At 73.7% G+C, this 57671-nt stretch carries 18 protein-coding genes (1 of these 18 running past the window's edge); 3 read left to right on the top strand and 15 right to left on the bottom strand.

The window, feature by feature from the left end:
- The 5 genes from ACIGEZ_RS29440 to ACIGEZ_RS29460 form a co-directional block, all read right to left on the bottom strand.
- The coding region (locus ACIGEZ_RS29440; RefSeq protein ID WP_399836912.1) for a type I polyketide synthase at positions 1-6806 on the bottom strand (6806 nt) is incomplete at its 3' end.
- A 41-nt stretch (positions 6807-6847) separates the two neighbouring features.
- On the bottom strand, positions 6848-23152 hold the full coding sequence (locus ACIGEZ_RS29445; RefSeq protein WP_399836915.1) for an SDR family NAD(P)-dependent oxidoreductase: 16305 nt from the start codon (positions 23150-23152) through the stop codon (positions 6848-6850).
- Between the two features lie 44 nt (positions 23153-23196).
- Positions 23197-40725: a type I polyketide synthase gene (locus tag ACIGEZ_RS29450; protein WP_399836917.1), complete on the bottom strand. Its 17529-nt coding sequence runs from the start codon at positions 40723-40725 to the stop codon at positions 23197-23199.
- Positions 40726-40756: 31 nt separating this feature from the next.
- Positions 40757-41950, bottom strand: a complete 1194-nt coding sequence (locus ACIGEZ_RS29455; protein ID WP_399836920.1) for a cytochrome P450 — start codon at positions 41948-41950, stop codon at positions 40757-40759.
- 220 nt (positions 41951-42170) lie between these two features.
- Positions 42171-42803 (bottom strand): FMN-dependent NADH-azoreductase, encoded by a 633-nt coding sequence (locus ACIGEZ_RS29460; protein WP_399836922.1) that lies wholly within the window; start codon positions 42801-42803, stop codon positions 42171-42173.
- A gap of 972 nt (positions 42804-43775) precedes the next feature.
- Between ACIGEZ_RS29460 and ACIGEZ_RS29465 the strand changes: the two genes are divergently transcribed.
- Positions 43776-44768, top strand: a complete 993-nt coding sequence (locus ACIGEZ_RS29465) for a response regulator transcription factor (RefSeq protein ID WP_399836925.1) — start codon at positions 43776-43778, stop codon at positions 44766-44768.
- A gap of 108 nt (positions 44769-44876) precedes the next feature.
- On the opposite strand, the gene fusA is transcribed toward ACIGEZ_RS29465, so the two are convergent.
- From fusA to ACIGEZ_RS29480, 3 genes are all read right to left on the bottom strand, one after another.
- Positions 44877-46865 carry an elongation factor G gene (gene fusA / locus ACIGEZ_RS29470; protein WP_399836928.1) on the bottom strand — a complete coding sequence of 663 codons (1989 nt, stop codon included), beginning with the start codon at positions 46863-46865 and terminating at the stop codon, positions 44877-44879.
- Between the two features lie 343 nt (positions 46866-47208).
- A complete protein-coding gene (locus ACIGEZ_RS29475) occupies positions 47209-48027 on the bottom strand; it encodes an arylamine N-acetyltransferase (protein ID WP_399836930.1) in 819 nt (272 codons plus the stop codon).
- Between the two features lie 137 nt (positions 48028-48164).
- Entirely contained in the window at positions 48165-49331 is a 1167-nt protein-coding gene (locus ACIGEZ_RS29480) for a phosphatidylserine/phosphatidylglycerophosphate/cardiolipin synthase family protein (protein ID WP_399836932.1), read from the bottom strand.
- Between the two features lie 214 nt (positions 49332-49545).
- Here ACIGEZ_RS29480 and ACIGEZ_RS29485 point away from each other — a divergent pair, with 214 nt between their 5' ends.
- Positions 49546-50232 carry an esterase/lipase family protein gene (locus ACIGEZ_RS29485; protein ID WP_399836934.1) on the top strand — a complete coding sequence of 229 codons (687 nt, stop codon included), beginning with the start codon at positions 49546-49548 and terminating at the stop codon, positions 50230-50232.
- Between the two features lie 51 nt (positions 50233-50283).
- On the opposite strand, the gene ACIGEZ_RS29490 is transcribed toward ACIGEZ_RS29485, so the two are convergent.
- The 4 genes from ACIGEZ_RS29490 to ACIGEZ_RS29505 form a co-directional block, all read right to left on the bottom strand.
- Positions 50284-51573, bottom strand: a complete 1290-nt coding sequence (locus tag ACIGEZ_RS29490) for a sugar ABC transporter permease (RefSeq protein WP_399836937.1) — start codon at positions 51571-51573, stop codon at positions 50284-50286.
- Positions 51570-52370 (bottom strand): ATP-binding cassette domain-containing protein, encoded by an 801-nt coding sequence (locus ACIGEZ_RS29495; RefSeq protein WP_399836941.1) that lies wholly within the window; start codon positions 52368-52370, stop codon positions 51570-51572. The genes ACIGEZ_RS29490 and ACIGEZ_RS29495 overlap by 4 nt, the downstream gene beginning before the upstream one ends.
- Before the next feature lie 46 nt (positions 52371-52416).
- Positions 52417-53502 (bottom strand): substrate-binding domain-containing protein, encoded by a 1086-nt coding sequence (locus ACIGEZ_RS29500; RefSeq protein ID WP_399836944.1) that lies wholly within the window; start codon positions 53500-53502, stop codon positions 52417-52419.
- An 82-nt stretch (positions 53503-53584) separates the two neighbouring features.
- Complete coding sequence (locus ACIGEZ_RS29505) at positions 53585-54523, bottom strand: DMT family transporter (RefSeq protein WP_399836947.1); 939 nt, start codon at positions 54521-54523, stop codon at positions 53585-53587.
- A 101-nt stretch (positions 54524-54624) separates the two neighbouring features.
- Between ACIGEZ_RS29505 and ACIGEZ_RS29510 the strand changes: the two genes are divergently transcribed.
- The gene (locus ACIGEZ_RS29510; RefSeq protein WP_399836950.1) at positions 54625-55521 is read left to right on the top strand and encodes a LysR family transcriptional regulator; all 897 of its coding nucleotides are present in this window, start codon (positions 54625-54627) and stop codon (positions 55519-55521) included.
- Positions 55522-55528: 7 nt separating this feature from the next.
- On the opposite strand, the gene ACIGEZ_RS29515 is transcribed toward ACIGEZ_RS29510, so the two are convergent.
- The 3 genes from ACIGEZ_RS29515 to ACIGEZ_RS29525 all read right to left on the bottom strand — a co-directional run.
- Entirely contained in the window at positions 55529-55987 is a 459-nt protein-coding gene (locus ACIGEZ_RS29515; RefSeq protein WP_399836953.1) for a flavin reductase family protein, read from the bottom strand.
- Positions 55988-56058: 71 nt separating this feature from the next.
- Positions 56059-56817 carry an NADPH-dependent F420 reductase gene (locus ACIGEZ_RS29520; protein WP_399836955.1) on the bottom strand — a complete coding sequence of 253 codons (759 nt, stop codon included), beginning with the start codon at positions 56815-56817 and terminating at the stop codon, positions 56059-56061.
- A gap of 61 nt (positions 56818-56878) precedes the next feature.
- Positions 56879-57671 carry the 3' portion of an acyl-CoA dehydrogenase family protein gene (locus ACIGEZ_RS29525; protein WP_399836958.1) on the bottom strand. 353 nt of this gene lie beyond the right edge of the window, so 793 of the gene's 1146 nt are visible here — the last part of the coding sequence; the start codon falls outside the window, past its right edge; the stop codon is at positions 56879-56881.

Here is a 57671-nt window from a genome sequence, read left to right on the forward strand (position 1 = left end):
GCACGCCGCGCCACCAGGGCGCCGGCCAGGTGCGAGAGCGCCAGGTCCCCGCCCGCCGCCACGAAGGAGGCCAGCCGCTCCGCCTGCCCCGCCAGCGCACCGGCGCTCCGCGCCGACACCACCAGCGGCACCACTCCACCGGCCGGGACCGTCACCGGCTCCGGCTCCTCGGGCACCTCCTCGGGCGCCTGCTCCAGGATGAGGTGGGCGTTCGTCCCGCTGAGCCCGAACGACGACACTCCCGCCCGGCGCGGCCGGTCCGCCTCCGGCCATTCCCGCGCCTCGGTCAGGAGCTGGACCGCACCCGCCGACCAGTCCACCTGCGGTGTCGGCTCCTCGACGTGGAGGGTGGGCGGCATGACGCCGTGCCGCAGCGCCTCGACCATCTTGATCACACCGGCCACACCGGCCGCGGCCTGCGTGTGGCCGAGGTTCGATTTGACGGAGCCAAGCCACAGCGGGCGCTCGGGATCCCGGTCCCGGCCGTAGGTGGCCAAGAGGGCCTGGGCCTCGATCGGGTCGCCGAGCACGGTCCCAGTGCCGTGCGCCTCCACCACGTCCACCTCGGCGGCGGACAGGCCGGCCGAGGCCAGGGCCTTGCGGATGACGCGCTGCTGCGAGGGGCCGTTGGGGGCGGTGAGCCCGTTGGAGGCGCCGTCCTGGTTGACCGCGCTGCCGCGCAGGACGGCCAGGATCCGGTGCCCGTTGCGCCGGGCCTCCGACAGCCGCTCCAGGACCACCACACCCACGCCCTCGGCCCAGCCCGTACCGTCCGCGGTCGAGGAGAAGGGCTTGCAGCGGCCGTCGGGGGAGAGTGCCTTCTGCCGCGAGAACTCGACGAAGGTGTGCGGGGTGGCCATCACGGTGGCGCCGCTGGCGACGGCGAGCGTGCACTCGCCCTGGCGCAGCGACTGGGCGGCCAGGTGGATGGCCACGAGCGAGGAGGAGCAGGCCGTGTCGACGGTCACGGCCGGACCCTCGAAACCGAACACGTAGGAGACCCGGCCCGAGGCCACGCTCATCGCCGAGCCGGTCGCCGTGAAGCCGCTCAGCTCGGGCGGGACGGCGCCGCCGATGCCGTAGCCCTGGGTCATGACGCCGGAGAAGACGCCGACCTCCCGGCCCTTGAGGGCCAGCGGGTCGACGCCGGCCCGCTCCAGGGCCTCCCAGGAGGTCTCCAGGAGCAGCCGCTGCTGGGGGTCCATGGCAAGCGCCTCGCGCGGGGAGATCCCGAAGAACCCGGCGTCGAACCGTCCTGCCCCGTAGAGGAATCCGCCCTGGTCTACGTAGGACGTGCCGATGTTCTCGGGATCGTCGTCGAACAGTCCGCGCACGTCCCAGCCGCGGTCCTCCGGGAAGCCGGAGATCGCGTCCCTGCCCTCCGCGACCAGGCGCCACAGGTCGTCCGGGGTGACGACGCCGCCGGGCAGGCGGCAGGCCATGCCGACGATGGCGATGGGCTCGTCGGGGTCGACGGCGAGCGTCGTGGGGACGGTGGCCGCGGCGCCCGCGGCCGTGTCGCCGAGCTCGGCGACCAGGTAGCGGGCGAGGGCGAGCGGTGTCGGGTAGTCGAAGACGACGGTGGTGGGCAGGTTGAGGCTGGTGGCCTCGCGGAGGCGGTTGCGGAGCTGGACGGAGGTGAGCGAGTCGAAGCCGGCGTCCTTGAACGCCTTGTCCACCCTGACGTCGGCCGCGCCCGCGTGGCCGAGGACGGTGGCGACGTGGGTACGGACGAGTTCCAGGAGCAGCGCCTCCCGCTCGGCGGGCGCGAGCCCGGCCAGCCGCGCGGCCAGGCCGGACGTGGCCCGGGCGGAGCGTCGCCCGGCCGGTACGAGGCCGCGGAGCAGGGACGGTACGCCCATGCCGGTGGCGGCCTCGGCGCGTACGGCCCGCAGGTCCAGCTTGATCGGGACGGCGACGGCCTCGGCGGCGCCCAGGGCGGCGTCGAACAGCTCCAGGCCCTCTTCCGGTGCGAGCGCCAGGAAGCCGCCGCGGTTGACCCGCGTCTGATCGGCGTCGCTCAGCCGCGCCGCCATGCCGGTGGCCTGTTCCCACAGGCCCCAGGCCAGCGACTGGCCTGGCAGGCCGGCCGCCCGGCGCCGGTGGGCCACCGCGTCGAGATAGGCGTTGGCCGCCGCGTAGTTGCCCTGCCCAGCCGAGCCGAACACGCCGGCAGCGGAGGAGAAGACGACGAACGCCCGTAGCTCCGGGACCAGTTCGCGGGTCAGCTCGTCCAGGTGACGTACGGCCGTCACCTTCGGACCGAAGACGTACGCGAGGCGCTCCGGCGTCAGCGCACCGATCACCCCGTCGTCCAGGACACCCGCCGTATGCACGACACCCGTCAGCGGATGCGCCACCGGTACGGACCCCAGGAGCGCCGCCACGGCGTCCCGGTCCGCTACGTCACAGGCGACGACCGTCACCGACGCACCCGACTCCCGGAGAACGGCGGTGAGTTCGGCGACGCCCTCAGCGTCCGGGCCACGGCGGCTCGCCAGCAGGAGGTGCCGTACGCCGTGTTCGGCGACCAGTCGCCGGGCCACCAGGGCGCCGAGCGAACCCGTACCGCCGGTGACCAGGACGGTGCCCTCGGCGTCGAAGGCGGCGGCATCGGCCGTCGGCTCGGCGACGGCGGCGCGGACCAGGCGCGGCGCGCTGAGCACCGAGCCGCGAACGGCGACCTGGGGCTCGCCGGTGGCCAGTACGGCGGCCAAATCCCGCTCCGTGGCGTCCTCTTCGGTGTCGAGGAGAACGAACCGCTCGGGGTTCTCGGCCTGGGCGACCCGGACCAGACCCCACACGGCGGCACCGGCCGGGTCCGTCACGGCGGCGTCCCCGCCGGCGGCGACGGCGCCCCGGGTCCGTACCACGAGACGGGAGGTCTCCAAGGCCTCGTCAGCGAGCCACGCCTGGAGGACGGCGAGGACACGAACGGTCAGCGCGAGTACCTCGTCACCCGAACCGTCCCCGAACGCGTCCAGGACGGCGACCGGCGGGACGGTGGCCTCGACGGCCGAGGTCAGCGCGGCGACGTCGGCAGCGTCGCCGATACGGGCCCACGGCTCGGCCGCCGGGGAGGCGACGCTCGGGGCGGGCAGCTCGGTCCAATCCACGCGGAACAGCGAGTCACCGCCCCCCTGCGTCCCCGCCGCCGCTGCCAGTCGACCGGCGTCGACCGGGCGCAATGCCACCGCATCCGCCGCCAGGACCGGTCCGCCGGTCTCGTCGGCGGCCGACAGGGACAGCGCACCCCGCCCGGACCGGGCGAGCCGCACGCGCAGTACCGCCGCGCCCGTGGCGTACAGCGCGAGCCCTCGCCACTCCAGCGGCTGCCACAACCGGCCGCCCTCGGCCGTCATGGCCTGCGACAGGCCGGGGTGCAGCGCCGCGTCGAGCAGAGCGGGGTGGATGCCGAAGCGGCCCGCCTCGTCGTGGTACTCGTCCGGCAGGACGACCTCGGCGAACACCTCCTCGCCGCGCCGCCAGACCGCTCGTACGCCCTGGAAGGCGGGGCCGTACGCGTAACCGTGGGCGACGAGGTCGGGGTAGAGGTCGTCGATTCCGGTCTGCCGGGCGCCCGCAGGGGGCCAGACGGTGAAGTCGAAGTCCGCGGCCTCGGGGGCCCCGGGCGCCGTCGGCGCGAGGGTCCCGGACGCGTGCCGGGTCCAGGCCTCGGCCGCCTCGGCCTCGGCTCCTTCCCGGACGGAATACACCTCGACGGTGCGTGCGCCGTTCTCGTCGGGGCCGCCCACGGCGACCTGGACGCGGATACCGCCCTGCTCGGGAACGACGATCGGCGCGTCGACGACCAGTTCGTCGAGCGTGCCGCAACCGACCTCGTCGCCCGCGCGGACGGCCAGCTCGACCAGGCCCGTACCGGGGACGAGGACGACACCACCGACGGCGTGGTCGGCGAGCCAGGCATGCGTACGGAGCGACAGCCGGGAGGTGAAGACCAGACCGTCCGACTGCGGGAGTCGTACCACCGCGCCGAGCAGCGGGTGTCCCGCGCCCGTCAGACCCAGCGCGGCCGCATCCGTCCCCGCCGCCATCATCTGGAGCCAGTAGTGCTGGTGGTCGAAGGCGTACGTGGGGAGGTCGACCCGGCCGGCGTCGGCACCGGCCGGAAGGCACTCGGCCCAGTCGACGGAACCGCCGTGGACGAAGACCTCGGCAGCCGCCGAGAGGAGTGTCTGCGCCTCCGGTCGGCCGTCCCGCAGGGCCGCGACGCACACGGCACCGCCGTCGACGCTCTCTTCCACGACGCTCGACAGCGCGGCGCCCGGGCCGAGCTCGACGAAGACGACAGCGCCGTCACCGTCGCCGGCACCGGCGGCAGCCGTGGCAGCGTCGGCGAAGCGGACGGTACGACGGACGTGGTCGACCCAGTACCGCGGATCGGTGAGCTGCCCCGGCTCGGCAGGTCGACCGGTGACGTTCGAGACGACGGGGACCTTGGGCTCCGACCACGTCACGCCGGCGAGCGCGGCGGCGAAGTCCTCGAGCATCGGCTCCATCAGCACCGAGTGGAACGCATGCGAGACCGTCAGCCGCTTGGTCTTACGACCCTGCTCCGCCAGCTTCGCCGCCACAGCCAGCACGGCATCCTCGACACCCGACAGAACCACCGACGCCGGCCCGTTCACCGCCGCCAGATCCACACCCTCACCAAGCAGCTCGGCGACCTCGCCCTCCGACGCAGCCACCGCGACCATCGCGCCACCAGACGGCAACGCCTGCATCAACCGGCCCCGAGCCGCCACCACAGCAGCCGCATCCGCCAACGACAGCACCCCCGCGACATGGGCCGCAGCGATCTCACCGATCGAATGCCCCATCACCGCATCCGGCCGCACACCCCACGACTCGACCAGCCGGAACAACGCCGTCTCCACCGCGAACAAACCGGCCTGCGTAAACACCGTCTGACTCAAGTCACCAGCATCACCAAGGATCACGTCCCTGACCGAATGCTCCACCCACCCCGACAACTGCGCGTCCAACAAGGCGCACACCTCGTCGAAAGCCTCCGCGAACACCGGGAACCGGCCGTACAACTCCCGGCCCATCCCCACCCGCTGCGAACCCTGCCCCGGAAACACCAACACCGTACGAGCAGCCGAAGCCCGGCTCCCCGTCACCACCCCCGCAGCCGACTCCCCCCGCGCCAGCGCACCAAGCCCCGCCAGCGCCTCCTCCCGCGAACCCGCCACCACCACCGCACGCTCGGACAGCACCGCACGCTCCGCGGCCAGAGCCGCCGCCACGTCCGGCAGCGCCCCCGTCTCCTCGGTGCCGACGAGCGCCGCGAGCCGTTCGGCCTGACCGGCCAGCGACCGGGCACTCTTCGCCGACACCACCAACGGCACCACGACGCCGTCGGTCGTCACCGGCCCGGGCTGCGCGCCCTCCGTCTCCGGTGCCTGCTCCAGGATCAGGTGGGCGTTCGTACCGCTGACGCCGAAGGACGACACACCGGCCCGCCGCAGCCGGTCCACCTCCGGCCAAGGCCGGGTCTCCTCAAGCAGCCGGACCGCGCCGGCCGACCAGTCCACCTGCGACGACGGAGCATCGACGTGCAGCGTCGCCGGCATGACCCCGTGCCGCAACGCCTGCACCATCTTGATCACGCCCGACACACCCGCAGCCGCCTGCGTATGCCCGACATTCGACTTCAACGACCCCAACCACAAAGGCCGCTCAACCGACCGATCCTGACCATAGGTCGCCAGCAACGCCTGCGCCTCGATCGGGTCGCCAAGGACCGTACCCGTGCCGTGCCCCTCCACCACATCCACATCACCCGCCGACAGACCCGCCGCCGCCAGCGCCTTACGAATCACCCGCTGCTGCGACAACCCGTTCGGCGCCGTCAACCCGTTCGACGCACCATCCTGATTCACCGCAGAACCACGCACCACGGCCAGCACCCGATGCCCGCGCTCCAGTGCCCGCGAGAGCCGCTCGAGCACGACCACACCCGCGCCCTCGGCCCAGCCCGTACCGTCCGCGCCGTCCGCGTACGACTTGCAGCGCCCGTCCGAGGCGAGCCCCCGCTGCCGCGAGAACTCCACGAACGTGTGCGGGGTCGCCATCACCGTCGAACCGCCGGCCAGGGCGAGCGAGCACTCGCCCCGGCGCAGCGCCTGAGCGGCGAGGTGGATGGCGACGAGGGACGAGGAGCACGCTGTGTCGACGGTCACGGCCGGACCCTCGAACCCGAAGACGTACGAGATGCGACCGGAGGCGACGCTGCCGGCCGCGCCCGTCCCGGCGAAGCCCTCCAGCTCGGGCGGCACATTGCCGCCGAAGAAGTAGTCGACGCCCATGATGCCGTTGAAGACACCGACATCCGTGCCCTTGAGAGTTCCCGGGTCGATCCCAGCCCGCTCCAGGGCCTCCCACGAGGTCTCCAGGAGCAGCCGCTGCTGCGGGTCCATCGCCAGCGCCTCACGCGGCGAGATCCCGAAGAACCCGGCGTCGAACTCCCCCGCGCCGTCCAGGAATCCACCCTGGTTCACGTACGACGTGCCGGCCTGGTCCGGGTCGGAGTCGAACAGGCCGTCCAGGTCCCAGCCACGGTCCTGCGGGAAGCCGGACACGCCGTCCCGCCCCTCGCTGACCAGCCGCCACAGGTCCTCCGGGCTCGCCACACCACCCGGCAGACGGCAGGCCATGCCCACGATCGCGATCGGCTCGTCCGCGCTGCGCGCGACCTGCTGTCGCAGGTCGTGCAGCTCGGCCGTGACGCGCTTGAGGTACTTGAGGAGTTTGTCGTCCGTGGCCATGTTCGATTTCCTCACCGGGGTCGGGCAGTGGCGGCAGTCAGTGAAGGCGTGGTCGGTCAGGAGATTCCGAGTTCGTCGTTGATGAAGTCGAGAACCTCATCGGCGGAGGCGGATTCCAGTTGCTCTGCCACGGTGGAGTTCTCCGTCAGCTCGCCGGCTCCGCCGTTGACCTTCGCCACGAGCCCCTGGAGACGGAGCAGGACGTCGGCCCTCTTGGACTCGTCGGAGAGCAGTCCGGTGATCAGTGATGCGATGTCCTCGATCTTGGAGTTCACCAGCGACAGGGCGTCGTCGGTGGTTCCGATCTCGCCGTGCAGGTAGCGGGCGAGCGCCAGCGGGGTCGGGTGGTCGAAGACCACCGTCGCCGCCAGCTTGAGGCCGGTGGCCTCGCGGAGCCGGTTGCGGAGCTCGACCGAGGTGAGCGAGTCGAAGCCGGCGTCCTTGAAGGCCGTCTCCGGTCCGACGCTCTCCGCGCCGGTGTGGCCGAGGACGCTCGCCACGTGGCCCCGTACCAGGTCGAGCAGCAGGGTCTCCTGCTGCTCGGGCGCGAGGCCGGCGAGCCGGCGGGCAAGCCCGCCGTCGTTGTCGCCGGCCGTACGGGCGGCCTGCCGGCCGGGGTTGACCAGACCGCGCAGGAGCGGCTGCGTCGGGCGGCCCGCGGCCGCGTCGGCGCGCAGCGCCCTCAGGTCCAGCTTGATCGGCACGGCGAGGGCCGCGGGGGTCCGCAGAGCCGCATCGAACAGCCGCATGCCCTCGGCGGGGGCGATGGGCAGGACGCCGCCGCGGCTCATGCGGGCCTGGTCCGCGGCGCCCAGGTGGGCGGTCATGCCGCTGTTCTGCTCCCACAGGCCCCAGGCGAGCGACGTGCCCGGCAGGCCGGCCGCCCGGCGCCGGTGAGCCACCGCGTCGAGGTAGGCGTTGGCCGCCGCGTAGTTGCCCTGACCCGCGGAACCGAAGAGACCGGAGGCCGAGGAGAACACCGCGAACATCGACAGGTCCAGGTCCCGGGTGAGCTCGTCGAGGTGGCCTACGGCCGTCACCTTCGGGCCGAAGACGTACGCGAGGCGCTCCGGGGTCAGCGCGCCGATCACGCCGTCGTCGAGGACTCCGGCCGTGTGGACGACGCCCGTCAGCGGGTGCTCCGGCGGTACGGACCCGAGGAGCGCCGCCACGGCGTCCCGGTCGGCGACGTCGCACGCCGCCACCGTCACCGAGTCGGCGCCCGACTCCCGTAGCTCGGCGACCAGTTCCGTCACGCCTTCGGCATCCGGGCCACGTCGGCTCGCCAGGACCAGGTGACGGGCGCCGTACCCGGTCACCAGATGCCGGGCCACGAGCGCGCCCAGCGAACCCGTACCGCCGGTCACGAGGACGGTTCCTTCGGCGGCCAGGGCCACACCGCCGTCGGCACCGACACCGGCACGGTCGTCGGCACCGACACCGGCACCGGCACTGGTAGCGGCACGGACCAGACGCGGCGCGGACAGCGCCGTCCCGCGCAGCGCGAGCTGTGGCTCGCCCACGGCCAGCGCCCGGCCGAGCACCGTGGTGAACGGGTCCTCGGCGGCCGGGTCGAGGTCGAGCAGGACGAACCGGTCGGGGTTCTCGGCCTGGGCCGTGCGCATGAGGCCCCAGACGGCGGCCGCGGCCGGGTCGGCGACGTCGCCGTCGGGGCCGGCGGGGACGGCGCCACGCGTCACGACCACCAGCCGCGAGTCCTCGAAGGCCTCGCCGGCCAGCCAGGCCTGTACGACGGCGAGCACCCTGCCGGTCAGCGCCGGCACCCCGTCGGTCCCCTCCGCAGCCTCCGTACCGTGGGCCTCCAGTACCGCCACGGCCGGCGGCGCGGCGGCGGCCAGGGCGGCCACCTCGTCGGCGCTCGTGACCGGCGTCCAGGCGGGCGCCGGCTCGGCGGCCGCCCGAGCCGTGGCCGTCAGCTCGGTCCACTCCACCCCGAACAGGGCGTCGCGGCCGTCGTCGGTGATCGCCGCGGTGTCCAGCTGCTCGACGTCCACCGGCCGGAACGTCACCGACTCCACGGTGAGGACGGGGCCGCCGGTCTCGTCGACGGCGGTCACCGATCGCGCGTCCTGGCCCTGCGGCGCGATCCGCACCCGCAGCGAGGAGGCTCCGGTGGCATGCAGCACCAGCCGGTTCCAGGCGAACGGCAGCACGTTGCGGCCGTCGTCCGGCTGCGCGAACGCCTCCGTGTGCAGCGCGGCGTCCAGCAGCGCCGGGTGCAAGCCGAACCGGGCGGCGCTGTCGCGCTGTTCGTCCGGCAGCGCGACCTCGGCGAACAGTTCCTCGCCGCGCCGCCACACCGCGCGCAGGCCCTGGAAGGCCGGGCCGTACGCGTAACCGTGGCCGAGCAGCTCCTCGTAGAACCCGGCGACGTCGAGGGGCACGCGCTCGGCGCCGGCCGGCGGCCAGACCGAGACGTCGAAGCCGGCCGCGTCCGTGCTCTCGGCGCTGTCCACGCCCGCCGTCGGGGCGACGCCCAGGGTGCCGGTGGCGTGTCGGGTCCAAGCGTCCGGGCCGATCTCGCCGGCCCCGTCCTCGCGGGCCGAGTAGACGGCGACGCTGCGCGTGCCGCGCTCGTCGGGGCCGCCGACGGCGACCTGGACGCGCACACCGCCATGGGCGGGGACGACGAGCGGCGCCTCGATGACCAGCTCCTCCAGCACCCCGGCGGCCACGACGTCGCCGGCGCGGACGGCCAGCTCGACCAGGCCGGTACCGGGGACGAGCACGACCCCACCGACGGCGTGGTCGGCCAGCCAGGCGTGCGTACGGAGCGAGAGCCGCGAAGTGCACAGGACACCCCCGGTCTCCGGGACCTCCACCACCGCTCCGAGGAGCGGGTGGTCGGCGGTGGCCTGGCCGAGCGACACCGCGTCGGCCGCGGGGGCGAGCTGGAGCCAGTAGTGCCGGTGGTCGAACGCGTAGGTCGGGAGGTCGAGGTGCGCGGCACCGGCAACCGGCAGAACGCTTGCCCAGTCGACCGGTCCGCCGTGGACGAAGACCCCGGCAGCCGAGGTCAGCAGCGTCTGCGCCTCGGGACGACCGTCGCGCAGAGCCGCGACGCAGACCGCCCGCTCCCCCGCGGACTCCTCCACGACACTCGACAGAGCCGCCCCGGGACCGAGCTCGACGAAGACCACCTCGCCGTCACCCGCCGCGGCCGCCACGCCGTCCGCGAAGCGGACCGTACGACGGACATGATCAACCCAGTACCGCGGGTCCGCGAGCTGCCCCGGCTCGGCCAGCCGCCCGGTCACGTTCGAGACCACCGGGAACTTCGGCTCAGACCACGCCACTTGAGAGAGAACAGCAGCGAACTCGTCGAGCATCGGCTCCATCAGCACCGAGTGGAACGCATGCGAGACCGTCAGCCGCTTGGTCTTCCGGCCCTGCTCCGCCAGCTTCGCCGCCACAGCCAGCACGGCATCCTCGACACCCGACAGAACCACCGACGCCGGCCCGTTCACCGCCGCCAGATCCACACCCTCACCAAGCAGCTCGGCGACCTCGCCCTCCGACGCAGCCACCGCGACCATCGCGCCACCAGACGGCAACGCCTGCATCAACCGACCCCGAGCCGCCACCACAGCAGCCGCATCCGCCAACGACAGCACCCCCGCGACATGGGCCGCAGCGATCTCACCGATCGAATGCCCCATCACCGCATCCGGCCGCACACCCCACGACTCGACCAGCCGGAACAACGCCGTCTCCACAGCGAACAAACCGGCCTGCGTAAACACGGTCTGACTCAAGTCACCAGCATCACCAAGGACGACGTCCCTGACCGAATGCTCCACCCACCCCGACAACTGCGCGTCCAACAAGGCGCACACCTCGTCGAAAGCCTCCGCGAACACCGGGAACCGGCCATACAACTCCCGGCCCATCCCCACCCGCTGCGAACCCTGCCCCGGAAACACCAACACCGTACGAGCCGAACCCCCAACACTGCCGGTGACGACGCCAGGGCTCGACTCCCCCCGCGCCAGCGCACCAAGCCCCGCCAGCGCCTCCTCCCGCGAACCCGCCACCACCACCGCACGCTCACCGAGCACGGCCCGCTGCGCGACCAGCGCACCGGCCACCCCCGACAGCAAGACGGCCTCACCCGACTCCGACCCCGACTCCGACCCCGACTCCGATCCCGACTCCGGTGCCGACTCCAAGAACGACGCCAGCCGTTCGGCCTGGCCCGCCAGCGAGCCGCCGCTACGCGCCGACACGACCAGCGGCAGCACGCCGTCGGCCGCGACGGTCGTGGGCTCGGACTCGGCGTCCGGCGCCTGCTCCAGGATGACGTGCGCGTTCGTCCCGCTGACGCCGAAGGCGGAGACGCCCGCCCGGCGCGGCCGGCCGCTCTCCGGCCACTGCCGAGACTCGGTGAGCAACTCCACGGCGCCGGCCGTCCAGTCGACCTCCGTCGACGGTTCGGTGACGTGCAGGGTGGGCGGCAGGACGCCGTGCCGCAGGGCTTCCACGGTCTTGATCAGGCCGGCGACACCGGCCGCGGCCTGCGCGTGCCCGATGTTCGACTTGACCGAGCCCAGCCACAGCGGCCGGTCATCCGGCCGGTCCTGACCGTACGTCGCGAGCAGCGCCTGCGCCTCGATCGGGTCGCCGAGGACCGTTCCCGTGCCGTGTGCCTCCACCGCGTCCACGTCCGCCGTCGACAGGCCCGCGTTGGCGAGCGCCTTGCGGATGACGCGCTGCTGGGAGGGGCCGTTCGGCGCCGTGAGACCGTTCGACGCGCCGTCCTGGTTGACCGCGGAGCCGCGGATCACCGCGAGCACGTGGTGGCCGTTGCGGCGTGCCTCCGACAGGCGCTCGAGGACCACGACACCGGCGCCCTCGGCCCAGCCCGTGCCGTCGGCGGTGGCGGAGAAGGCCTTGCAGCGGCCGTCGGGCGACAGCGCCTGCTGCCGCGAGAACTCCACGAAGGTGTACGGGTTCGCCAGGACGGTCGCGCCGCCGGCGAGCGCCATCGAGCACTCGCCCTGGCGCAGTGCCTGGGCGGCGAGGTGGATGGCGACCAGGGAGGACGAGCAGGCCGTGTCGACGGTCACGGCCGGGCCCTCGAAGCCGAAGACGTACGACACGCGGCCCGAGGCCACGCTGCCCGCGGAGCCGGTCGCGGTGAAGCCGCCGAGCTCGGCCGGGACCTCGCCGCCGAATCCGTAGCCCTGGGTCATCACGCCGGAGAAGACGCCGACGTCGGTTCCCTTCAGCGTCCCCGGGTCGATCCCGGCGCGCTCCAGGGCCTCCCACGAGGTCTCCAGGAGCAGGCGCTGCTGGGGGTCCATGGCGAGGGCCTCGCGTGGCGAGATCCCGAAGAACCCGGCGTCGAAGAGGCCCGCGTCGTAAAGGAATCCGCCTTGGTCGACGTACGAGGTGCCGACCCGGCCGGGGTCGGCGTCGAAGAGTCCGTCGAGGTCCCAGCCGCGGTCGGACGGGAAGCCGGACATGGCGTCCCGGCCCTCGCTGACCAGCCGCCACAGGTCCTGCGGGCTCGCCACACCGCCCGGCAGGCGGCACGCCATGCCCACGACGGCGATGGGCTCGTCGGGGTCGGCGGTCAGCACGGTCGGCGCGCCGGGTGCGGCGGTGGCCGCGGGTACGTGGCCGAAGGCCTCGTGGAGGTGGCGGGCGAGGGCGAGCGGGGTCGGATAGTCGAAGACGACGGTCGTCGGCAGGTTGAGGCCGGTGGCCTCGCGGACCCGGTTGCGCAGCTCGACCGAGGTCAGTGAGTCGAAGCCGGCGTCCTTGAACGCCTTCTCGGGCCGTACGTCGTCGGCCCCGGCGTGCCCGAGGACGGTCGCCACCTGGCTGCGGACCAGGTCGAGCAGGAGTGTCTCCTGCTCCTCGGGTGTGAGCCCGGCCAGCCGGTCGGCGAGGCCGCCGGTTCCGCGCTGGGCGGCGGCCGCGCGGGCGGTCTGCCGGCCGGCCCTGACCAGGCCGCGCATCAGCGGTTGCACCGCGCCGCCGGAGGCCGCGTCGGCGCGGGCGGCGCGCAGGTCGAGCTTGATGGGTACGACGAGCGCCTGGTCGGCATGGAGGGCGGCGTCGAAGAGGGCGAAGCCCTCGGCGGGGGTGAGGGCCTGGACGCCGCCGCGGCTCATGCGGGCCTGGTCGAGCTCGCTGAGGTGGGCGGTCAGGCCGGAGCTCTGCTGCCACAGGCCCCATGCCATCGAGACACCGGGCAGGCCGGCGGCCCTGCGGCGGGCCATCAGGCCGTCGAGGAAGGCGTTGGCGGCGGCGTAGTTGCCCTGGCCGGCGGAGCCGAAGAGCCCGGCGCCGGAGGAGAACACGGCGAACGTGGTCAGGCCGAGGTCCCGGGTCAGCTCGTCGAGGTGGCGTACGGCGGTGACCTTCGGGGCGAAGACGGCTTCGATGCGCTGCGGTGTCAGCGCTCCGATCACGCCGTCGTCCAGGATGCCGGCGGTGTGGACGACCCCGGTCAGGGGGTGCTCGTCGGAGACCGAGTCCAGCAGGGCCGCCACGGCGTCCCGGTCGGCGACATCGCAGGCCGCGACCGTCACCGAGGCGCCCGACTCGCCGAGCGCCGCGGCCAGTTCGGTCGCGCCGTCGGCGTCGGGACCGCGGCGGCTGACCAGCAGCAGGTGCCGTACGCCGTGCTCGTCGACGAGGTGCCGGGCGAGCTGGGCGCCGAGGGAGCCGGTGCCGCCGGTGACCAGGACGGTGCCCTCGGGGTCGAAGGCCGCGGGGGCGTCCGAGGCGGTGGCGCTGGTCGTGTCGCGGACCAGGCGGGGGGCGGAGAGGACCTGGCCGCGGACGGCGACCTGGGGCTCGCCGGTGGCGAGTACGGCGGTGAGGACGGGTTCCATCTCGATGCCGGTGACGTCGAGGGCGTCGTCGGCGGCGGTGTCGAGCAGGACGATCCGGTCGGGGTCCTCGGCCTGTGCGGCACGGATCAGGCCCCACACGGCGGCGCCGGCCGGGTCGGTGACGTCGGCGTCTCCGTCGGCGGGCACCGCGCCCCGGGTGAGGACGACCAGCCGGGAGCCGTCGAGGCTCGGGGCGGCGAGCCAGGCCTGGACCATGGCCAGGATCCGGTGGGTGAGCGCGAGGGCGTCGTGGCCGGCGTCGCTGCGCCTGCCGGTGCCGCTGCCGAAGGCCTCCGCCACGGCGACCACCGGGGTCGTCACGTTGGCGGCGAGGATCTCCACCTCGTCGGCGTGGAACAGCGGCACCCACGGCGGCAGCGTCTCCGCCCCCGGGGCGGGCGCGGGCAGTTCGGCCCACTCGACCCGGAACAGCGAGTCGTGGCCCGGCGCCGCGACGGCGGCCGCGGCGGTCAGCTGCTCGGCGGAGACCGGCAGGAAGGAGAGCGCGTCGAGCGTCAGGACCGGCTCGCCGGTCTCGTCGGCGGCCGTCAGGGACAGCCGGTCGGACCCGGCCGGAGCGAGCTTCACCCGCAGGGCCGAGGCGCCCGTGGCGTGGAGCGTCAGGCCGGTCCACTCGGCGGTCTGCCAGAGCCGCTCGCCCGCGTTCGCGCCCGGGTCGGCGACGGCCGCGTGCCGCAGGCCGGACTGGAGCGCGGCGTCCAGGAGGGCGGGGTGCAGCCCGAAGCGGCTCGCGTCGCCCTGCTGCCCGTCCGGGAGGGCCAGTTCGGCGAAGACCTCGTCGCCACGCCGCCACAGCGCCCGTACGGCCTGGAAGACCGGGCCGTACGCGTGGCCGAGGCGGAGCAGGTCGTCGTAGAGCTCGTCGACGCTCGCGGCCCTGGCCCCCGTGGGCGGCCAGACCACGAGGTCGCGGTCGGTGGCGGGGCGGTCGGCGGGTGCGGCGGAGAGGCGGCCGGTGGCGTGGCGGGTCCAGGCGTCCGCGCCGGTGTCCTCGGCGGCGTCGTCCTCGCGGATCGCGTAGACCTCGACCGTACGGGCGCCGGTCTCGTCGGGGCCGCCCACGGTGACCTGGACGCGGACGCCGCCCTGCTCGGGCAGGACGAGGGGCGCCTCGACGGCCAGTTCGTCGAGCGTGCCGCAGCCGACCTCGTCGCCGGCCCGTACCGCCAGCTCCACCAGCGCGCCGCCGGGCAGGACGGCCACGCCGCCGACGGCGTGGTCGGCGAGCCAGGGGTGCGTACGGAGTGACAGGCGGGAGGTGAAGACCAGGCCGTCCGACTGCGGCAGCCGCACCACCGCGCCGAGCAGCGGGTGATCGGCGGCGGCCTGGCCGAGCGAGGCGGCGTCGGTCGCGGGGGCGGTCTGCAGCCAGTAGTGCTGGTGGTCGAAGGCGTAGGTGGGGAGCTCGACCGGGGCGGTGGCGGACTCCTCGGGGAGCACACCGGTCCAGTCCACGCTGACGCCGTGGACGAAGAGTTCGGCCATGGAGGTCAGCAGGCGGCGCGGGCCGCCCTCGTCACGACGGATCGAGCCGCCGACGAGGGCCGAGGCGCCGTCGGCGTCGACGATCTCGTTGATCGGCTGGACCAGGACCGGATGGGCGCTGGACTCCACGAACACCGTGTGCCCCTCGCCGAGAAGGGCCGCGATGGCGGGACCGAACCGGACCTGGTGACGGAGGTTGCGGTACCAGTAGCCGCCGTCGAGGACGCCGGCCTCGCGGACCCACTCGCCGGTCACGGTGGAGAGGAGCGGTACGAGCGGGGCCTGCGCGCGGATGTCGGCGAAGGCGGCGGTCAGTTCGGCCTCGATCGCCTCGACGTGCCGGGTGTGGGAGGCGTAGTCCACCGCCACGCGCCGCACGCGAACACCATCCGCGGCCAGGACCTCCAGAGCCTCGTCCAGAGCCTCCGCATCACCGGCGACCACCACGGACGCGGGGCCGTTGACCGCCGCCACCTCGACCCGGTCCGCCCACCGCTCCAGACGCTCGACGGCGTCCTCTTGCGGCAGCGCGACCGACGCCATGCCACCACGGCCCGCAAGGCTCCCGGCGATCACCTGACTGCGTACGGCCACCACGCGGGCAGCGTCCTCAAGGGACAACGCACCCGACACACAAGCAGCGGCGATCTCACCCTGCGAATGACCGACCACCGCATCCGGCACCACACCCACCGACGCCCACACCGCGGCCAAACCGACCATCACCGCGAAACTCGCCGGCTGCAACACGTCGACGCGCTCCATGAGCTCCGTCGGAGCGTCGCCCCGCAGCACCTCCACCAAGGACCAGTCGACCCAAGGCCCGAGCGCCGCCGCGCACTCGGCGATCCGCTCCGCGAACACCGGCGAGGAGTCCATCAGTTCGCGGCCCATACCGACCCACTGCGAACCCTGCCCCGGGAACACCAGCACGGTCCGCCCCGAGGCGGCGGCACCGAACGACCCGCCGGTGACGACCCCGGAGTGGGACTCTCCGCGGGCCAGCGCGCCGAGCCCGGCCAGGGCGTCGTCACGCGAGCCGGCCACGACCACCGCGCGGTCGGAGAGCAGCGCCCGCCGATTCACGAGCGTCGCCGCCACAGCCTCGAGCGCCGCGGAGTCCGGTGTCGCGGAGATCTCCGAGGTCTCGGATGCCCCGGCTGTCACGGCTGTCACGGCTGTCACGGATGTCTCCACGAACGACGCGAGCCGTTCCGCCTGCCCCGCCAGCGAGGCCGCGGAGGCGGCCGACACCACCAGCGGCACCACGCCGCCGGACGCGGCGGCCGGCGCTGCGGGCTGCTGCTCCTCCGGGGCCTGCTCCAGGATCAGGTGCGCGTTCGTGCCGCTGATGCCGAAGCTGGAGACACCGGCTCGGCGCGGCCTGCCCTCCTCCGGCCAGTCGCGCGGTTCGGTCAGCAGCTCGACCGCGCCGGCCGTCCAGTCGACCTGGGGCGTCGGCTCCGTCACGTTGATGGTGGGCGGCATGACGCCGTGGCGCAGCGCCTGCACCATCTTGATCACGGCGGAGACACCGGCCGCGGCCTGGGTGTGACCGACGTTGGACTTGAGCGAGCCGAGCCACAGCGGGCGCTCCGGGTCCCGGTCGCGGCCGTACGTCGCGAGCAGGGCCTGTGCCTCGATGGGGTCGCCGAGTTCCGTGCCGGTGCCGTGCGCCTCGACGACGTCGATGTCGGCGGCGGCGAGGCCCGCGTTGGCGAGGGCCTTGCGGATGACGCGCTGCTGGGAGGGGCCGTTGGGGGCCGTCAGGCCGTTCGACGCGCCGTCCTGGTTGACCGCCGAGCCGCGGACGACCGCGAGCACCCGGTGCCCGTTCCGCCGTGCCTCCGACAGTCGCTCCAGCACGACGATGCCGACGCCTTCGGACAGGATGGTGCCGTCGGCGCCGGCCGAGAACGCCTTGACCCGGCCGTCGGCGGCGAGTCCGCGCTGCCGCGACATGCCGCGCAGGCCGATCGGGGAGCCCATCACGGCGACGCCGCCCGCGAGCGCGAGCGAGCATTCGCCCTGGCGCAGTGCCTGGGCGGCGAGGTGGATGGCGACCAGGGAGGACGAGCAGGCCGTGTCGACGGTCACCGCCGGTCCTTCGAACCCGAAGGTGTACGAGACTCGGCCGGAGGCGACGCTGCCGGCGGTGGCGGTCGTGACGAAGCCTTCGAGCTCGTCGGGCATGTTGCTGAGCGACTCGACGTAGTCGTGGATGGAGACGCCCGAGAAGACGCCGACGTTGTCGCCGCGCGCGGAGCGGGGGTCGATGCCGGCGCGCTCCAGGGCCTCCCAGGAGGCTTCGAGGAGGAGGCGCTGCTGCGGGTCCATGGCGAGTGCCTCGCGCGGCGAGATGCCGAAGAAGCCGGCGTCGAACCGGGCGGCGCTGTGCAGGAACCCGCCCTTGTGGACGTAGGCGGTGCCGGGCTTGTCGGGGTCGGCGTCGAAGAGGCCGTCCAGGTCCCAGCCGCGGTCCTCGGGGAGGGGCACCATGCCGTCGCGGCCCTCGGCCACGAGGTGCCAGAGGCCGTCGGGGTCGTCGACGCCGCCGGGCAGGCGGCAGGCCATGCCGACGATGGCGATGGGCTCGTCGGGGTCGGCGGTGACGACGGTGGGGGCGGTGGTCGCGGCGGCCGTGTTGTCGCCGAGCTCCTCGCGCAGGTAGCGGGCGAGCGCCACGGGGGTGGGGTAGTCGAAGATGAGGGTGGCGGGGAGCTTGACGCCGGTGGCGGCGCCGAGCCGGTTGCGGAGTTCGACCGCGGTGAGCGAGTCGAACCCGATCTCGCTGAACCCGCGGGTGCCCTGGGCGAGTTCGGCGGCGTTGAAGCCGAGGACGGCGGTCGCTTCGGCCTGCACGATGCCGAGGAGGACGGTCTCCTGTTCGGCCTCGGCCAGTCCGGCGAGGCGGCGGACCAGGTCGCTGCCGTCGCCCGCGCCGGCGCGGGCGAGGCGGCGGCCGGTGCGGACCAGGCCGCGCAGCAGGTGCGGGACGGTGCCGCCGGAGGTGGCGTCGGCGCGCAGGGACCTCAGGTCGAGCTTGATCGGTACGAGCAGGGCGTGTTCGGCGCGCAGTCCGGTGTCGAGGTGGGCGAGGGCCTCGGCGGGGGTGAGGGGCAGGACGCCGCCACGGCTCATGCGGGCCTGGTCGACCTCGCTGAGGTGGGCGGTCAGACCGGTGCTCTGCTGCCACAGGCCCCACGCCATCGAGACGCCGGGCAGGCCGGCGGCCCGCCGGTGGGCCATGAGCGCGTCGAGGAAGGAGTTGGCGGCCGCGTAGCTGCCCTGGCCCGCGGAGCCGAGCAGCGCGGCGGCGGAGGAGAAGACGGTGAACGACGCGAGCTGCGGGGCGAGTTCGCGGGTCAGCTCGTCCAGGTGGCGTACGGCGGTGACCTTGGGATCGAAGACGTACGCGAGGCGCTGCGGCGTCAGTGCGCCGATCACACCGTCGTCCAGGACGCCGGCGAGGTGGACGACGCCGGTGAGCGGGTGCGCGGCGGGTACCGCGGCGAGGAGCGCCTGGAGGGCCCCGCGGTCGGCGACGTCGCAGGCGGCGACGGTCACCGCGGCGCCCGATTCGCCGAGCTCGGCGACCAGTTCGGCCACGCCCTCGGTGTCGGGGCCGCGGCGGCTGACCAGCAGCAGGTGGCGTACACCGTGCTCGGCTACCAGGTGCCGGGCGACCATGGCGCCCAGGGAGCCGGTGCCGCCGGTGACCAGGACGGTGCCGTCGGGCTCGAAGGCCGCGCGCGCATCCGTGGCCGCGGTCTCGGTCTCGGCGGCGACCTCGCGCACCAGGCGGGGCGCGGACAGAGCCGTACCGCGCACGGCGATCAGCGGCTCCCCGGTCGCGAGTACGGGCCCGAGCACCGGACCAGCTCCGGCGGACCCCGCGGGGTCGAGGTCGACAAGCACCAGACGGTCGGGGTTCTCGGCCTGGGCGGCGCGGATGAGGCCCCACACGGCGGCGCCGGCCGGGTCGGTGACGTCGGCGTCGCCGCCGGCGGGCACGGCGCCCCGGGTCGCGACGACCAGGGGCACGGCGTCCAGTCCTGGGGCGGCCAGCCAGGCCTGGACGACGGCCAGGACGCGGGTGGTCAGGGCGAGCGGGTCCTCGCCGTCGTCCGTCGTCGCCGTGAGGACGGCGACCGGCGGCGGGGTCTCGCGGGCGGCGAGTGCCGTCGCGTCGCCGGCGGTGGCGAGCGGCGCCCAGGAGGCGGGGGCGGCGGCGCCCTCGGGGGCGGGCAGCGGGGTCCACTCCACGCGGAAGAGGGAGTCGCGGTTCTCCCGGCCGGCCGCGCCGGCGCCGAGTTGCTCGGCGGTGACCGGCAGGGACACCAGGGAGTCCATGGTCAGGACGAGGTCGCCGGTCTCGTCGGCGGCCTGGAACGAGAGGGCGTCGGGGCCGCTCGGAGCCACCCGTACGCGCAGGGCGGAGGCGCCCAGGGCGTGCAGGACGAGGCCGTTCCAGGCGAAGGGGAGCACCTGGCGGTCGTCGTCCGGGTTGGCGAAGGCGTTGGTGTGCAGGGCGGCGTCGAGCAGCGCCGGGTGGATGCCGAACCTGTCGGCGTTCTCGCGCTGCTCGGGCGGCAGGACGGCCTCGGCGAACAGCTCGTCGCCGCGCCGCCATACGCCGCGCAGACCCTGGAAGGCCGGGCCGTAGGCGTAGCCTCGGGCGACCAGGTCGGTGTAGAAGCCGTCGACGGCCACGGGCTGCGCACCGGCCGGGGGCCAGGCGGCGAAGTCCACGGCGGGCGCCGTGCCGCCGGCCGGGGCGTCGGCGGAGAGCAGGCCGGTGGCGTGCCGGGTCCACTCGCCCTGCCCGGCCTCGTCGGCGGCGTCCTCGCGCAGCGAGTAGACGTCGACGGTGCGTGAGCCGTGCGGGCCGGGGCCGCCGACCGCGACCTGGACGCGGACGCCGCCCTGCTCGGGCAGGACGAGCGGCGCCTCGATGACGAGCTCCTCCAGGACGCCGCAGCCGAACTCGTCGCCGGCGCGGACCGCCAGGTCGACGTAGACGGTGCCGGGCACGACGGGCACGCCGCCGATGGCGTGGTCGGCGAGCCAGGGGTGGGTGCGCAGGGAGAGGCGGGAGGTGAAGACGAGGCCGTCGGTCTGCGGCAGCGGGACCACCGCGCCGAGCAGCGGGTGGTCGGTGCCGGTCAGGCCGAGGGAGGCGGCGTCGTTGGCGGTGCCGGTGAGCTGGATCCAGTAGTGCTGGTGGTCGAAGGCGTACGTCGGGAGGTCGACGTGCCCGGCGTCGGCTCCGGCCGGCAGGACGCCGGTCCAGTCGACGTGGACGCCGCGGACGAAGAGCTCGGCCATCGAGGCGAGCAGGCGGCGCGGGCCGCCCTCGTCGCGGCGCAGCGAGCCGGTCACCACGGCGTCGGCGTCGGCGCGGTCGACGATCTCGCTGATCGGCTGGACCAGGACCGGGTGGGCGCTGGACTCCACGAACACGGTGTGGCCGTCGGCGAGAAGCTCGGCGACGGCGGGCCCGAAGCGCACCTGCCGGCGGAGGTTGCGGTACCAGTAGCCGCCGTCGAGGACGCCGGCCTCGCGTATCCATTCGCCGGTCACGGTGGAGAGGAACGGCACGGCGGGGGCCTGGCTGCGGATGTCGGCGAAGGCCTCGCCCAGGGTCTCCTGGACGGCCTCGACGTGGCGGGAGTGGGAGGCGTAGTCGACGGCGATGCGTCGCACGCGTACGCCCTGGTCCTCCAGGGTGTCGAGGGCCTCGTCGAGGGCTTCGGCGTCACCGGCGATCACGACCGAGGCGGGGCCGTTGACGGCCGCCACCTCGACGCGGTCGGCCCACCGCTCCAGCCGCTCGACGGCGTCCTCCTCCGGCAGCGCCACCGAGGCCATGCCACCGCGGCCGGCGAGGCTGCCGGCGATGACCTGGCTGCGTACGGCCACGATGCGGGCCGCGTCTTCCAGGGACAGCGCACCCGACACGCACGCGGCGGCGATCTCGCCCTGCGAGTGGCCGAGCACCGCGTCGGGCACGACACCGGCCGACGCCCAGACGGCGGCCACGCCGACCATCACGGCGAAGCTCGCGGGCTGGACGACGTCCACCCGCTCGAGGAGTCCGGCCGGGACATCGCCGCGCAGCACGTCCACGAGGGGCCAGTCGACCCACCGCTCGAGCGCGGCCGCGCACTCGGCGATCCGGTCCGCGAACACCGGGGAGGAGTCCAGGAGTTCACGGCCCATGCCGACCCACTGCGAGCCCTGGCCCGGGAAGACGAGCACGACCTTCCCGGCCCCGCCCGGCGTCGACGCGCTGCCGACGGCCACCCCGGGGGCGGCCTCGCCGCGCGCCAGCGCGCCCAGACCCGCCAGGGCCTCGTCGGGCGAGCCGGCCACGACCACGGCGCGCTCGCCGAGCACCGCGCGGCCGGTGGTCAGCGCGGCCGCGACATCGGCGAGGGCGACCGCGTCGGACGCCCCGACGAACGACAGGAGGCGCTCCGCCTGGCCGGTGAGGGAGGCGGCGGTCGCCGCCGAGACCACCAGCGGCACGGCCGCGTCGGCGGCGGGGGCCGGAGCGGTCTCCTCGCCGGGGTCCGCGGCGGGCTCGTCGACCTGCTGCGCCTGCTCCAGGATCAGGTGCGCGTTCGTGCCGCTGGCGCCGAAGGAGGAGACGCCGGCGCGGCGCGGTCGGTCGGCGCCTTCCTGCGGCCACTCCCGCTGCTCGGTCAACAGCTCCACCGCGCCGGCCGACCAGTCCACCTGGGGGGTGGGGGCGTCGACGTGACGGGTGGCGGGCATGACGCCGTGCCGCAGCGCCTGCACCATGTTGATCACGCCGGCCACGCCGGAGGCGGCCTGGGTGTGGCCGATCACCGACTTGACCGAGCCGAGCCGCAACGGCCGGTCCTCGGGCCGGTCCTGGCCGTAGGTGGCGAGCAGGGCCTGCGCCTCGATCGGGTCGCCGAGCACCGTGCCGGTGCCGTGGCCCTCGACCATGTCGACGTCGGCGGCGGTGAGGCCGGCGCTCTCCAGCGCCTTGCGGATGACGCGCTGCTGGGCGGGACCGTTGGGGGCGGTCAGGCCGTTGGAGGCGCCGTCCTGGTTGAGGGCGGAGCCGCGGATCACCGCGAGCACCCGGTGGCCGTTGCGCCGGGCCTCCGACAGGCGCTCGAGGAGGACGACGCCGGCGCCCTCGGCCCAGCTGGAGCCGTCGGCGCAGGCCGCGTACGACTTGCAGCGGCCGTCGAAGGCGAGGCCGCGCTGCCGGGCGAAGCCGACGAAACCGCCGGGCGTCGACATGACGGTCGCGCCGCCGGCCAGCGCCATGGAGCACTCGCCGCGGCGCAGCGCCTGGGCGGCCAGATGGATGGCGACCAGGGAGGAGGAGCACATGGTGTCGACGGTGACGGCGGGGCCTTCGAGGCCGAGCGTGTAGGCGACGCGGCCGGACGCGACGCCGCCCGCGGTGCCCAGGGCGCGCTCCAGGCTGAGGAAGCCTTCGAGGCCGCTGAGGTCGGGCGCGTAGTCCTGGTGCACGATGCCGGCGAACACGCCGATGTCGGTGCCGCGTACGGAGTGCGGGTCGATGCCGGCCCGCTCCAGTGCCTCCCAGGAGACCTCGAGGAGCTGCCGCTGCTGCGGGTCCATGGCGAGCGCCTCGCGTGGCGAGATCCCGAAGAACGCGGCGTCGAACCGGCCGGCGTCGTGCAGGAACGCGCCCTCGCGGACGTAGGTCGTGCCGGGGTTGTCCGGGTCGGGGTGGTAGAGGCCCTCCAGGTCCCAGCCGCGGTCCTCGGGGAAGGTGGTGTAGACGTCGGTGCCGTCCGTCACCACCCGCCACAGGTCCTCGGGGGTGCGGATGCCGCCCGCGTACCGACAGGCCATCGAGACGATCGCGATGGGTTCGGCCGAGGCCTCGGAGAGACGCTGGTTCTCCTGCTGGAGCCGCGCGTTCTCCTTGAGCGAGGCACGCAGTGCGTTGACGATCTGCTCGTCCGGCGCCGTCATCTCGGTACGTCCTCCGTCTATCCGCTGTCGGTCAAGTCAGGTGGTCAGTTGGCGTGGTTGCCGAGGGCGCGCTGTACGAGGTCGGCGACGTCCATCGCGTCGATCAGGTCGGCGTCGTCCTCGGCCGCGGGCGCCGCAGGGTCCGGGTCGGGCGCCGCCACGGGGGCGGCGCCGTCCTCGGTGTCGAGGAGGGCGAGCAGGGTGTCGAGGAGGCCGGCCTCCCGGAACCGGGCGAGCGGGACCTGCGCGAGTGCGCGCCGCAGGTCGTCCTCCCGCCCGTCCAGGTCGTCGTCGCCCGTCTCCGTCAGCAGCTCGGAGCGCAGGTAGCCGACGAGGGCGTCCGGGGTCGGGTAGTCGAAGACGAGGGTGGCGGGCAGCCGCAGACCGGTCGCCACGTGGAGGCTGTTACGGAGGTTGACGGCGGCGAGCGAGTCGAAGCCGACCTCCTGGAAGGCCTGGAGCGGGCCGATGCTCTCCGCGCTGCTGTGTCCGAGGACGGTCGCGGCCTGTCCGCAGACCAGCCGGAGCAGCAGGCGGTTCTGTTCGGCCTCGGGGACGTCCCGGAGGGAGTCCACCAGGGAGGACGTGGTGTCGCTGTTCTCGGCGTCGGGCTGGGAGGCGCGCAGGGCCGCCGCGGCTTCGGGCAGGTCGGCGAAGAGCGGGCTGACCCGGACGGAGGTGAACGCCGGGATGAACGCCTCCCAGTCCATGTCCACGACCGTCACGGCCTTCTCCCGCGCCTCCACGGCCTGTTCGAAGGCGGTCGTCGCGATCCGCGGGGCCATCGGCAGGACACCGCGCCGGCGCAGCTGGGCGAGAGCCGCCTCGTCCATGCCGGCGCCGACCTCGTCGAGGGCGCCCCAGGCGATCGAGGTGGCCGCGAGGCCGCGGCCGCGACGCCGTTCGACCAGGGCGTCCAGGACGGCGTTGGCCGCGCCGGAGACGCCCTGGCCGCCGCCGCCCCAGATGCCGGCGATGGAGGAGAAGACGACGAAGGCGTCGAGCGGAGGACGGGACCCGGTGCCGGTGCCGGCTCGGGTACCGGCTTCAGTGCCGGTTCCGGCGTCGGTCCCGGCGTCGGTCCCGGCGTCGCTGAGCAGGGCGTCGAGCCACAGGGCGGTGTCGACCTTGGCGGCGAACACCTCGGTGAGGTCGGCGAGTCCGGTGTCGGCGACGTTGCTGGTCCAGGAAGTGTCGGCGGCGTGCACGACGGCGGTGAGCGGCTGGTCCTCCGGGGTCTCGGTGATCAGGCGGGCGAGCGTCTCCCGGTCGGAGTCGGCGCAGGAGACGACGGTCGTCTCCGCCCCGGCGTCCGCCAGTGTGCCCAGCAGACCGGCGACGGCGTCGGCGGGCGCCTGAGCGGTGGTGGTGACGATGAGCCGCCGTACGCCCGAGCGGGCGAGCCAGAGCGAGGCGTGCCTGCCGAGGGCTTCGGCTCCGCCGGTCACCAGGACGGTGCCGCGGGGCTGCCACCCGCCGTCGGCGGGGGCCTCGGCTGCGGGCTTGCGGGTCAGTCGCCGGCTGTAGACGCCGGAGCGGCGGACGGCGAGCTGGTCGTCGCCGGCGGCGCTGTTCAGGGCCCCGACCAGGTACTGCGCGGTGCGGGCGTCGGCGGTCGCCGGCAGGTCGATCAGGCCGCCCCACCGGTCGGGGTGTTCGAGGGCCGCGGCGCGGCCCAGGCCCCACAGCGCGGCCGCGCCCGGCGCGGTGACGGTGTCCTGGACGCCGGTGTTCACCGCGCCCCGGGTCAGGCACCACAGCGGTCCGTCGACCCCCGCGTCCCCGAGCGCCTGGATCAGGGCGAGGGTCCGGGCGGCCGCGGCGGTGGCGTCCTGCGGGCCGTCGACGGCGAGGAGGGAGAGGACGCCGGCGGGCTCGTACGCGGCCCTGGCGCCACTGAGGTGCTCGGCGAGCCCGGCGCGGGTGAGCGCGGAGGGGTCGATCTCCAGGGGCACGACGTCGAGTCCCTGGGCGCGGAGCGCGGCGAGCAGCCCGGCGGCCCGGGAGCCGGACGCGGATCCGGGCGCGCTTTCCGCCGGGCCTCCGCCCGGGCCTTCACCCGGGCGCTCCGCCGGCAGGACGGCGAGCCAGCGGCCCGCGGGTACCCCGGACGCCTCGCGCTCCAGGGGCCGCCAGGTGACGGCGTAACGGAGTCGCTCGGCGCTGGACCGCTGCCGTCGCCTGCCGCGCCAGTCCGCCAGGACCGGTACGACGGTGCGCAGGGCGTCGCGGAGGCCGGCGGAGTCCGGGGCGAGCAGCCCGGCGAGCGAGTCGGCGTCGGTCTGCTCGACGGCGGTCCAGAACTCCGCGTCGGTGTCCTCGCCGGAGGCGCCGCTGCCGTCGGTGTCCTCGGCCTCCTGGAGCCAGTAGTGGCGTCGGTCGAAGGCGTACGTGGGGAGGTCGACGTGGCTTGTGGCCGTACGGGTGCCGGAGCCTCCGCTGCCGCTGGTGCTGCCGGTGCCGGCCCGGAGGACGGCGGCCCAGTCGACGGGGACGCCGCGGACGAAGAGTTCGGCCATCGAGGTCAGCAGGCGGCGCGGGCCGCCGTCCTCCCTGCGCAGTGTGCTGCCGACGACGGCGCGCAGCCGGACGGTGTCGTCCGCCTCGTCGACGATCTCGTTGACCGGCTGGACGAGGACGGGGTGGGCGCTGGACTCCACGAAGACGGTGTGGCCGTCGGCGAGGAGGTCGGCGATCGCGGGCCCGAACCGGACCTGGCTGCGGAGGTTCCGGTACCAGTAGCCGCCGTCGAGGACGCCGGCCTCCCGGACCCACTCGAGGATCACGGTGGAGTAGAGGGGAATCAGCGGGGCCTGGGCCCGGATGTCGGCGAAGGCCGTCGTCAAAGCGTCCTCGATCGCCTCGACGTGCCGGGTGTGGGAGGCGTAGTCCACCGCCACGCGCCGCACGCGGACGCCGTCCGCGGCCAGGACCTCCAGAGCCTCGTCCAGAGCTTCGGCATCACCGGCGACCACCACGGACGAGGGCCCGTTGACGGCCGCCACCTCCACGCGGTCGGCCCAGCGCTCCAGGCGCTTGAGCGCGTCCTCCTCCGAGAGCGCCACCGAGGCCATCCCTCCGCGCCCCGCGAGGCTGCCGGCGATGACCTGGCTGCGTACGGCCACGACCCGGGCCGCGTCCTCAAGGGACAGCGCACCGGACACACAAGCAGCGGCGATCTCGCCCTGCGAGTGCCCGACCACGGCGTCGGGAACGACACCCACCGACTCCCACACCGCGGCCAGACCGACCATCACGGCGAAGCTCGCGGGCTGCAACACATCGACGCGGTCCAGCAGTTCGGCCGGCGCATCCCCCCGCAGCACATCGACCAGCGACCAGTCCACCCAAGGCTCAAGAGCCACCGCACACTCGGCGATCCGCTCCGCGAACACCGGTGAGGAGTCGAGGAGTTCACGACCCATCCCGACCCACTGCGAACCCTGCCCCGGGAACACCAGCACCGTCCGCCCCACGGCCACGGCACTGCCGACGACCGCACCGGGCACGGACTGCTCGCGAGCCAGCGCACGCACTCCGTCGAGGGCCTCTTCGCTCGTACCGGCCACGATCACCGCGCGCTCGCCGAGCACCGCGCGCCCCGACGCGAGCGCGGCCGCGATCTCCGGCAGGGCCGAAGGTTGCTGCACGGAGCCGAGGAAGGAGGCGAGCCGCTCGGCCTGTCCGGCCAGTGAGCCGGCGCTCTTCGCGGAGACGACCAGCGGCACGACGGAGGCCACGACGGGAGGCTCGACGGACGGCTCGACGGACGGCTCCACGAGGAGCTCGCCCGCGGCGAGCGCCGCGGACTCCTCGGGCGCCTCCTCCAGGATCACGTGCGCGTTGGTGCCGCTCGCTCCGAAGGAGGAGACGGCGGCCCGGCGCGGCCGGCCGTCGGCCGGCCACTCGCGCGCCCGGGTCAGCAACTCGACGGCGCCGGCCGTCCAGTCCACCTGCGGTGTCGGCTCCTCGACGTGGAGGGTGGGCGGCATGACGCCGTGCCGCAGCGCCTCGACCATCTTGATGACGCCGGAGACTCCCGCCGCGGCCTGGGTGTGACCGATGTTGGACTTCAGCGAGCCGAGCCACAGCGGGCGGTCGGCGGGCCGGCCCTGGCCGTAGGTGGCGAGCAGGGCCTGGACCTCGATCGGATCGCCCAGAGAGGTGCCGGTGCCGTGGCCCTCGACGACGTCGACGTCCGCCGTCGACAGGCCCGCGTCGGCCAGGGCGCGCCGGATCACCCGCTGTTGCGAGGGGCCGTTGGGGGCGGTGAGGCCGTTGGAGGCGCCGTCCTGGTTGACCGCGCTGCCGCGCAGGACGGCCAGGATCCGGTGCCCGTTGCGCCGGGCCTCCGACAGCCGCTCCAGGACCACCACACCCACGCCCTCGGCCCAGCCCGTACCGTCCGCGGTCGAGGAGTACGCCTTGCAGCGGCCGTCGGCGGAGAGGCCGCGCTGGCGGGCGAACTCGACGAAGGCGTCGGGGCTGGACATGACGGTCGCGCCGCCCGCGAGGGCAAGCGAGCACTCGCCGCGCCGCAGCGCCTGGGCCGCCAGGTGCATCGCCACGAGCGAGGAGGAGCAGGCCGTGTCGACGGTCACGGCCGGACCCTCGAAGCCGAACACGTACGAGACCCGGCCCGACGCCACGCTCGACGAGGTGCCGGTCATCACATAGCCCCGGACGTCCTCGGGGACCTGTCGCAGACGGGTGACGTAGTCGTGGTGGACGATGCCGGTGAAGACGCCGATGTCACGGCCCCGGGTGGAGAGCGGGTCGATGCCGGCGCGTTCGAGGGCCTCCCACGAGGTCTCCAGGAGCAGCCGCTGCTGCGGGTCCATCGCCAGCGCCTCGCGCGGCGAGATCCCGAAGAGTCCCGCGTCGAACCGGGCGGCGTCGTGCAGGAATCCGCCGACGCGGGTGTAGGTCGTGCCGGGGTGGGTGGGGTCCGGGTGGTAGAGCTTGTCGACGTCCCAGTCCCGGTCCTGCGGGAAGCCGGAGAGCGCGTCGCGCTCCTCGACGACCAGTCGCCACAGGTCCTCGGGGGTGTCGACGCCGCCGGGCAGGCGGGTGCTCGTGGCGATGATGGCGATCGGCTCCTCCGGGTCCGCCGGCACGGCGGTGGCGGAGCCCCCCGCGAGGCCGCCGGTCTCGGTCCCGGCCGCCGTCCCGGTCGTGGCCTCCTCGCCGAGCAGTTCCGTACGCAGGTGTCCGGCGAGGGCGGTCGGGGTCGGGTAGTCGAAGACGAGGCTGCTCGGCAGGCTCATGCCGGTGAAGTCGTGCAGCCTGTTGCGGAGTCTGACGGCACTGAGGGAGTCGAAGCCGAGGTCCTTGAACGGCTGGTTCCCGTCGAACGCGTCGGCGCCCGTGTGGCCGAGGACGACGGCGGCGCTCTCCTGCACCAGGTCCATCAGCATGCGCTGCTGCTCGGCGGCGCCCAGCGCGGCGAGCCGGTCGGCCAGCGTTCCGCCGGAGCCCGCGGGCCGGTCGACGACCCGCCGGACGAGCGGCCCGTCCTCCGTCACCGGCGCCTCGGGGAGGGCGGGTTCGGCGGCTTCCGTGGACGCGTCGTCCAGGCCTCCCAGCGCCAGCGGGCCGAGCGCGGCGACCGGTTCGCCCATGTGGTCGGCGAGCTCCACGAGGTGACGGCCGCCCTCGACGGGGGTGACCCGCAGCCGGAGGGCGGTGGCCCCCTCCGCGTACACAGCGAGGTCGGCGCAGGCGATCAGATCGCGCCCGGTCGGGGCGGTGCGGCCGGCGAGCAGCCGAAGGGCGCTGTCGAGAAGTGCCGGATGGAGGGCGAACTCCTTGGCCTCTTCGGCGAGTTCGGCGGGCAGCGCGATGTCGGCGAAGAGCCGGCCGTCCGCCGCCTCCGTCAGGCCGGGTACGCCGGGCAGGCCGGGTACGCCGGGCAGGCCGTGGGCTGCGTCCGCCGGGGCAGCGGGTCCGGCGGCCGGCGGCCAGGTGCGCAGGTCGAAGGAGGGCCGGGCCTGACCGGGCCGGAGCAGGGCGCGCGCGTGCCGGGTCCAGGTGCCGTTCTCCTCGCCGGACGGCCTGCTGTGGACGGCGACGCGGCGCAGCCCGTCGCGGCCCGGGGTCTCGACGTGGACGCGGAGCTGAAGGTGCTCGTGTTCGGGCACGGTCAGCGGCCGGTCGACGGTGATCTGTTCGACGGCGCCGCTGCCCGCCTCGGTGCCGGCGTGGATCAGCAGGTCGAGGAGCACGGCGGCCGGAACGGCGCCGGTGGCGGGGTCGAGGAGCGGGGCGACCACACGCCGGTCGATCCGCCCGGTGAGCACGACGCGACTGCCCCCGCCACCGGCGTCGTCGCCCCGGTCGTCGGGGATCTCGACGGCCGTGCCGAGCAGCGGGTGCCCGGTGGCGCGGGCGCCGAGCGCCTCGGCGTCGACGGCGGTGGTCTCGGGCTCGGCCCAGTACCGCTGGTGCTGGAAGGCGTACGTGGGCAGGTCGGCGCCGATCGCGAGGGCCGGTGTGCCGAGGAGGGCGGGCCAGTCGGGTTCCGTGCCGCGGACGTGCAGTTCGGCGAGCGCGGTGAGGACCGCGGTCTCCTCGGAGCCGCCCTCGCGACTCGCCGCGGGCAGGGTGGCGACGCAGCCCCGGTGGTCCGGGCCGAGGGTGCCGAGGGCGAGGGCGGTGAGTCCGCCGCCGGGCCCGATCTCCAGGAAGGTCCCGGCACCCAGGTCGCGCAGCGCGGTGACCGCGTCGGCGAACCGCACGGTGTGGCGTACCTGGTCGGCCCAGTACTCAGGGGTGGCGAACCCGCCGTCCTCGGCGGGGGCGCCGGTGAGCGTGGAGACGACGGGGATGGTGGCGAGCCGGGGGCGCAGCCGGGCGACGACGGCGCGGAACTCGTCGAGCATGGGGGCCATCAGCGGCGAGTGGAAGGCATGGCTGACCGTCAGCCGCTTGGTCTTGCGCCCCTGTCCGGCCAGCCGCGCGGCCACGGCCAGGACGGCCTCCTCGGTGCCGGAGAGGACGACGGCGTCGGGGCCGTTGACCGCGGCGAGCGCGATCTCGCCGGTGGCCTCGGCCAGCAGCGGTGCCACCTCGGCCTCGGCCGCCTGCACGGCGACCATCGCGCCGCCCGCGGGCAGGGCCTGCATCAACCGGCCCCGGGCCGCGACCAGTTCGCCTGCCTCCGCGAGGTCGAGGACCCCGGCGGCGTGGGCCGCGGAGATCTCGCCGACCGAGTGTCCGGCGACGAGGTCCGGCCGTACGCCCCAGGAGGCGAAGAGCCGGAACAGAGCGGTCTCCAGGGCGAAGAGACCCGCCTGGGTGTAAAGGGTGCGGTCGAGCAGCGCGGCCTCGGCCGTCCCGGGCTCGGCGAACACCACCTCGTGGAGCGGGCGCGCCAGGTGGCCGTCCAGGTGCCGCTCGACGGCGTCGCACGCGGCGGCGAAGGCCTCCCGGAACACCGGGTACCGCGCGGCGAGTTCACGGCCCATGCCCGCCCACTGGCTGCCCTGTCCGGTGAAGAGGAAGGCCAGCTTGCCCTCGGCGGGAGTGCCGGTGACCGTGGTCGCGGTGGGCGCGCCGCTCTCGAGCGCACGCAGCGCCTCGGCGAGCTGCTCCCGGTCACCGGCCGGCAGGACCGCCCGGTGGTCGAGCCGCGCCCGGGTGGTGGCCAGGGCGTACGCGACGTCGGTGACCGACAGCTCGGGCCGCCCGTCGACGAACCGCGCGAGACGCCCGGCCTGGGCGCGCAGGGCTGCCGCCGTCCGGGCCGACAGGGGCACGGGCAGGAGGGCGGGAGCCGGGGGTACGGGGCGGGCTGCGGGCGCCGACTCAGGACCGGGCGCCGATTCGACGCCAGGCACGGGCCCGGCGGCAGGCACCGGCTCGACGCCACGGACCGGCTCGGCGGCAGGCACCGGCTCGACGCCGGGCCCCTGGTCCACGGCCGGTACCGGGCCGTCGGCCGCCGCCCGCTCGGAGGCGCCGGCGTCCTCCGCCTCCACCTGCTGGATCACCACGTGCGCGTTGGTCCCGCCGATGCCGAACGACGAGACACCGGCGCGCCGCGGGTGATCGCTGTCCGGCCACGCGCGGGCCTCGGTGAGGAGCTCCACCGCGCCCGCCGCCCAGTCCACGTGGGTGGAGGGCCGGTCCACGTGCAGGGTGCGGGGCAGGACGCCGTGCCGCATCGCCATGACCATCTTGATGACACCGGCCACGCCGGCCGCGGCCTGGGTGTGGCCGATGTTCGACTTGACCGAGCCGAGCCAGAGCGGCCGGCCGGCGGGCCGGTCCTGCCCGTACGTGGCGAGCAGCGCCTGCGCCTCGATCGGGTCGCCGAGCACCGTACCCGTACCGTGGCCCTCGACCGCGTCGACGTCGGCCGTCGACAGACCGGCGTCGGCGAGCGCCCTGCGGATCACCCGCTGCTGCGAGAGGCCGTTCGGGGCCGTCAGGCCGTTCGACGCGCCGTCCTGGTTGACCGCGCTGCCGCTGACCACCGCGAGGACCTGGTGACCCCGGCGGCGCGCGTCGGAGAGCCGCTCGACGAGGAGCACGCCGACGCCCTCGGACCAGCCGGTCCCGTCCGCCGCGTCCGCGAAGGCCTTGCACCGCCCGTCCTCGGACAGGCCGCGCTGCCGGGAGAACTCGACGAAGGTCTCCAGGTTGCCCATCACCATCACGCCGCCGGCCAGGGCCATGGAGCACTCGCCCTGCCGCAGCGCGCGGGCCGCCATGTGCAGGGCGACGAGCGAGGAGGAGCAGGCGGTGTCGATCGTGATGGCCGGGCCCTCGAAGCCGAACTGGTAGGCGATCCGGCCCGAGAGGACGCTGCCGGAGCTTCCGGTGAGGCGGAAGCCCTCGACTCCGGGGGCGTGGTGCGTGCGTACGGTGTAGTCGTGGCTGTTGACGCCGACGAACACGCCGACGTCCTGGCCGCCGAGCCCCGTCGGGTCGATCGCGGCGCGTTCGAACGCCTCCCAGGACGTCTCCAGGAGCAGCCGCTGCTGCGGGTCCATCGCGAGCGCCTCGTTCGGGGAGATCCCGAAGAAGGCGGCGTCGAAGCCGGTCGCGTCGTCCAGGAACGCGCCGTGCCGGACGTACGTCTTCCCGGCCTTGTCGGGATCGGCGTCGTAGTGCCGGTCGATGTCCCAGCCGCGGTCGCCGGGGAACTCACCGACGACGTCGACGCCTTCGGCGACCAGGCGCCACAGGTCCTCGGGGCTCTCGACGCCGCCGGGGAAGCGGCAGGCCATCGCGACGATGGCGATCGGATCGTCGGAGCGGGCCGGCACGGCACCCCGGTCCCGGTCCTCCTCGCGCCGCTCGTTCTCGCGCCCTTCCCCGTCGCGCGCCTCCGCCTCGTCGCCGAAGAGCCGTAGGCGCAGATAGGCGGCGAGCGACGCCGGCTTCGGGTAGTCGAAGACCACGGTGGAGGGCAGGGTGAGGCCGGTCGCGGACGCGAGCCGGTTACGGAGCTCGACGGCGGTCAGCGAGTCGAAGCCGGCGTCCTTGAAGGCACGGTCGGCCCGGACGGCGCCGGCCCCGGAGTGCCCGAGCACCTGAGCGGCGTTACGGCGGACCAGGTCGACCAGCGCCTCGCCGCGCTCCCGCGTGCCCAGGGGGTCGAGCCGCCGGCGCAGGGAGCCGGTGTCGGCCGCGTGCGCGGCCCGGGCCGTCGGGCGCGGGGCGGGTGCGAGGCCGCGCAACAGCGGCGCCACGGGGTTTCCGGCGCGGGCTGCGGCCCGCAGCGCGGGCAGGTCGAACCGGGTGGCCACGAGGACGGCGGGCGTGTCGTCGCCCGCGCGCAGGGCCGTATCGAGGACCGCCATGCCCTCGGCGGCGGAGAGTCCGATCATGCCGAGGCGCCGGGTGCGGTGCAGGTCGGCGGTGCCGAGGTGCCGGGTCATGCCGCTGGCGTCGCTCCAGTAGCCCCAGGCGAGCGAGACGGCGGGCAGACCGAGCCGGCGGCGGTGGAGGGCGAGCGCGTCCAGGGTGGCGTTGGCCGCTGCGTAGTTGGCCTGTCCGGGGTTGCCGAGGACACCGGCGGCGGACGAGAAGAGGACGAACGCCGCGAGGTCCGTACCCCGCGTCAGCTCGTGCAGGTGCAGAGCGGCGTCCAGTTTCGGCCGCAGGACGGTGTCGACGCGGTCCGGGGTCAGGGCGGTGACCACGCCGTCGTCGAGGACGCCGGCGGTGTGCACGACGGCGGTGAGCGGGTGTGCCTCCGGTACCGCGGCGAGGAGCTCCGCCACGGCGCCCCGGTCGGCGGTGTCGCAGGCGGCGACGGTGACGGTCGCGCCGAGCCCGGCGAGCTCTTCGCGCAGCGCCGCCGCCCCTTCGGCGTCCGGTCCGCTCCGGCTGGCCAACAGGAGGTGCCGTACGCCGTGTCCGGCCACCAGGTGCCGGGCGACGAGGCCACCGAGCGTCCCGGTTCCACCGGTGACGAGGACCGTGCCGTCCGGGTCGAGCGCGCGCCGGGGGCCTTCGGGGACCGAGGCGCGCACCAGCCGGGGTACGGACACCACACCACCGCGCACACGGACCCGGGGCTCACCGGCGGCCGCCGCGAGCCGCGCGGCCTGCACGGCCGCGTCCGTGGTTCTCCGGGCCTCCCTGGCCTCCCCGACCTCCGCCGCGTCGTCGTCCCGCTCGACGAGCACGATGCGGTCCGGGTGCTCCGACTGCGCCGACCGCAGCAGACCCGCCACGGCGGCCACGGCCGGATCGTCCTCGGCATCGCCGGGAATCGTCACGACGAGCCGGGTGGGCGCGAGGGCGGGCTCCGCCAGCCACGCCCGGAGCAGGTCCAGCGCGGCGGCGACGGCCGCGCGCGGGTCGCCGGAGGCGGGCGCCTGCCCGGCCTCGTACAGCAGGAGGTCCGGCACCGCGACCCCGTCCGCCGCGAGGGCGGTGACGCCGCCGGCGTCGACGACGGTCGCGATCGTGCCGCCGTCCGAGGTCATCTCGCCTGCGGACCGCTGAAGTTCGGTCCAGTCGATCCGGAACAGGGCGTCGTGGGCCGACGCTCCCGCGATCCCCTCCCGCGCGGTCGAGAACGGCTCGGCGACGACGGCGTCGGCCGTCAGCACCGGCGCGCCGGTGGTATCGGCCACCTCGAGCCGGGTCTCCCCGGCGGCCGTACGGGACGAGCGCACCCGCACCGCGGCGGCGCCGGAGGCCAGCAGCGTCACCCCGCGCCACCGGGTCGCGACCATGCCTTCGGGCACGGTCGTCCGGACCGCCGCGTCGAGCAGCGCCGGGTGCAGGCCGTAACGGTCGGCGTCGCCGACCGCCTCGTCGAGGGCGACATCGCTCGCCGGACCGTCACCGGCCGTCGGCGCGCCGCCCACGGCGCCGGCCAGGCCAGGCAGCAGCGTGCCGCGCGCATGCCGGGTCCATGCGCCGTCAAGCCCCGCGCCGTCCGCGCGGGAGTACACCTCGAGCACCCGCCGACCCTGCTCGTCGGCCTCCCCCACCGTCATCTGTACGGCCCTGCCGCCCCGCAGCGGCAGCACCACGGGCCGTTCGACGGCCAGCTCCTCGACCAGCGGGCTGCCGAGCTCGTCGCCGAACCGGACGGCCAGCTCGACGAGCGCCGCGCTCGGCACCACGACGACATCGCCGACGGCGTGATCGGCCAGCCAGGGGTGGGCGTCGACCGACCACCGCGAGGTGGTCATGAAGCCGCCGGAGTCCGGCCGGCCGACGATCGCCCCGATGAGCGGATGGTCGGCGCCGTCCTGACCGAGCGAGGCGGCGTCGAGCGCGGGCGTGGCCCGGAGCCAGAAGTGCCGGCGCTCGAAGGCGTACGTCGGGAGGTCGACGTGCCCGGCATCGGCACCCACCGGGAGGACGCCGGCCCAGTCGACGGGCACGCCACGGACGAAGAGCTCGGCCATCGAGGTCAGCAGGCGGCGCAGGCCGCCCTCCTCGCGGCGCAGCGAGCCGGTCACCACGGCCTCGGTGTCCGCCTGGTCCACGATCTCGTTGACCGGCTGGAGGAGCACGGGGTGGGCGCTGGACTCCACGAAGACGGTGTGGCCGTCGGCGAGGAGCTCGGCGATCGCGGGCCCGAACCGGACCTGGTTGCGCAGGTTGCGGTACCAGTAGCCGCCGTCGAGGACGCCGGCCTCGCGGACCCACTCGCCGGTCACGGTCGAGAGGAAGGGAAGGCGCGGAGCCTCGGCCCTGATGTCGGCGAACGCGGTCGTCAGCGCTTCCTCGACGGCCTCGACGTGCCGGGTGTGGGAGGCGTAGTCCACCGCGACCCGACGCACGCGGACGCCGTCCGCCGTGAGCACGTCGAGCGCCTCGTCGAGGGCTTCCGCGTCACCGGCGACCACGACGGAGGCGGGCCCGTTGACGGCCGCGACCTCCACCCGGCCGGCCCACTGCTCAAGTCGCCGGACGGCATCCGCCTCCGGGAGGGCCACCGAGGCCATACCGCCACGCCCGGCCAGCTCGCCCGCGATGATCCGGCTGCGCACCGCGACGATCCGCGCCGCGTCCTCAAGGGACAGCGCACCGGACACACAAGCAGCGGCGATCTCGCCCTGCGAGTGCCCGACCACGGCGTCGGGAACGACACCCACCGACGCCCACACCGCGGCCAGACCGACCATCACGGCGAAGCTCGCGGGCTGCAACACATCGACGCGGTCCAGCAGTTCGGCCGGAGCATCCCCCCGCAGCACATCGATCAGCGACCAGTCCACCCAAGACTCAAGAGCCACCGCACACTCGGCGACCCGCCCCGCGAACACCGGTGAGGAGTCGAGGAGTTCACGACCCATCCCGACCCACTGCGAACCCTGCCCCGGGAACACCAGCACCGTCCGCCCCACGGCCACGGCACTGCCGACGACCGCACCCGACGCGGTCTCCCCGCGCGCGAGCGCACGCAGCCCCGCCAGGGCCTCCGCACGCGAACCGGCCGGCACCACGGCCCGCTCGCCGAGCACCGCCCGCCGCGCGACCAGCGCACCGGCGAGCGGGGACAACGGCAGCTCCTCGGCCGCCTCCACGAAGGACACCAGCCGCTCGGCCTGCCCCGCGAGCGCACCGGCACTCTTCGCCGACACCACCAACGGCACGATGCCGTCGGCGGAGGACTGCACCGCCACCGGCTCCGGCTCCGGCTCTCCGGCCGGGGCCTCCTCCAGGACCAGGTGCGCGTTCGTCCCGCTGACGCCGAAGGAGGAGACGCCAGCCCGGCGCGGCCGCCCGACGGCCGACCACTCCCGCGCCTCGGTCAGCAGCCGGACCGCGCCGGCCGACCAGTCCACCTGCGACGACGGAGCATCGACGTGCAGCGTCGCCGGCATGACCCCGTGCCGCAACGCCTGCACCATCTTGATCACGCCCGACACACCCGCAGCCGCCTGCGTATGCCCGACATTCGACTTCAACGACCCCAACCACAAAGGCCGCTCAACCGACCGATCCTGACCATAGGTCGCCAGCAACGCCTGCGCCTCGATCGGGTCGCCAAGCACCGTACCCGTGCCGTGCCCCTCCACCACATCCACATCACCCGCCGACAGACCCGCCGCCGCCAGCGCCTTACGAATCACCCGCTGCTGCGACAACCCGTTCGGCGCCGTCAACCCGTTCGACGCACCATCCTGATTCACCGCAGAACCACGCACCACGGCCAGCACCCGATGCCCGTTCCGCCGCGCCTCCGACAGCCGCTCGAGCACGACCACACCGGCGCCCTCGGCCCAGCCCGTACCGTCCGCGCCGTCCGCGTACGACTTGCAGCGCCCGTCCGAGGACAGCGCACCCTGCCGCGAGAACTCCACGAAGGTGTCCGGCGTCGCCATCACGGTCGCACCCCCCGCGAGCGCCAGCGAGCACTCGCCCTGGCGCAGCGCCTGAGCGGCGAGGTGGATGGCGACGAGGGACGAGGAACACGCCGTGTCGACGGTCACGGCCGGACCCTCGAACCCGAAGACGTACGACACACGCCCCGAGGCCACGCTCGACGCCGTGCCCGTGGCGACGAAGCCTTCGAGCTCCGCGGGGGCCGGGCCGGTCGGCCCGTACCCCTGCCCCATCAGGCCGGAGAACACCCCGACGTCCCGGCCCTTGAGCGTCCCCGGGTCGATCCCAGCCCGCTCCAGGGCCTCCCACGAGGTCTCCAGGAGCAGCCGCTGCTGCGGGTCCATCGCCAGCGCCTCACGCGGCGAGATCCCGAAGAACCCGGCGTCGAACTCCCCCGCGCCGTCCAGGAATCCACCCTGGTTCACGTACGTCGTCCCGGTCTTCTCCCGGTCGGAGTCGAACAGCCCCTCCAGGTCCCAGCCGCGGTCGGTCGGGAAGCCGGACATCGCGTCCCGGCCCTCGCTGACCAGCCGCCACAGGTCCTCCGGGCTCGCCACACCACCCGGCAGGCGGACGGCCATGCCCACGATCGCGATCGGTTCACCTGGGTCGGCGGACCCAGGGAGGTCGGGGTCCGCCGCCGGCTCCCCGGCCGTGTCGGACAGGCCCAGGACCTTGGCCCGCAGGTGTACGGCGAGGGCTTCGGGGGTCGGGTGGTCGAAGGTCACGGTGGTCGGCAGGCGAAGCCCGGTGCGTTCGGTCAGGCGGTTGCGCAGCTCGACGACGGCGAGGGAGCCGAGGCCGAGGTCGCGGAAGGCCCGGCCGACCGGAACCGGCCCGGTTCCCGTGGGGGTGAGCACGCCGGCGGCCTGCTCGCGGACCAGCGCGCCGAGCAGGGCGAGCTGGGCCCGCTCGTCCAGCTCGGACAGGCGGGCACGCAGGGCGGCGGTGACCCTCTCGTCGGCCCGTGCGGCGGCGCCGGGCCGCTCGTCGACGAGCCCGGCGAGGAGCGTCTGCACCCGGTCGCCCGGGGTCGTCGTGGTCGGCCGGAGCGCGAGCAGGGCCGGGGATCCGGTCTCGATCAGTACGTCGAAGGCGGCGGGGACCTCCTCCGGCCGGCTGACCGCGAGGAGCGAGCCCGGCAGTCCGCGCAGCCGGCGGCTGCGGACCACGGCCTCGGTGAGGGCGGCGGTGACCGTCGTCGGCCGGCGGTCGTCGGACGCCGCTCCGAGCAGGGCGGGGGCGTCGGTCACGGCGACGTACGCGGCGAGCTCGTCGTCCGCGGTGAAGTCGCAGAGGGCCTGGGCGAGTTCGGGATCGTCGGCGGTGTGCACGACCGCGGTCACGAGGTGACCGAGCCGGGCCAGCGCCTCCCACAGCTCCAGCGGGTCCGTGCCGTCGGCGACCACCCGGACGATCTCCACCCCGTCGGGCGGCGTCTCGTCGCCCCGCCCGTCGGCATCCGTCGCCTCGACGAGCACCAGGCGCCGTGTTCCGTACGCGGCGACCAGGTGCCGGGCCAGAGCGGCGCCGGTCTCGGTGTCGGCACCGGTGACGACCACGGTGCCGTCGAGTCCCGGCGCGGCGACGCGCGGCCCGTCGATGACGGGGACGCGGACCAGGCTCGGCCGCAGCAGCTCCCCCTCCCTCAGGGCGAGTTGGGGCAGGCCGGCGGCGACGACGGCGGGCAGGACGGCGGCGTGCCCGGACTCCGGCGTACGGGCGCCGAGATCGAGGATCGTCAGCCGCGCGCCGTCACCGCCCTCGGCCTGTACGGCCCGCGCAGCCGCCCACAGCGCGAGCTCCGCGCGATCCGGCGTCCCGTCCGTCTCCGTGGCGGCCACCGCGCCCCGGGTGAGGACGACGATCCGCGACCCGGCCGCCTCGGTCCACCCGGCCGCGGAGTTCCACCCGGCCACCAGTTCCGCGTCCGGCGACGCGAGCACGGTCACGTCGGGAGCCGTGTCCCCGGCCGCGCGGAACGCGGCGGGGTCGGCGTAGTGCCGTACCTCGGCCGCGCCGGCCGCCCGCCGAAGACCGGCCACCAGGCCGTCGGCCATGCCCGCGGGTCCCACCACCGCCCAGCGCAGCCCTTCCTGAGCGACCGGCGCGACCTCCGTCCTCCCCCACTCCGCGCGCAGCAGCCCTTCGTGGTGCCCGTCCGCCGCGTACCGCAGCCGGGCCGGGAGCCCGGCGAGCAGGCGGCGGACGATCTTCCCCGAAGCGGTCCTGGGGATGGTCCCGGCCTCGTGGATCCGCTCGGGCAGCTTGTACGGGGAGAGTTCGGCGCGGCAGTGGTCGAGCAGCCCGGCGAGGTCGAGGCCGTCCGGTCCCGGCACCACCCAGGCGACGGGGACCTCGCCCAGGGTGTCGTGGGGCATGCCCGCGACCCCGGCGTCGGCGACGCCCTCGGCGCCGCGCAGGGCGGCCTCGATCTCGTCGGGGTGGATGTTCTCGCCGCCGCGGATGACGAGATCCTTGAGGCGGCCGCAGATCGTGAAGTAGCCGGCCTCGTCGCGCCGGGCGAGGTCACCGGTGTGGAACCAGCCGTCCCGGACGGCCTCGGCGGTGGCCTCGGGGCTGTTGTGGTAGCCGACCATGACGTTCGGTCCGCTGACCCAGACCTCGCCCTCCTGGCCCGCGGGCACGTCCTCGCCGGTGCGGGGATCGACGATGCGGACGCCGACACCGGGGACGGGCAGTCCGCAGGAGCCCTCGACCACGGGGCCGTCGGGCGGGTTGATCGTGATGGCGCCGCAGGTCTCGGTGCTGCCGTAGGCGTCGACGAGGGGGACGCCGAAGCTCTCCTCGAAGGCGCGGCGCAGTCCCGGGCCGGTGACGGCGCCGCCGACGAGGCCGATCCGCAGGTCGGGCAGGGAGAGGCCGGTGCGCCGGGCGGTGCTGACGAGGTGGTGGTACGTCGTGGGGACGCCGGCCAGGAAGGTGGACCGGTCCTCGCGCAGCGCGGTCAGGATGTCGTCGGCGGAGCTGCCGTCCATGATCCTGGCGGTGGCGCCGGAGACCGTGACGGACAGGACGCAGGCGATGTGGGACAGGCTGTGGAAGAGCGGCAGCGGCCACAGGACGCGGTCGTGCTCCGAGAGCCCGGGCACGGGGATGTAGCAGGAGGCGACGGAGTAGAGGCAGTTGCGCTGGGTGGAGAGCACGCCCTTGGGCCGGCCGGTGGTGCCCGAGGTGTAGAACATCCACGCGACCTCGTCGAGGCCGAGGTCGTCCGGGGCCTGGCCGGCGGGCTCGGTGACCGCGAGTTCCTCGTACGCGGCGGTGCCCGGGGCCGGGGTGTGGCCGGCCGCCCCGGCACCGGTCGCGCCCGCCACGACGACGGACACCTCACGGGAGCGCGCTTCACGAGGAGCACGGGGGTCGTGAGGAGCACGGGGAAGGAGCTGAAGAAACGTTTCAGCATGCGCGGTGCCGGTGAAGGCGAACACCGCGCCGCTGTCGGCCAGGAGGTATTCCGTCTCCGCCCGGGTGGCCTGCGGGTTGACCGGTACGCCGATGCCGCCGGCCCGCACCACGGCGAGGTAGCTCTCCACCATCGCGACCGAGTTGCCGAGGCAGAGGGCCACCCGGTCGCCGCGCCGGACGCCGAGGCCGGCCAGGTGACCGGCCAGCCTCCGCGTCCGTGCGTCGAGTTCTCCGTAGGTGACCGCGTGCCGGTCGTCCTCGAAAGCGATCTTGTCCGGGAACCGGACGGCGTTCTCCCGGAGGATGACCGGGAGCGGGGTGATCAGGTCGGGGCGCACCTTGCCGCGAACTCCTTCCGGAGATCAGGGGTTACCAGGAGACGGGCAGACTCTTCACCGAGAACACGGACCCCTTGGTCCGCAACGGGATCTCGTCGGCGGGCACGGCCAGCCTGAGGTCGGGGAAGGCCTCCAGGAGGGAGCGGAGGCCGATCCGGAGCACGAGGCGGGCCAGGTTCTGGCCCACGCACTGGTGGACGCCGTAGCCGAAGGCGACGTGTCCCGAGGTGTCCCGGTCGAGATCGAGGTGGGCCGGGCACCCGAACTTCGCGGGGTCGCGGTTGGCGGCCGGCAGGGAGACGGTGACCGTCTCGCCCTTCTTCACCGACTCGCCGCCCAGTTCGAGGTCCTCCAGGGCGGTGCGGAAGATCTCGTACTGGTTGACGGTCACGTAGCGGAGGATCTCCTCCACGGCGTCGTCGATCTTCGACAGGTCGCCGCGCAGGGCGGCCAGCTGGTCGGTGTGGTGCAGCAGTGCGAAGGTGCCGACGGCGAGCGCGCCTTCGGTGGTCTCGTACCCCGCGAAGAGCAGCAGGGCGGTGATGTTGCCGAGCTCCTCGTCGGACAGCTCGCCGCTATCGATGAGGCGGCTGATGATGTCGTCGCCGGGCTCGGCCTTCTTGGCGGCGAGGGTCTCGTGGATGAACGCGCCGACCTGCTGGAAGGCGGCCATCGAGGCCTGGGCGTCGCCGAACGGGTCGTTCATCACGGCCGGCGCCTCGGCGAAGCGGTCCCGCTGGGCGTAGTCCAGGCCGATGAGCGGGGCGAGCACCCGCAGGACCAGCGGCTTGGCGAAGGTCTCCAGGAGGTCGGCGGAGTCGCCGTGGGCGCGCATCGCGGCGATCTGCTCGGCGGCCACCTGCTCGATGACGGGGGCGAGCCGGCTGACCCCGCGGACGGTGAACTCCTTGGTCAGGAGCTTGCGGAAGCGGGTCTGCTCCGGCGGGTCCATGTGGATGAACATGCCCGGCATGGCCGGGAACTGGGGCACCGGGCCGCCGTACTTGGTGACCGGGAAGTGGCCGATCTCCAGGTTGTGGCTGAACCTGGGGTCGCCCAGGACCTGCCGGGCCAGCTCGTGGCTGGTGGCGATCCAGCCGACGTGGCCGTCGGGGTAGACCATCCGCGCCAGCGGGCGTTCCTTCCGCAGCTCGTCGAAGAGCGCGGGCGGGTCGAACTTGTCGATGCGGGCCCAGGCGTCCTCGTACGAGATCGCTTCGCTCATGAAGCTTCTCCTCCGTTTCATCCGTGTCGCTTCGGCCATGCCTCTGCGCACGGAAAGGGGCGTCCGCACGCGCAGCGCGGCTTCCTGAAAGGGCGTACGCACGCCGGGCGGCGACGCGCCGTCGCGCTCCCGCGCGGCGGCCCGCCGTCCCCGCCGGAGAGGAGTGGAGGGGACGGCGAGCGGGTGCGGACCCCCACCGGGTCCGCGGGGCGCGCAGGAATCAGACGGACAGCTTCTTGAGCGTGTCGTGGGCGGTCGCCAGGGACTTCTCGCCCAGCGGCTTGAGCGCCTCCATGGCCGGCACGATCGCGGCGAGGGTCAGCTCGGCGTGCACGAAGGTGAGGTCGTCCGCGAGACCGATCGAGCCGAGGACGGCCCGCAGGTACGACTCCTGGTAGTCCCAGCCCTCGCGCGGGGTGCCCGGCGCGTAGGAGCCGCCGCGCGCGGTGACCACGATGACGGACTTGCCGCTGAGCGCACCGGACTCGGCGCCCGGGGGGATCATGTGGGCCGGGGTGACGAGGAGGTCGATCCAGGCCTTGACGCTCGACGGGATCGTGTAGTTGTACATCGGCACGCCGAGCACGATCGTGTCGGCCTCGCGCACCTCGGCGGCCACCGCGTCGGCGAGCGCCTGCTCCTCGGCCGTCTGGCCGTGGTCGCGGCTGGGGTCGAGGAGGTACTCGCGCACGGGGTGGCTGATGTGCGGGATGGGCTGGGCGGCGAGGTCGCGGTAGACGTAGCCGGCGTCGGGGTGGTTCTGCCGCCACTCGGTCGCGAAGTACGAGGTCAGCCGGCGCGAGGTGGAGCCCTCGGTGCGGATGCTCGCGTCGATGTGAAGAAGAGAAGACACAGAAGACCCCTGGTTTTCCTGGGTTGTTCGTGAGGACGGCAGAAGGTCTGCGAAGCGCAGAGCCGACTTCGCCGAGTCTGGCAGGGGCTGTCCGGGCGGGGGCATCCCTCAGTCTGGTAGCCCCGGGCCGAGCGGTGAGGGTCTTGTGGGGGTCTCGTCGCTCTTCGTGGCGATATCGGCGATGTGAGGTGCCGTTTCCAAAAGGAAACGGGGTCTCTCGGCCATTCTCGGCAGAATTCTGGTCATCGTTGACGGAGCGCGCGGCACCCGGAGGTCTCCTCCACACCACCGGAATCCGGCCAGGGAAACGACGACCGACCGCGATCGGCGGCAGGACGGCGCGGCACGTGGACAAGGCCGACCACCTGGCCTTCCCCATTCATTCACCCGCATTGAATCCCGCGTTCCGGATCGCCGGACATCCCGGAAAAAGGGGAACACCACCCCCACCTTGATCCGCTTGACAGACTTCGGCCCCGATCGCAACCTGAGACGAGCTCCGAGCACGCCGACCACGCCGTCTCCACGCGATTCACCCGAGGGAACAACGAGCGATCGACCGCACTTACCGAGCAGTTCGCCGCCACCAGGCGTCCTGGTACCGATTCGGAGGCACGAGTGTCATTTCAGGCATCTACGGTTCCCGACCCCTCCCTTCACGCATCGAGCGAAGTGGGCCGATTAGTCTCCGCTTCAGTGCAGTCCTGGATCGACGGCCAGTTGGCCAGGGGCATGAATCTCGCCGCGATGGCCGCGGCACGAGAGGCGGCCAAAGCAAGGGCGGATAGTCCGCCAAGGGCGAGGTATTGGTACGCGACCCTGCTGACCCGCGCCCGAGGCCTGGCGTCCGCCACGAGGATACTTACCGAGCATCAGTCACATGTCCATAGTTCCGGCAAACCCGATGGGCAACCCGACGAATTGATGTGCCGGGCGGAAACGTCACTCGCCCTGGGAGATCTGGACGCCGCAATGGAATCGGCCGAGGCCGGCCTGCGTCTTGCCCATCAGACCGGCAACCGCGGATCGGTGCCGAACGGAAACCTCGTGATGGCCGTCAGCGCGACACGGCGGCTCGATCCGAACGCCGGCCTTGTCTATGCGAACCGGCTGCGGGACAACGCCCTGTTCGGCCACTCCCGCCTGATGGCCGGCCAGTGCGCCTGGGCCGTCGCGCAGGCCCTGGAAGCCCGGGACGGACCCGCCAGCGTCGGCTGCCTGCTCAGCGACCTGATACAGGACCGGGCGATGACCCAGGAGCTGCTGGTGTCGCAGCCCGCGGCGGCCGCCTGGCTGGTACGGGCCGCGCAGCAGCTGGGCGACGAGGGCATCGCCGCCCGCACGGTCTCCCTGGTCGGCGAACTGGGCGCCCGCAACCGGACGTTCCGTACGATCCAGGCCGCGTCCGTCCACGCCACCGGCCTCCACGAGAAGAACGCCGCCGCCCTCGAGAAGGCCTCCACCCTGCACCTGGACGGCTGGGCCCGCGCCTCGGCCCTGGAGGACGCGAGTGCCGTACGGTTCACCCGCCGACCCGAGCACGCCCAGGCGGCCGACCTGCTCAAGCGCGCGGCGGACGGCTACGGAGCGGTCGGCGCGCGCCGCGACGTCCTGCGGGTGGCCAGCAAGCTCCGCGAACTGGAGGTCAACGGAGGCCGGAGCGCCCTCAGATCCGGCCGCGTCCGGCGGACGGCGAGCCAGCTGACCGACACCGAGTACGCGGTCGCCGAACTGGTCAGCCAGGGCCTCACCAACGGGCGGGTGGCCCGCCAGCTCTTCATCTCCCCCCACACGGTGGCCTTCCACCTCAAGAAGATCTTCCGCAAACTCGACGTCTCCTCCCGCGTCGAACTCGCCGGCACGTGGACCCGCCTCCCGGAGGAGCGACGCGCGACGGAACCGGCGGCCGAGGAGTCACGGCTCACGCGGGCGGGCGGTGTCGCGAGGGCGCGCGTCGCCGTGTAGGAAGCGCGCGCCGGCTCGAAGCGTCGCCAAGGGTGGGTGCCACGGCCCCGGCCCGAGGCCGGGTCCGGCGCGCGCGGCGCCGGGTCCCGGCCTCGGGTGGCGGCGGGGTCAGCCGACCGGCACGTAGCCGGACGGCGTGGTGGTGAAGGTTCCGCGCCCCTGGGTACGCCCGCGCAGGCGCGAGGCGTAGCCGAAGAGTTCGGCCAGCGGGACCGTCGCCGTCAGGACCGCCGTACCGCCGCGGGTGGTCGAGTCGGTGACGCGGCCGCGGCGGGCGGCGAGGTCGCCCAACACCGTGCCGACGACGCTGTCGGGGACGGTGACGGTGACCTCGGCGACCGGTTCGAGCAGCGTCATGCGGCTCGCCCGCAGTGCCTCGCGCAGGGCGAAGCGCCCCGCGGCGCGGAAGGCGAGCTCCGAGGAGTCCTTCACGTGGGTCGAACCGTCCGTGAGGGTGACCCGGACACCCGTCACGGGGTGAGCGCCGAGCGGGCCCTCGGCGAGCGCGTCCCGGCAGCCGCCCTCGACCGCGCGGACGAACTCCTGCGGGACCCGCCCGCCCGTGACGGTCGAGCGGAATTCGAAGTCACCCTCCGCCAGCGGTTCGACGTCGATGACGACATGGGCGAACTGGCCCGCGCCGCCGTCCTGTTTGACATGCCGGTACGTCAGCCCCGCCACGCCCTCGACGACCGTCTCGCGGTACGCGACACGGGGCCGGCCCACCGTGACCTCCAGGCCCTGGGCGCGGCGCAGCTTCTCCACCGCGACCTCCAGGTGGAGCTCGCCCAGGCCGGACAGGACGGTCTGGCCCGATTCCGGGTCGGTCCGCACCACGAGCGACGGGTCCTCCTCGGTGAGGCGGGCCAGTGCGGCGGCCAGCCGTTCGGTGTCGAGGCCGCGCCGGGCCTCGACGGCGACGGTGACGACCGGGTCGGCGGAGACCGGTGGTTCGAGGAGCACGGGTGCGTCCGGTGCGCACAGCGTGGCGCCGGTACGGGCCGTCTTCGGGCCGACGACGGCCACGATGTCGCCCGCGACGGCCTGCTGCGCCTCCGTCGTCCGGTCGGCCTGCACCCGCAGGATCCTGGCGATCCGCTCGGTGCGGCGTGCGGTGGTGTCGAGCACGGTGTCCCCCTTCCGGAGCGTTCCCGCGTAGACGCGGAGGTAGGTCATGCGGCCGGTGGGCGTGGCGCTCACCTTGAAGGCCAGGGCGGTGAACGGCGCGTCCGGGTCGGCCGGGTGTTCGCCCCGTACGGGTGGCAGGTCCGACGGCGCGGGCAGGTACGCGACGACGGCGTCGAGCAGCGGTTCGACCCCGCGGTTGCGGTAGGCGGACCCGCACAGCACCACGACGGCCTCCCCGGACAGGGTCAGGTCGCGCAGTGCGGCGGCCAGGGCGTCGTCGGTGAGCGTGCCGTGCGCGCAGAACTCCTCGAAGGCGGCGGGGTGCAGTTCGGCCACCGACTCCGCCAACTCCCTTCGTCGGCACACCGCTTCGTCCTTCAGCTCCTCGGGCACGGGGCCCTCGGTGTACGTGTCGGCTCCGGCCGCCCAGGCGTGCGCCCGCATGCGGACCAGGTCGACGACTCCGGTGAACGCGTCCTCGCGGCCGATGGGCAGCTGGACCGTCAGCGGTACGGCGCCGAGCCGGGTACGGATGGACTCCACGGCCGTATCGAGGTCGGCGCCCGCGCGGTCGAGCTTGTTGACGAACGCGATGCGCGGAACGCCGTGCCGGTCGGCCTGCCGCCACACCGACTCGCTCTGCGGCTCGACGCCGGCGACGGCGTCGAACACGGCGACGGCTCCGTCGAGCACCCGCAGCGCGCGCTCGACCTCGTCGGCGAAGTCGACGTGCCCCGGCGTGTCGATCAGGTTCAGCCGGTGCCCGTCCCAGTCACAGCTGACGGCCGCGGCGAAGATGGTGATGCCGCGGTCGCGCTCCTGCGGGTCGAAGTCGGTCACGGTCGTGCCGTCGTGGACCTCACCCCGCTTGTGGGTGGCCCCGGTGAGGTAGAGGAACCGCTCGGTGAGCGTGGTCTTGCCGGCGTCGACGTGGGCCAGGATGCCGATGTTGCGGATGCGGGTACGCATGATGGTGTCGTTCTTTCGCGTGCGAAGCGGATGCAGGCAGCGCGATTCCCGCGACGGCGGGCAGAGGAAGACGTCTCGTCTTCGTCGCGGGTCAGCGGTGCCGGCCGCGCAGCCGGCACCGGACGGACGAAGAGGCGAGGATCACGTCGTACCGAGCACGGGAGACGAGACCGACGGCGGCGATGGCAGGGGCCTGCGCGCGCATGGTCGTCTCCCTTCGCGAATTCGCCGGACGTGGCTCGATGGCTTGCGTCAGGGAGTCTAGGGATCCAGAGGCCCGGGAGAACACCGGTTTTCCCCGCTCCCCGCGCGGCCGGCCGGCCGGCGCGCTCGGGGCGGTCACCTACTCCGGCAGCCGCGTGCCCTCCGGGAGCCTGATGCCGAAGTCGTCGGCGAGGACGCGGAGGACCTCGTCCGGGTCGGCCAGGTCACGCTCCTTGCGGGTGCCGTCGGCAGCGGTCTCCGTGAGGTGGCGGGCGGTCAGGGCGAGGTGGGTGTCGGTGGTGGTGCGCTGGGCGTAGAGGCCGTGGGCGAAGGGGGAGCGCGGGTTGGTCGCGATGTGCCAGTTGATGACCTCGTAGTCGGGGGCCTCGAAGGGCTCGACCGTGAAGGAGTACTGGTCCTCCCAGGCGCCGTCCTGCTGCCCGTACGTCTGGAGCTTCCACAGCTCCAGCGGGCCGTCGTGCGGCGCGTGGACCAGGCGGTGGCGGCGCGGGGTGTCGTGGAGCTCCGTGTCCGCGGTCAGCGGCAGCGGTTCGAGCAGGGCGCCGATGCTGCCGAAGCCGACGTCGCTCACGTAGGGCACGGGCTCGCCGGGTACGTGGGTCAGCATGAGCATGTGCGTGCGCGGGCGGACGTCGCCCGGCTTGGCGCCGACCAGGACGCGGGCGGCGAGCAGGGTGACCCGGAAGCCGAGGGCGGTGAGCGCCGCGGCGAACAGGGTGTTGTGCTCGTAGCAGTAGCCGCCGCGTGCGCCGCGGACGAGCTTGGCCTCCAGGTCCGGCACCGCGAGCGACGGCGCGCGGCCGAGGACCGGGTCGATGTTCTCGAAGGGGATGCCGAGCATATGGGCGCGGTGGACGGAGCGCAGCACGTCCACGGTCGGACGGCGCTCTCCGGTCCAGCCGATCCGGGCGAGGTAGGCGTCGATGTCGATGGTCATGTCTCCACCGTACGTACGGGATCGGCCTGGGGGCACGCGCCGGGGGCGGCGGGAGTGCACATGGCGGCGGGCGCGGCGACCGGTGTCGCCCGCCGCCATGGCATCACGTACGAGGAGGAGTGCCTCCTGCCTCCCCGTCAGACCGCCGGGGTGGCGTATCCGAGCAGCGAGGCGAAGTTCCTGGCGTACGCGTCGTGGGGTGCGGCGCCTTCGAGGCGGAGCAGGGCCTCGTCGTTCTCGCGCAGGGACGACTCGTCCAGGTTGTGGGAGCCGGTGAAGGTCCACTTGGTGTCGGGGTGGCCGGCGTAGTTGCCCTCGACGAGCAGGTACTTCGAGTGCAGGAGGTAGCCGTCGTCGGTCTTGAGCTGCTCCAGCGTGATGCCGGCGCGGCCCTTCAGGGTGGCCACCTCGTTGCTCTCGGCGAACACGATCTGGACCGAGCAGCCCTGGCCTGCCAGTGCGACGAGCTGGTCGGCCACCGCGTCGCGGTGCAGGGCGAAGGCGGCGACGCGCACGATGGAGCGGTGGGTGGAGGTGCCGACGGTGGTGTTGCCGGTGCAGGAGACGTTCTTGAGGACGTCGACGACCACGTCGCCGGTCTGCTGCGGGAAGAAGTAGTACTTCTCGGTGCCGACCTTGGCGGTGGTGTAGTAGTTCGCGTTCTTCACGCCGTCGGCGAGGTCGTTGAAGTAGGCGACGTACGCCGTGTACAGCTCGGTGTTGCCGACCACGGTGTAGGCGTTGTTCCAGTACTTGGCCGTGTTGACCGCGGTCTGGTTGGCGGAGGCCTGGATGACCACGTCCTCGGCGACGCCCGCGTCGCCGATCCGCGAGAAGGTGAAGAACTTGTTGTGGTTGATCGGGTTCACGCCGCCGGTCGCGATGCACGCCCCGCCCGCGGAGCAGACCTGGACCCACGAGCGGGCGGCCCGGTCGCGGCCGAGGGTGCCGATCAGGGACTGCGCGGCGGCCGAGTCGCTGTACTTCGCGTCGAGGACGACCCGGACGTTCACTCCGCGCTCGTGCGCAGCGACGAGGGCGTTCGTGTAGTCCTGGTCGGTCAGGGCGTAGAGCGCTGCGCGGATCACCCGCTCGGGCTGTGTGGCGCCGATCGCGTCGATGATGTGGGTCTTGACGGCGTTCTGCTCCGCCGTGGTCCCCTTGGGGTTGTTGAACACCGCTCCGGTGGTGACCGGCACGGTGCCCTCGGCGGCCGCGGTGCCGGTGCCCGGCAGGAGCAGGGCGCCGGCGAGAAGGAGAGCCGCGCCTATGCGCCGGTGTACTGCTGTGAAGATCGGAATCACTCCTCTGACGACGGATCACGCGCACGGACGCGAGTTCGACCGTGCGCGGTGCGCGCCAGAGTAGACCTGACCTGCGCGCCCCTGTGCGGCGGGCGGCCGGTCCGGGAGCGGAAGGTGCGGAGCCGCCGCCGAACCGTCGCCACTGTCGTGTGCATGGCGATACGCTGCTCCGCCCGGACATGATGCTCCGTCAGATCCCGAGGAAGGCACCTCCATGCGACGACCGCTCGCACTGATGAACGCCCTGCTCGTCACCCTCGCCGCCCTGGCCGCCGGCCTCGGTGCCGCACCCGAGGCGACCGCCGCCTCTGCCCACCGGCCCGTCATCCTGGTCCACGGCTACAACGCGGACCCCGGCGTCTGGGGCGGTCTTGACGGTGCCCTCAAGGCCGCCGGCTACCGCGACGACGAGGTCTTCCGGTGGGGCTACGACACCCACCAGTCCGTCAACGAGGTCCTGGCCGGCCGCTTCGCCTCGTACGTCGACGACGTGCGCCGGCAGACCGGAGCCGCCCAGGTCGACATCGTCGCCCACTCCTTCGGCAGCCTGCCCACCCGCTGGTACGCCAAGTTCGGCGGCGGCTCGACCGTCGCGCACTGGGTCTCGCTGGGCGGGCCCAACCACGGCACGAGCATCGCCTGGGGGTGCGCCCTGTGGGATCAGGCCTGCCGGGACATGACCCCCGGGAGCTGGGTGCAGAAGCAGCTGGCTGCCGGTGACGAGACGCCCGGCCCGGTGGCGTACGCGACCTTCTGGTCGAACTGCGACGAGGTGATCAACCCCGACGACAGCGTCCCGCTCACCGGCGCCGCCAACCACCCGGCCGGCTGCCTGGACCACAACGCCCTGCTGTCCGACGCGGGCGTCCACCGGAACGTCCTCGCGTTCCTCGGCGGCTGAGGCGCGGTGCCGGAGGCCGCGGGCCCGGCGTCTTCGGCGAGGCACCCCTGGCTAGGCCCGCCCCGCCGCCTTCTGGCTCTTGCGGGACAGCGAGTCGACGACCACGGCGGCGAGCAGGACCGAGCCGGTGATCATGAACTGGACGGCGTTGCTGACGCCCATGATGTTCATGCCCGACTGGATCGAGCCGATGACCAGGGCGCCCAGCAGCGCGGACCACACCGAACCGCGTCCGCCGAACAGGCTCGTGCCGCCGATGACGGCGGCGGCGATCACGTTCATCAGGAGGTTGCCGCCGCCGGAGGTCTGGCTCGCGGACTGGATCTGTCCGGCGAGGAAGATGCCGCCGACCGCCGCCATGGTGCCGGCGATCGTGAAGACGCTCATGCGGACGAACGGCACGCTGATGCCGGCGCGGCGGGCACCCTCGATGTTGCCGCCGACCGCGAAGATCTGCCGCCCGTAGCGGGTGCGGCGCAGGACGAAGTCCAGCAGGACCAGCAGGATCAGGAAGATGAGCAGGGCGAGCGGCAGTCCCTGGTACTGGTTGAGGATGTAAGCCGCGGCGAAGGCGATCGCCGCGATGACGACCGTACGCAGCACGATCTCGGCGACCGGCCGGAACGGCACCCTGGCGGCCTGCCGGCGCTTGGCGTCGAGGAGCGAGGCGAGCAGGAAGAGTCCGACGCCGACGCCCGCGGTGACATAGGCCGCGGCCGGGCTTTCGAAGATCGTCGAGTAGAGCTTGGACACGACGCTCTCGCTGGGGATGTTGACGGTGCCGCTGCTGCCGAGCACCTGCAGCATCAGGCCGTTCCAGGCGAGGTTGCCGGCCAGTGTGACGACGAAGGCGGGCACGCCGACCTTGGCGAAGAAGAAGCCCTGGATGAGGCCGACCGCGGCTCCCCCGGCCACGGCGACGAGCAGCGCCAGCCATTGGTTCATGCCGTTGATGACGTTGAGCACCGCGAAGATGGCGGCGCACAGGCCGCTGACCGAGCCGACGGACAGGTCGATCTCGCCGAGCAGCAGCACGAAGACGATGCCGACGGCGATCATGCCGGTGCCGACGATCTGCTGACTGAGGTCGGAGAGGTTCTGCGCGGACAGGAACGTGCTGTCCAGGCTGCCGAACACCGTCCAGATGATGATCACGGCGATGATGACGGGCAGCGAGCCCAGCTCACCGCTGCGCAACTTGCGCCGGAACTCGGCGAGATAGCCGCGCACGCCCTCCTCGCGGACGATCAGCCGGCTGTCGACGGCGGGCACGGCCTCCCGCGCCGCATCCTGCGCGGCCTTGTCGTCGGGGAGACGGTCGGGGTCCTTGCCGCGGTTCATCGCTCGTCCTCCCCTCGTGCCTGCCGCTCTTCGCGTATCCGGGCCTGGCGCCGGGTGACGGCGCTGTCACTGGCCCCGGTGATGGCGGAGATGATCTCCTCGGTGGTGGTGGCGCGCTTGTCGAAGAAGCCGTTGTTACGGCCGAGGCGCAGCACCGCGATCCGGTCGGCGACCGCCATCACGTCCACCATGTTGTGGCTGATCAGGATGGTTCCGAGGCCGTGTTCACGGAGCCGTTCGACGAGGTCGAGGACCTCGGCGGTCTGCTCGACGCCGAGCGCGGCGGTCGGCTCGTCCAGGATGACGACCTTGGGGTCGCCGATCAGGGAGCGGGCGATCGCCACCGTCTGGCGCTGGCCGCCGGAGAGCGACGCGACCGGGATGCGCACCGAGGGGATGCGGATGGACAGGGTTTCGAGCAGTTCGCGGGAGCGCTGCTCCATGCGGACCTCGTCGAGCACCCCGAAGCGGCGCAGCTCCCGGCCGAGGAAGAGGTTGCCGACCACGTCGAGGTTGTCGCACAGGGCGAGGTCCTGGTACACGGTGGCGATGCCGAGGTTCTGGGCGTCGTGGGGCCGGTTGATCGAGACCTTCCGACCCTGCCATTCGATGACGCCGTCGTCCGGGGGGTTCACGCCGGCGATCGCCTTGACGGCGGTCGACTTGCCGGCGCCGTTGTCGCCCACGAGGGCGACGACCTCACCGGGGTGGACCTCCAGGTCGAAGTCCGACAGGGCCTGGACCGCGCCGAACCTCTTGGAGACCCCCCGCAATGTCAGCACAGGTGCTTCCGGCAACTTCAACCGCCTCCTCGGCGGGTGCGCCCGGTCGCGGGGGTGCCCGCTACTCGAGTCCGGCCTTCTTGCAGGCGTCGGCGTAGGTCGGCGTGCAGATCTCCTGGACCGTGTACAGACCGTCCTTGACGACCGTGTCCTTGATGTTGTCCTTGTTCACCACGACCGGGGTCAGCAGCGTGGCCGGGACCTTCTGGCCGCTGCCGCTGGTGACGGTGGTGGGGATCAGGTCGCGGGGAAGCGCCTTGCCCTCGGCGAGGTTGACGGCCATCGTGGCGGCGATGTCGGCCTCGGGCTTGTACGGCTTCTCGATGGTGATCGTCTGGGTGCCGAGCAGGATCCGCTGGATGGCGTCGAGTTGGGCGTCCTGTCCGGTCAACGGCACGTTGATGCCGGAGGCCTTGAGGGCGGTGGAGATGCCGGCGGCCAGTCCGTCATTGGCGGAGTAGACACCGACGATGTTGTCCTTGCCCAGGGCGCTGATGGCGCCGGACATCTGCTGGTTGGCGTTGTTCGGGTCCCAGTTGGGAGTGTCGTACTCCTTGCCGATCTTCACCTTGCCGTCGAGGACGGAGTGGGCGCCGGCCTTGAACTCGGCCGCGTTCGGGTCGGTGGGCGAGCCGTTGTGCATCACGATCTGCCCACTCCCGGCCTTGTCGCCGAGGGCGTCGAGCAGGGCCTTGCCCTGCAGTTCGCCGACCTTGTGGTTGTCGTACGAGACATAGGCGTCGACGGGACCCTGCGCGAGGCGGTCGTAGGCGACGATCTTCACGCCGGCCTTGTTGGCCTTCTCCACGGAGGACTGGATCGACTTGGCGTCCACGGCGTCCAGGATCAGCACCTTGTCGCCCTTGGCGAGTGCGGTGTTGACCTGCTGCTGCTGGGTGGTCGCGCTCTCGGCCGCGTTGTAGTAGTCGATCTGGGCGTCCGGAGCGAGCTCCTTGATCTTCTGCTCGATGTACGGCCGGTCGAACTTCTCGTACCGCGTGGTCTTGCTCTCCGGCAGCAGCAGTCCGATCTTCACGTCCTGCCGTGCCTCGTCCGGCTGGGCCGCCGCGCCCGTCGTGGCCACCACGCCGAACGACAGGGCCACGGTTCCGGCCACCGCTATCGCAGCTCGCAATGTACGGGTCATCGGAGGCTCCTTTCGCGCGCCCTCCTCGCCTTCACCGCGAGACATCCTGCGATAAACCGCGGGAGCGCGGGCGCACCTCGGCCTATACCTCGACATTAGCCCCAACCCGTTGAGCGGACCATTCACGCGGCTCGGGGCCCCGTGCCGTACGCCGGGTCAGGCCCACGCCGACCAGGACGACCGCCATTCCGGCGGCGACGCGCAGGCCGATCGGCTCGTCGAGCACGGCGGCGCCGAGCCCGACCGAGACGACGGGCAGCAGGTAGCCGACGGTCGCCGCGCTGGTCGCGCCCTCGTCGGCGATGATCCGGTACGTGAGGTGGAAGGTGACCCCGGTGGCGAGGACGCCGAGGGCCAGCACCGCGAGCAGTCCGGCCCGGTCGAGGTGGACCGGGGCGAGGCCGCCGGCCGGCAGGGCGAGGGCGGTCAGGGCGCTCGCGGCGAGCAGTTGGGCGGTGGAGAGGGAGAGCGTCGGGTGCCCCTTGCCGACGAGATGGCGGCCCATGTACGCGAAGCCGACGGCGTAGCTCGCGGCGGCGGCCACGATGGCGAGGGAGCCCCAGCCGATCTGCCCGGCCCGCTGCCAGGGGGCGAAGATCAGCACGACCCCGGCGAAGCCGAGCAGGAGGCCGCCGATCCGCACCGGCCGGATGCCGCGCTCCGAGCCGAGGACGACGCCCACCAGGAGGGACCACAACGGGGTGGTGGCGTTGAGGACCCCCGCCACTCCGGAGTCCACGGTCTGTTCGCCGACGCTGTACAGCGCGAACGGCAGCGCGTTGCACCAGAAGGCGGCCACCAGGAGGCGGCGCCACACGGCCCGGCCGCGGGGCAGCCCGTGCCCGGTCGCCAGGCAGAGCACGAGCAGGGTGCCGGCGCCGAGCAGGCAGCGGGCGAGGGTGACCTGGACCGGTGTGAGGACGTCGAGGGCCAGTTTGATCCACAGGAAGGTCGAGCCCCAGAGCAGCGCGAGCACGCCGATCCGGGCCCACGCCCAAGTCCTGCCCGCCGCACCCTTCACGGTCGTTCTCCTCTCGGGGGCTTCACTCCTCCTGAGACGATCCCGCGCCAGGACACGTAAGCACAATCAAAAGGTTCTGTATCTGGATTAAGCTGGGCTACATGCTCGATGTGAGGCGGATGCAGATCCTGCGGGCGGTCGTCACCACCGGCTCGGTGACCGCGGCCGCCGCGCACCTGGGCTACACGCCCTCCGCGATCAGCCAGCAGGTGGCGGCGCTCGAGAGGGAGGCGGGCGTCGCGCTGCTCGAACGTGCGGGCCGGGGCGTGCGTCCCACTGCGGCGGGCCGGCTGCTCAGCGAGCACACCGCGATCATCGGCAAGGCCATCGCCGAGGCCGAGACGGCCCTCGCCGATCTGCGCGACGGGCGCACCGGCAGCCTCTCCGTCCGCTACTTCACCTCGGTCGGGCCCACCCTGGTCGCACCCGCGCTCGCCCGGCTGCGCCGCGAGCATCCCGGCGTACGGATCGACCTGCGGCTCATCGACCCGGAGGACCCGCTGCCCGAGGTCGAGCGCGGCGACGCCGACGTGGCGATCGTGGTCCGCCCCCGGGACCGCCGGCACCAGGGGGTGCGCCTGCTGCCCCTCCTCGACGACCCGTACCTCGCCGCGCTCCCCAGCGGTCACCCGCTCGCGGGCCGGCGGGTCCTCGACCTCGCCGACCTCGCGGGCGAGCCCTGGATCGGCAGCGAGCCGCCGGGGCCCTGCCTCGACGTGGTGCTCGACGCCTGTGCCGCCGCGGGGTTCAGCCCCGGCTTCGCGGCCCGCAGCGAGGACTACGCCACCGCGCTGGGCTTCGTCGCCGCCGGTCTCGGCGTGGCGCTCGTCCCGCGTCTGGGCCTGGGCGCGCGCCGCCCCGGCGTCGTCCTGCGCCGCCTGCGCCGGCCCGAGCCGGTGCGCGCGGTCCACGCGGCCGTACGGGAGGGCGCCGCGGACCACGCGGCACTGCGCGCGCTGCTGCGGGCCCTCGACGAGGAGGCGGCCCGGTCGGCCTGAGGACCCGTCAGGACGCCTGCGTCCGCTCGAACCGGCCCGCGTAGAACAGCAGGGCCCCCTCCCCGTCGCCCGTCGCCGAGGCGAGGACCTCCCCGAGGAACAGCGAGTGGTCGCCGGCCACGTACGACTCGACCAGCTTGCACTCGAGCCAGGCCAGCGCGCCCGGGAGCAGCGGCGCGCCGGTGAGGGGGCCCGGGGTCCAGGAGATGCCGTCGAACTGGGGCAGGCCCAGCGGGCGGGACTTGTCGGCGAAGTAGCGGGCGAGCGGCTCCTGTCCGGCGCCCAGTATCGACACGCCGAAGCTCCTGGACCGGGTGAGGCTGTCGTGCATGACCGCCGTGTGAGCGACACAGCACTGTACGAGCGGCGGGTCGAGCGACACCGACCCGAAGGCGTTGGCGGTCATCGCGTGCACGTGGGGCTCGCCCACGGACAGCACGACGACCCCCGACGCGAATCTGGACATCGTCTGTCGAAACGAAGCCTCCGTCGGCCGTCCCCCGTGTGCATCGGTCACCGGTGCTCCATTCTGTGCGGTCAGTCGGACGTGAACCTGCCGGGAAGCCGCTCCCCCGCGTGGTTGCGGACGGCGAGGCCGGTGAGCTCCTTGACGAGGTCGGCGGTCACCGGGGCCGCCTTGGTCTCGCGGAACCAGCGCTGCAGGTCGTCCTGGCTCGATCCCCAGGGCGGCATGCCGGGGAAGTACGGCCGGACGTAGACGGGCGTGCCGGGTTCGCTGCGCCAGCTGTCGTCGAGAGTGCCGATGTCCACCGTGTCGTAGCCGAGGGCGTCCAGGAGCGCGGTCGTCTCGGCCTTGGCGGCCGGGTCGTCGCCCGCGAGGGGCAGGGCGCTGCGTTCGGGCGATCCGGCGGGGCGGGCGCGGGTGAGGAGGGCGAGGTAGAAGGCGTTGTTGCAGGCCTTGACGACGTGGGAGTCGGCGAGGTGGCGCTGGACCAGCGTGCTTGAGGTGACCTCGCGCCGGTCGAGCGGGGCGATGCGGCCGTCGCGCTCCGGGTAGTAGTTCATGGTGTCGATGACGGTCCGGCCCGCGAGAGCATCCGCGGGCAGCCGGTCGTAGGCGTGCAGCGGGATGGTCGCCACCACGAGGTCGCCGGCCCGTGCGGCCTCGTCGGCGGTGGCGGCCCTGGCCCGCGGGCCGAGTTCGGCGACGAGGTCGGTGAGGGTCTCGGGGCCGCGGGAGTTGCTGAGCACGACGTCGAGGCCTGCGTCGACGGCGAGGCGGGCGAGCACGCCGCCGATCATGCCGCTGCCGATCAGCCCGAGGGTCTTCGTCACGATGGAGTATCTCCAGTTCGCTCGTTGCGGTGTTCCGGTGGTGCGGTACGGGGGAGGCCGGTCATACGAAGGGGCTCACGGTGTTCTCCGCGCCGAGCAGGGCGGCGCCGTAGACCTCCATGTTGACCTGCGGGATGAGCATGCCGTGGCGGGCGGCCACGCTGGCGTCGCGCCATATGCGCTGCAGGGGGCTGGCGTCGGCGAGGCCGCTCGATCCGTGGGCGGTCATCAGGGTCTCCAGGGCGCGGTTGACGTGCCGGGCGGCGACGGCCGCGTCGGCGCGGTAGCGGGCGCGCAGGAGTTCGGCGGGGTAGACGGCCTCGGTGGCGTGGCCGTCGAGGGCGTCGGCGGCGCGGTAGGCGTGCAGGTCGGCGGTGTCGAGGGCGGTGGCGGCCTCGGCGATCTGGAGCTGGAAGGCCACGGAGTCGCTCTGGCGCGCGAAGTTGGTGAAGGCGATGCCCTTCTGCCCGGCGGACTCGACGACGTGCTTCAGGGCGGCCCGGCCGAGGCCGAGCTGGGGGCCGGCGACCATGAGGACGAGCGAGGGCACGATGGCGGCGCGGTACGAAGGGGCGAGGGAGAGGGTGACGTTGGCGCCGCCCACGACGGGGCCGAGCTTCAGGATCCGGTGGTCGGGCACGAAGGCGTCGTCGACGACGTAGCGGTTGCTGCCGGTCGACCGCATGCCGGCCATGTGCCACTCGTCGACTATCTCGTAGTCCTCACGCGGTACGAGGAAGGCCGCCGGGCCGTCCTCGAGGACGACGGAGGCGATCACCCACGACGCGTGCCATATCCCGGAGGCGTAGCTCCAGGCGCCGCTGAGCCGGTAGCCGCCGGGCACCCGGCGGACC

Source organism: Streptomyces sp. NPDC085481, from assembly GCF_044541845.1.
GTDB lineage: Bacteria > Actinomycetota > Actinomycetes > Streptomycetales > Streptomycetaceae > Streptomyces.

Excerpts from the sequence above, each read along its gene's own strand:
- ACIGEZ_RS29445 (WP_399836915.1), bottom strand. The coding sequence starts at position 23,152 with ATGACGGCGCCGGACGAGCAGATCGTCAACGCACTGCGTGCCTCGCTC.
- ACIGEZ_RS29455 (WP_399836920.1), bottom strand. The coding sequence starts at position 41,950 with ATGAGCGAAGCGATCTCGTACGAGGACGCCTGGGCCCGCATCGACAAG.
- ACIGEZ_RS29465 (WP_399836925.1), top strand. The coding sequence starts at position 43,776 with ATGGAATCGGCCGAGGCCGGCCTGCGTCTTGCCCATCAGACCGGCAAC.
- fusA (WP_399836928.1), bottom strand. The coding sequence starts at position 46,865 with ATGCGTACCCGCATCCGCAACATCGGCATCCTGGCCCACGTCGACGCC.
- ACIGEZ_RS29475 (WP_399836930.1), bottom strand. The coding sequence starts at position 48,027 with ATGACCATCGACATCGACGCCTACCTCGCCCGGATCGGCTGGACCGGA.
- ACIGEZ_RS29485 (WP_399836934.1), top strand. The coding sequence starts at position 49,546 with ATGCGACGACCGCTCGCACTGATGAACGCCCTGCTCGTCACCCTCGCC.
- ACIGEZ_RS29490 (WP_399836937.1), bottom strand. The coding sequence starts at position 51,573 with ATGAACCGCGGCAAGGACCCCGACCGTCTCCCCGACGACAAGGCCGCG.
- ACIGEZ_RS29500 (WP_399836944.1), bottom strand. The coding sequence starts at position 53,502 with ATGACCCGTACATTGCGAGCTGCGATAGCGGTGGCCGGAACCGTGGCC.
- ACIGEZ_RS29510 (WP_399836950.1), top strand. The coding sequence starts at position 54,625 with ATGCTCGATGTGAGGCGGATGCAGATCCTGCGGGCGGTCGTCACCACC.
- ACIGEZ_RS29515 (WP_399836953.1), bottom strand. The coding sequence starts at position 55,987 with ATGTCCAGATTCGCGTCGGGGGTCGTCGTGCTGTCCGTGGGCGAGCCC.